Below are 57,671 nucleotides of genomic sequence, written 5' to 3'. Positions count from 1 at the left end.
GATAATGATGTAGTAAAAGCGAGTTATCGGTTAGACTAGTTTCCGCCGCTATTCGCATGCCAGTTTACTGACACGTTTTAGCAGCGCGGCAGCACGATCCGTTAAGACTAAGTTTGTTGTTTGTAAATAAATGTTAGATTAATTTTGTCATAACAGACAAAATATTGTTGAGAGGAGTAAAAACCAAGAAGATTCACTCCATCAATCATTGATTAACAGTGTTTCAGATTTGGTTATTACCCCTTCCCTTGAATCGATGTGGTGCAACACTGCCAGACAAAAGAGCAGACACTTTTGACACCACTTTTGATGAGTAAGCAATGAGTATGTCAACATCCACTGAACTCTTTGCCCATCACTGGGCATTCGCGGTATTTCTTTTAGGTGCTTTCGGTCTGTGTGCTTTGATGCTGTTAGGGGCGTTTTTCTTGGGCGGAAGAGCGAAAGCCCGGGCAAAACATGTCCCTTATGAATCCGGTATTGATTCTGTCGGTAGTGCTCGTCTCCGTATGTCGGCCAAGTTCTATCTGGTCGCTATGTTCTTTGTCATCTTCGATGTTGAAGCGCTGTTTTTATATGCATGGTCAGTTTCTATCAAAGAGAGTGGCTGGTTAGGCTTTATCGAAGCAAGCATTTTCATTTTGGTGTTACTCGCAGGCTTGTTTTATCTGGTGCGTATTGGGGCGCTGAATTGGACGCCATCTCGTTCAAGCCGCCAGGTAAGTAAACCAAGTGTTGTGATTAACATTAACAATAGTCATCCGCAGTAATAGCGAGGCATTTAAAGATGGATTATACGCTCACCCGCATAGATCCGAACGGTGAGAATGACCGTTATCCCCTGCAAAAACAGGAAATTGTCGCAGATCCACTGGAGCAGCATGTTCACCGTAGTGTTTACATGGGCAAACTGGAGCATGCTCTGCATGATATGGTGAACTGGGGACGTAAAAACTCCCTGTGGCCCTACAACTTTGGTCTTTCCTGCTGTTATGTGGAAATGGCCACATCATTTACCGCTGTTCATGATGTCGCCCGTTTTGGCGCTGAAGTTTTACGTGCATCACCCCGCCAGGCGGATTTTATGGTGGTCGCTGGCACTTGTTTTACCAAAATGGCGCCGGTTATTCAGCGCTTGTATGACCAGATGCTTGAGCCGAAGTGGGTTATCTCTATGGGAGCTTGCGCCAACTCTGGTGGTATGTACGATATTTACTCTGTAGTTCAAGGCGTCGATAAGTTTATCCCCGTTGATGTTTATATTCCTGGTTGTCCTCCTCGTCCTGAAGCTTATATGCAAGCTCTGTTGCTGTTACAGGAGTCGATCGGCAAAGAGCGTCGTCCGCTGTCTTGGGTGGTGGGAGATCAAGGGGTTTACCGTGCCAATATGCAGTCAGAAAGAGAACGTAAGCACGGGGAACGTATCGCAGTGAAAAATCTGCGTACGCCAGACGAAGTTTAGAATCTGTCTTTTAGACAGTAGGCGTGACTCAAAGTAGCCTAATGAATGTAACCAGAGCAATGTGTTGCGATACTAATCCTGATCAAAACGAACACTGATCAAAGCGTTGTGGTGAAAAATGATGATAGATCAGATAGCGCAAGAAAGCGCCCGGCCTGCGTGGCAAACTCACGACCATCTTGATGATCCGGTTGTGGGTGAGCTGCGTAACCACTTTGGCCCGGATGCCTTTACTGTTCAGCCAACCCGTACTGGTATGCCAGTTGTCTGGGTGAAGCGTGAACAATTACTGGAAGTAATGATTTTCCTGAAGAAGCTGCCCAAACCGTATGTCATGCTGTTCGATTTACATGGCATGGATGAGCGTCAGCGTACTCACCGCCAGGGTCTGCCAGAGGCAGATTTTTCTGTGTTTTATCACCTACTTTCTATTGAGCGTAACCGCGATGTTATGTTGAAGGTCGCCCTCAGTGAAAAAGACCTGAATCTCCCGACTGCAACTCCTCTGTTTCCAAATGCCAACTGGTATGAGCGTGAAACATGGGAAATGTTTGGCATTGTCTTTAACGGCCATCCAAACCTGCGTCGTATTATGTTGCCGCCGACTTGGGAAGGGCATCCGCTGCGTAAGGATTATCCCGCTCGTGCGACGGAATTTGATCCTTTCGAACTGACCAGACAGAAAGAAGATCTGGAAATGGAAGCGCTGACTTTCAAACCAGAAGAGTGGGGAATGAAACGAGGTACCGAGAATGAGGACTTCATGTTCCTTAACCTTGGTCCTAACCATCCCTCTTCTCATGGTGCATTCCGTATCATTTTGCAACTGGATGGTGAAGAGATTGTCGATTGTGTCCCGGATATTGGTTATCACCATCGTGGCGCGGAGAAGATGGGAGAGCGCCAATCTTGGCACAGTTATATTCCCTATACAGACCGTATTGAATACTTAGGCGGTTGTGTTAATGAAATGCCTTATGTGCTGGCGGTGGAGAAACTGGCGGGAATTGAAGTGCCTGACCGGGTAAAAACCATCCGCGTTATGTTGTCGGAATTGTTCCGTATTAACAGCCACCTACTCTACATCTCGACCTTCATTCAGGACGTTGGCGGGATGACGCCGGTGTTCTTCGCCTTTACTGACCGCCAGAAAGTGTATGATCTGGTGGAGGCGATTACCGGTTTCCGTATGCACCCGGCGTGGTTCCGCATTGGCGGTGTCGCTCATGACTTGCCGCGTGGTTGGGATAGATTATTGCGCGATTTCCTGAACTGGATGCCTAAACGCCTTGATTCCTACGTGAAAGCAGCGCTGAAAAACAGCATTTTGAAAGGCCGTTCTATTGGGGTTGCCGCTTATAATTCCAAACAAGCTCTTGAATGGGGCACCACTGGCGCTGGGTTGCGGGCAACGGGCATTGCGTTTGATGTGCGTAAATGGCGCCCATACTCCGGCTATGAAAATTTCGATTTCGACGTGCCGATTGGTAATAACGGCGACTGTTATGATCGCGTGATGTTGAAAGTGGAAGAAGTGCGTCAGAGCTTGCGAATCTTGAAGCAGTGTCTGGACAATATGCCTGAAGGTCCATTCAAAGCAGATCACCCACTGACGACGCCACCACCCAAAGAGCGTACTTTGCAGCATATTGAGACCATGATTAACCACTTTTTGCAAGTGTCATGGGGACCGGTAATGCCGGCAAATGAATCTTTCCAAATGATTGAGGCCACCAAAGGCATCAACAGCTATTACCTCACCAGCGACGGCAGTACTGTGAGTTACCGTACCCGCGTCCGTACACCGAGTTATCCGCATTTGCAGCAGATCCCATCGGTAATCCGCGGTGGCTTAGTGTCTGACCTGATCGTGTATCTGGGCAGTATCGATTTTGTTATGTCTGATGTGGATCGCTAACTATGCAAAGTGAAATTAACGCGAGTGCTCAACAAGCGCGCCTTGATGTGGTTAACGTAACAGAGTCTCAGGCAAAAACAGATTTTGTGCTGAGCACCGAAGAGCACGATGCTATCGAGCACGAAAAACACCACTACGAAGATCCGCGCGCCGCTTCGATAGAAGCATTGAAAATTGTACAGAAACATCGTGGTTGGGTACCGGATGGCGCCATTTACGCGATTGCTGATGTGCTTGGTATTCCCGCTAGTGATGTAGAGGGTGTGGCAACATTCTACAGCCAGATTTATCGTCAACCGGTGGGCCGCCATATTATTCGTTATTGTGACAGCGTGGTTTGTCATATTACCGGTTATCAGGATGTCCAGGCTGCGATTGAAAAACATCTGAATATCTGTCCGGGGCAGACGACGAAAGATGGGCGTTTTACGCTGTTGCCAACCTGTTGTCTGGGTAACTGCGACAAAGGCCCGACCATGATGATCGATGACGATACGCACAGTTCTGTCAGACCTGAAGAGATTGAAAAGTTACTGGAGCAGTATCCATGACAGCATATTCAGGAATAAAAGAAATTATTCTTACCGAGGAAAACCATCCTCTTACCTGGCGTTTACGGGATGATAAACAACCGGTATGGCTGGATGAGTACCGTAGCAAAAGTGGTTATCGTGGTGCTGAAAAAGCACTGAAAAGCATGTCCCCAGATGAAGTGGTTTCTTTGGTAAAAGACGCCGGGCTGAAAGGCCGTGGCGGTGCAGGTTTCTCTACTGGTTTGAAGTGGAGCCTGATGCCAAAAGATGAAAGCATGAATATCCGTTATCTGCTATGTAACGCAGATGAAATGGAGCCGGGTACTTACAAAGATCGCTTGCTGATGGAGCAACTTCCTCATCTGCTGGTGGAAGGGATGTTGATCAGTGCGTTTGCCTTGAAAGCTTATCGTGGCTATATCTTCCTGCGTGGTGAATATGTGGAAGCGGCTGTGCATCTGCGTAAAGCCATCGAAGAAGCTAAGGCTGCGGGTTTGTTGGGTAAAAACATTATGGGCAGCGGCTTTGATTTTGAGTTGTTTGTTCATACCGGCGCAGGGCGTTATATCTGTGGTGAAGAAACCGCGCTGATTAACTCACTGGAAGGCCGCCGAGCAAATCCTCGCTCAAAACCGCCATTTCCAGCCACTTCCGGCGCATGGGGCAAGCCTACTTGCGTCAACAACGTTGAAACCTTGTGCAACGTTCCTTCAATTCTTGAATACGGTAAAGAGTGGTATATCGGCCTGAGCGCGGGCAAGAGTAAAGATGCCGGTACCAAACTGATGGGCTTCTCTGGTCGGGTGAAAAATCCGGGCTTGTGGGAGTTGCCATTTGGTACGACTGCCCGTGAAATTCTTGAAGATTATGCCGGCGGTATGCGTGACGGCTTGAAATTCAAAGCATGGCAGCCCGGAGGTGCAGGAACTGACTTCCTGACCGCTGAACATCTGGATCTGCCAATGGATTTCGAAAATATCGCTAAAGCGGGCAGCCGTTTGGGCACTGCCTTGGCAATGGCGGTTGACCATGAAATTAATATGGTTTCTTTGACTCGCAATCTTGAAGAGTTCTTTGCCCGTGAATCTTGCGGCTGGTGTACTCCATGTCGTGATGGGTTGCCGTGGAGCGTGAAAATCCTGCGTGCAATAGAGCGTGGGGAAGGGCAACCCGGGGATATTGAAACGTTGGAACAACTCTGTCGCTTCCTAGGGCCAGGTAATACATTCTGTGCTCATGCTCCAGGGGCCGTGGAACCACTACAGAGTGCCATCAAATATTTCCGTGATGAATTCGAAGCTGGAATTATAACCAAAGACTATGGGAACACTCATCTCATTGCGGGTATCCAGTCAAACCTGTTGAAGCAGCGTTGGTAATGGGTTCTTCACGAAATTAGCAGAATTTTTGATTAACACTTGCTGAAAAGCAGGTCATTTGGAAGCATGCTGACTATGGCTACGATACATGTAGACGGCAAAAAATATGATGTAGACGGGGCTGATAACCTGTTACAAGCTTGCCTCTCTTTGGGGTTGGATATTCCTTATTTTTGCTGGCATCCAGCGCTTGGAAGCGTTGGCGCTTGCCGCCAGTGTGCGGTGAAGCAATATCAAAATGCGGATGATACGCGCGGTCGTTTGATAATGTCCTGTATGACTCCGGCAGCGGATGGCACTTTTATCTCGATTGATGATGAAGAGGCTAAAAAGTTCCGTGAGAGTGTGGTTGAGTGGTTGATGACTAACCATCCGCACGATTGCCCGGTGTGTGAAGAAGGGGGCAACTGCCACTTACAGGATATGACCGTGATGACCGGTCATACATTCCGTAAATACCGTTTCACTAAGCGTACTCACAACAATCAGGAATTGGGGCCGTTTATTTCTCATGAAATGAACCGCTGTATTGCCTGTTATCGTTGTGTGCGTTATTACAAAGATTACGCCGATGGCACTGATTTTGGTGTCTATGGCGCTCACGATAATATCTATTTTGGTCGCCCTGAAAGTGGCACGCTGGAAAGTGAGTTCTCCGGTAACCTGGTAGAAATTTGTCCAACAGGGGTATTTACTGATAAAACCCACTCTGAACGTTATAACCGTAAATGGGATATGCAGTTTGCGCCAAGTATCTGCCAACAGTGCAGCATTGGTTGCAATACCAGCCCGGGAGAGCGTTATGGTGAATTACGTCGTATCGAGAACCGTTATAACGGGACAGTAAACCACTACTTTATGTGTGACCGTGGTCGTTTCGGTTACGGTTATGTCAACAGTAAGGATCGTCCTCGTCAGCCACAGCAATTGCGTGGTGATCATTGGATCTCGCTTAATGCTGAACAGGCTATGCAGGGCGGGGCGGATATTTTACGTCAGGCGAAGAATGCCATCGGTATCGGTTCCCCACGCGCCAGTTTGGAAAGTAACTTTGCACTGCGTGAACTGGTGGGTGCGGAAAACTTCTATAGCGGGATTGCCGCGGCTGAACAACAACGCCTTGATATGATGTTGGAAATTCTTCAACAGGGCGGCGTTTATACACCATCGCTGCGTGAAATTGAAAGTTATGATGCGGTACTGATTTTAGGTGAAGATCTAACGCAAACCGGCGCCCGGATGGCATTATCTGTTCGTCAGGCGGTGAAAGGCAAAGCCCGCGAAATGGCGGCCGCTCAGAAAGTTGCTGATTGGCAAATTGCCGCTGTGATGAATATTGGTCAGCGTGCGAAATATCCCCTGTTTGTGACCAACGTGGATGATACTCGTCTGGATGATATCGCCGCGTGGAATTATCGTGCGCCGGTTGATGATCAGGCGCGTTTTGGTTTTGCAATCGCTCATGCGTTGGATAACACTGCGCCGGCAGTCGAGAATTTGCCTGACGAACTGAAAGTTAAAGTGGAAATGGTTGCGCAAGCGTTGATTGGCGCGAAGAAACCACTGATTATCAGCGGCAGTAACGTCGGTAGTGATGCGATTATTCAAGCAGCGGCCAATGTTGCCTGGGCGCTGAAAGACCGAGGTTCAGATGTCGGTTTGTCGTTTGTTGCAATCTATGCGAATAGTATTGGATTGGGAATGATGGAGGCTCAACCACTGGATGTTGCGCTGCAACGGATAAGCAGTGGTGAATCTGATACGGCTATCGTAATGGAAAATGATCTCTATCGGCATGCCGCAGCAGATAAGGTAGACGATGCACTGAGCAAGCTGAAAAACTTGGTTGTGGTTGATCATCAACGCACTGCCATCATGGATAAAGCCCATTTGATTCTTCCAGCTTCCAGCTTTGCAGAAAGTGACGGTACGCTGGTAAATCAGGAAGGCCGGGCGCAGCGTTATTTCCAAGTTTTCGAACCCTCTTTCTATGACAAATCGGTGGTGATGCTGGAGAGTTGGCGTTGGTTGCACTCCTTGCACACAACTTATACTGAACGCCATTTAGATTGGACGCAGCTTGACCATGTTATTGATGCCTGTGTTGAAACAATGCCGCAGCTTAAAGGCATTGTTGACGCCGCGCCTGATTCTACATTCCGCATCCGTGGTCAGAAACTGGCGCGTTCACCGCACCGTTACAGTGGTCGTACTGCAATGTTGGCGAATCTCAGCGTACATGAGCAACGTCAACCGCAGGATGTCGATTCGCCATTCGCTTTCTCAATGGAAGGTAACAATAGCCCTAATGCCTATCGTCAGCAGGTGCCATTTGCATGGGCGCCGGGCTGGAACTCACCACAGGCTTGGAACAAATTCCAGGCGGAGGTAGGTGGTCATCTGCGCTTTGGTGATCCCGGTGTGCGTCTGATTGAAACTACTGATGGCGGTCTGAACTACTTTGATCAGATCCCGACAGCCTTTACTGCGCAAAATAACCAATGGACAGTGGCTCCTTACCATCACTTGTTTGGTAGTGAAGAGTTAACTCAGCGTTCTGATGTGATTCAGGAACGTATGCCGGAGCCTTATGTGATGCTCAATAGCAAAGATGCGGATCAATTGGGTGTGAAAACGGGTTCTGTTCTGGAGTTTGATTGTTTTGGTCAGCAACTGCGTCTGGCGGTTCGTCTGAGTGAAAATCTTGCTCAAGGGCAGATTGGTTTGCCAATGGGAATGCCGGGTATTCCTCCGGTATTGGCGGGTGTTTCCGTGAATAATTTACGGGAGGTTGCATAATGAGTTGGTTAACCCCCGAAATTATTGATGTGCTGATCGCTGTTCTCAAGGCCGTGGTGATTTTGGTCGTGGTGGTTGTCTGTGGGGCATTGATGAGCTTTGGCGAACGTCGTTTGCTAGGGCTGTTTCAAAACCGTTATGGGCCAAATCGTGTAGGTTGGGGTGGGTCGTTACAGATTGTCGCTGACATGATCAAAATGTTCTTCAAAGAGGATTGGGTACCCCGGTTTGCCGACAGAATGATCTTTACCTTGGCGCCGGTGATTGGTTTCGTTTCTCTGTTGCTGGCATTTGCCATTGTGCCGATCACGCCGACTTGGATGGCCGCCGACCTGAACATAGGTATTTTGTTCTTTATGATGATGGCGGGTCTGGCTGTCTATGCGGTGCTGTTTGCTGGATGGTCAAGTAACAACAAATACTCATTACTGGGGGCGATGCGTGCTTCTGCGCAGACACTGAGTTACGAAGTGTTTATCGGCCTCTCCTTTATGGGCGTTGTGGCGCAGGCAGATTCTTTCAATATGGTGGATATCGTCAATGCACAGGAGCATATGTGGAATGTCATTCCTCAGTTCTTTGGCTTCTTGACTTTTGCTATCGCGGGTGTGGCGGTGTGTCACCGTCATCCATTTGACCAGCCGGAAGCAGAACAGGAGCTGGCTGACGGCTATCATATTGAATATTCCGGTATGAAATTCGGTCTGTTCTTCGTTGGTGAATATATCGGTATTGTCACGGTTTCTGCCCTGATTGTGACAATGTTCTTTGGTGGCTGGCATGGTCCGTTCTTGCCGCCGTTTGTCTGGTTTGCGTTGAAAACGGCATTCTTCATGGTGATGTTCATCCTGATACGCGCCTCTTTACCACGTCCGCGTTATGACCAGGTGATGTCGTTTGGCTGGAAAGTCTGTCTGCCGCTAACCTTACTTAACCTGCTGGCGACTGCGGCAGTGATTTTGTACAACGCTCAATAAGGGGGGAATGAACCATGACATTAAAAGAGTTAGTGGTTGGTTTTGCCACCCAGGTACGCAGTATTTGGATGATTGGCTTGCATGCCTTTCATAAGCGCGAAACCCAAATGTATCCAGAGGAACCGGTTTATCTGCCGCCCCGTTACCGTGGCCGTATTGTGCTAACGCGCGATCCGGACGGTGAAGAGCGTTGTGTTGCCTGTAACCTGTGTGCGGCGGTTTGCCCGGTGGGATGTATTTCACTGCAAAAAGCTGAACATAAAGATGGTCGTTGGTATCCAGAATTTTTCCGCGTTAACTTCTCACGTTGTATTTTCTGTGGCTTATGTGAAGAAGCTTGCCCGACGACTGCGATCCAATTAACGCCGGATTTCGAAATGGGGGAGTTTAAGCGCCAGGATCTGGTGTATGAAAAAGAGGACCTGACGATTTCAGGTCCGGGTAAATATCCTGATTATAACTTTTACCGTAAGACAGGTATGGCGATTGGCGGCAAATCGAAAGGTGAAGCTGACAATGAAGCGAAACCTATCGACGTTAAAAGCCTGTTGCCGTAAGGAGCGATATTCATGGAATTTACGTTTTATACTGCCGGGTTGATTGCCATATTGGCAACTATCAGGGTGATTACCCATACCAATCCGATACACGCGCTTTTGTATCTGATTGTGTCTCTGCTGGCGCTTTCAGCGGTGTTTTTTTCGCTTGGCGCTTATTTTGCCGGTGCGCTGGAGATCATCGTCTACGCCGGGGCCATCATGGTGCTGTTTGTTTTCGTGGTGATGATGCTTAACCTTGGCAAATCTGTTGTTGAACAAGAGCGTGTCTGGTTGAAACCGAGGACCTGGATTGGTCCGGGGATACTGTCAGCGGTGCTGCTTGTTGTGCTGGTGTATACCATTATCAATGTTTCTCATGGCGATATCGCTGACAATATTACCGGCGAAGTTATCAGTGCTAAAGAAGTGGGTATCAGTTTGTTTGGTCCGTATGTATTGGCCGTTGAACTGGCTTCTTTGCTATTACTTGCCGGTATGGTGGTGGCGTATCACATAGGCCGTGAGCATAAACAGGGTGAAGTGCTCAGCAACCGAAATGCGGAGGAACAACCATGATACCTCTTCAACATGGACTGATTTTGGCGGCTATTCTATTTGTGTTGGGCCTGACCGGGCTCATCATTCGCCGTAATCTGTTGTTTATGTTAATTGGGCTCGAAGTGATGATTAATGCTGCGGCTTTGGCTTTTGTTGTGGTAGGCAGCTATTGGGGCCAGCCAGATGGTCAAGTGATGTTTATTTTGGCTATCAGCTTGGCGGCGGCAGAGGCGAGTATTGGCCTGGCGCTGTTATTGCAGCTCTATCGTCGTCGCCAGAATCTGAATATTGATACAGTCAGTGAGATGCGCGGATGAACTTACTCTATTTAACAATTCTGCTGCCACTGCTGGGATTTTTGCTGTTGGCATTTTCCCGTGGCCGCTGGTCTGAAAATACATCAGCTACCATCGGGATTAGTTCTGTTGGTTTGGCTGCGTTGGTTACCTTATGGGTTGCTATCGATTTCAACAGTCAGAATGGTGCGGGTGATCTGGTTTACAGTCAGAACCTGTGGAACTGGATGGAAGTTGGGAATTTCAGTATCCCGTTTACTCTGGTGCTTGATGGTTTATCCCTTACCATGTTGAGTGTGGTGACTGGCGTTGGTTTCCTGATCCATATGTATGCCTCGTGGTATATGCGTGGTGAAGAGGGTTATTCCCGTTTCTTCGCTTATACCAACCTGTTTATCGCTAGCATGGTGATACTGGTTCTGGCAGATAACATGATGCTGATGTATCTCGGTTGGGAAGGGGTAGGTCTGTGCAGTTACCTGCTGATTGGCTTCTACTATACCAACCCGGCGAATGGCGCCGCGGCAATGAAAGCCTTTGTTGTTACCCGTGTGGGTGACGTCTTCTTGGCTATCGGCATGTTCATTCTGTATGACAATCTGGGAACGTTGAACTTCCGCGAGTTGGCGATTTTAGCTCCACAGCATCTGGAAGCCGGTTCTTCAGTGATTACTTGGGCAACCCTGATGATATTGGGGGGAGCGGTAGGTAAATCAGCCCAGTTGCCGTTACAAACCTGGTTGGCCGATGCGATGGCCGGTCCGACGCCGGTTTCTGCGCTGATTCATGCGGCAACGATGGTAACCGCCGGGGTGTACTTGGTCGCGCGTAGCCACGGTCTATTCCTGATGGCGCCGGAAATCCTGCAACTGGTTGGCACTATCGGCGCTATCACGTTGGTGTTGGCAGGTTTTGCTGCGTTAGTGCAAACCGATATTAAGCGTGTATTGGCTTACTCAACCATGAGCCAGATTGGCTACATGTTCCTGGCGTTGGGGGTTCAGGCATGGGATGCGGCAATCTTCCACCTGATGACTCACGCTTTCTTTAAGGCGCTGTTGTTTCTGGCATCGGGTTCCGTCATTCTGGCCTGTCATCATGAGCAGAATATTTTCAAAATGGGAGGATTGCGTAAATCCATTCCGTTGGTTTATGTCTGCTTCCTGGTGGGTGGCGCGGCGTTATCAGCGTTGCCAATCGTCACTGCCGGTTTCTACAGTAAAGATGAAATTCTGTGGGGAGCGATGTCACATGGTCATATCAACCTAATGCTGGCGGGTTTGGCGGGGGCATTTATGACTTCTTTGTATACCTTCCGCATGATTTTCATCGTATTCCACGGTGAGGCGAAAACAAAAGCCCATCCTGTTAAAGGTATTACCCATCACCTGCCGTTACTGGTATTGCTGGTGCTTTCCACCTTTGTGGGCGCACTGATTGCGCCGCCATTGGCTGGTGTGTTGCCGGGAAGCCATGCAACGGATCACACAGGCAAAATGACCCTGGAAGTGGTTTCTGGCGTGATCGCTGTGGCGGGTATTTTGCTGGCAATGGCACTGTATCTGGGTAAACGTCAGTTGGTGAATGGTGTGGCAAAAAGTGCTCCGGGGCGTTTCTTCTCCGTGTGGTGGTTTAATGCTTGGGGCTTTGATGTTCTCTATGACTGGGTATTTGTTAAGCCGTTCAAGAACATTACGCATGTATTACGAAACGATCCGCTAAATTCACTGATGAATATTCCTGCGGTGTTATCACGCTGGAGTAACAAAGGTCTTAGTCTGAGTGAAAATGGACAGGTCCGTTGGTACGTTGCCTCTATGGGGTTGGGTGCAGTGCTGGTTTTAGCTCTGCTGCTACTGGTTTAATTTAAGGGATACATTGCGCCATGCTATTACCTTGGCTAATTCTTATGCCCTTCATCGGTGGCCTGTTGAGTTGGCAGGCTGAACGCTTCGGTACCCGTGTACCGCGTTGGATCGCGTTAATTTCGATGGGGTTGACTCTGGTACTCTCTCTGCAACTGTGGTTGCAGGGGGGCTACACCTTGGCTAATCCACAAGGGATACCTCAATGGCAAGAGGAATTTCTTATGCCGTGGATCCCACGTTTTGGCATCAGTATTCACCTTGCTCTGGATGGCTTATCGCTGCTGATGGTGGTGTTGACCGCGCTACTGGGGCTGATGGCTATTCTCTGTTCATGGACGGAAAATCAGCCATATCAGGGCTTTTTCCACTTGAACTTGCTGTGGATCTTGGGTGGTGTGATGGGGGTGTTCCTCGCTATCGACATGTTCCTGTTCTTCTTCTTCTGGGAAATGATGTTGGTACCGATGTACTTCCTGATTGCACTGTGGGGACACAGAGGCTCAGGCGGTAAGACTCGTATCACTGCGGCGACCAAGTTTTTCATTTACACTCAGGCGAGTGGCTTGGTGATGTTAATTGCGATTATGGCATTGGTATTGGTTCACTATAACGGGACAGGCGAGTGGACATTCAGCTATCAAGAACTGCTGAATACACCAATGTCACATACCGTTCAATACTTACTGATGCTCGGTTTCTTCATTGCGTTTGCGGTAAAAATGCCGGTTGTGCCTTTACATGGGTGGTTGCCTGACGCGCACAGTCAGGCGCCAACCGCGGGTTCTGTTGACCTGGCGGGTATCTTGCTGAAAACCGCAGGTTATGGTCTGTTGCGTTTTGCTTTGCCGTTGTTCCCGGAAGCTTCTCATGAGTTCACACCGATTGCGATGTGGTTCGGTGTACTTGGGATCTTCTATGGCGCATGGATGGCGTTCAGCCAGACAGATATCAAACGCTTGATTGCTTATACCAGTATCTCTCATATGGGGTTTGTGTTAATCGCGATCTATTCTGGCAGCCAGCTTGCTTACCAGGGGGCAATTATTCAGATGATTGCTCATGGTCTGTCAGCCGCAGGTATGTTTATTCTCTGTGGGCAACTTTATGAACGCTTACATACCCGTGATATGAATCTCATGGGCGGTTTGTGGAAACGTGTGCAGTTCTTGCCTGCGTTATCGCTCTCTTTTGCTGTTGCGACACTGGGAATGCCGGGGACCGGTAACTTCGTCGGTGAATTTATGATCCTGTTTGGTAGTTTTAGTGAATTTCCGTTAATTATAACGATTTCTGTATTTGGTCTGGTTTTCGCTTCTGTTTATGCCCTGTACATGATGCAGCGTGCTTACTACGGTGAGGCAAAATCAGACGAACCACTAAGACGGATGGATATGCGAGAAGTATCCATTGTAATGGTGCTGTTGATATTACTGGTGGTGATGGGTTTTTACCCACAACCTATCCTTGATACTTCAGCGGCAGCGATGGATAACATCCAGACCTGGTATTCAGCTTCAATTTCAACTACAAGGCCGTAATTCGCCATGACAATAACTCCTCAACAACTGATCGCGCTGTTACCGCTGTTGATCGTCGGATTGACGGTAGTGGTTGTGATGCTGTCCATTGCGTGGCGACGCGATCACTTTATTAACACTACTCTGACCGTGGTAGGTTTGAATCTAGCTTTGCTGTCTCTCTATTTTGTCGGACAGCAAGAAGCGATGGATGTCACCCCACTGGTTCATGTGGATCGCTATGCTATGCTCTATATTGGCCTCGTGCTGGTTGCGAGCTTGGCAACGACGACTTTCGCCTATTCTTGGTTAGAAAACTATCCAGATAACAAAGAAGAGTTCTATTTGCTGGTGCTAATTGCGACAGTAGGCGGGATTCTTCTGGCTTGTGCAAACCACCTGGCATCATTGTTTATCGGTATTGAGTTATTAACTTTGCCGCTGTTTGGTTTGATTGGTTATGCATATCGCCAGAAACGCTCTCTGGAAGCGGCTATCAAGTATATGCTGCTGTCTGCGGCAGCCTCTTCTTTCATGCTATTTGGTATAGCGTTGTTATATGCGGAATCAGGCGATCTCTCTTTTGCCGCATTGGGGCATCGTTTGTCTGACAGCTATATCTATCAACCTTTGATACTGTCAGGCTTGGGTATGCTGGTTGTTGGCCTTGGCTTCAAATTATCACTGGTTCCTTTCCATCTCTGGACACCGGATGTTTATCAGGGAGCGCCGGCTCCGGTCTCTACCTTCCTGGCAACAGCCAGTAAGATAGCGATTTTTGCAGTAGTGGTGCGCTTGTTTGTTGAAGCGCCAATGGCGGATAGCGAAGCATTGCGCACGGTATTAACCGTTATTGCCATTGCTTCTATGCTGTTCGGTAACTTGATGGCGTTGACCCAGACAAATATCAAACGTCTGCTTGGTTACTCTTCTATTGCTCACCTGGGTTATTTGTTGGTGGCGCTGGTGGCGGTACAGAATCACCAGCTTTCAGAAGAGACGGTCGGTATCTATCTGGCAGGTTATTTGTTTAGCAGTATCGGCGCATTTGGCGTTGTTAGCCTCATGTCCAGCCCATATAAAGGGCCGGATGCAGATTCCCTCTACTCATATCGTGGCCTGTTTTGGCATAAACCTATTCTGTCTGCGGTGATGACGGTGATGATGTTGTCGCTGGCGGGGATACCAATGACATTTGGTTTTATTGGTAAATTCTATGTCATTGTGTTGGGTGTGAAAGCGGAACTGTGGTGGCTGACGGGGGCTGTGGTGGTAGGTAGTGCTATCGGTTTGTATTACTACCTGCGGGTGATGGTCAGTTTGTATCTGCCTGCGCCAAAGGCCCTTAACCGCGATACACCAAGGAACTGGGCATCGACTGCCGGCGGGATCGTTGTTCTGGTTTCCGCATTATTGGTATTAGCGCTAGGTATCTGGCCTCAACCGCTGATTGATGTGATACAGCAAGCGAAAATTATTCTCTAAATAGCCAGTCAGTTGTTACGGATTATTTGGAATATAAAAACCCGGTAAGATTATTCTTACCGGGTCAGTTTTGAAAAGACTTGGGCTATAAAAATAAAATATTTTATTTATTAAAATAGTCTCGTCATATGATTTTAGGTTTTCTCTTAAAGCTATGTCTATTTAAATGATGTTTAAATAAATCAGTAAATTCATTTAATAATATTTTATGTTCTTATTTGCCTTTTTTACGGGGTATAAATGAGATTTCAAAATGGTTATACATCTTATGTCACTTATAATCAGGTGGCAATTACACAGAATAATGTACAGACTCTTAACCTCTGGTTTTAATCGTTGTTCTTACTGTTCTTACTGCCTGATTTCTATTAAGTTTAATCATCATGGTATATTGTGTTTTACGTTTAATCAACGTTAATCATACTTGCTTTTTATCTTTGTTGATGCTGTTTCATTGGCAATTTTGAACAGTTTTTATAAGTTATCACTCTTTCTTTTATTTTTATAAATCAACCAATAAATAGCTTGATGGTATAAAGATTCCCCTTTATGTTTTTTCGGATAATATTCTTTTTTCGCTGATTTCTTTTCAATTTGCTATTAATAGTTAATGGGATTGGATTAAGTTTGATTAACGTGTTTTTAAAAATATGCACTTATAGTTAAATAAGATTCCAAAATAGCGCTACATCTTATACTACTCATAATTCTATGTATAACAATGGGTTGAAGAAACTCATGTGTAGCAGAATTATGAAACGTTATTTAAATCCGTCTTTTATATGAGATCTTTAATATTTTTGTTTTTGTGATTTTAAATGGTCATGTCAGGTTAGGTAAATGTAAAATAAGTGGGGGATAACATTGCCGATAAACGAATTAAATATGGATGTAAATAGGCTGTTAAAGGGGAATGCAGGTGAAAAGATAAAATGAATATGGTTAAAAAGGTGATATCGAGTAAAGCGATTTTCATTCCGAGAGTTTTCTTATTTTTCAATTAAAAATTCATTTAATGAGTGGTTTTTATTGAGCTATTTTGAGCCTGTAATTTAAATTTACCCATTTTCATTAAATCGATACTCTGATTTTCTCGTTTTTCCTTTTTCTTGTATTTTATTTTTAGGCTTAAAACCAAAGAGGGTAAGAAATATATTAATGGCATTAAAATTAAAGTCCATTTCTTTAATTATCGCATCCAATCTGACTTCTTCAAGAATATATTCAGGATAACATCTTTCACAGTAAACAACGTATTTAGCAATGCACCTTTGGCACATATCCAAAGGCGCATCCTTAACAGTTCGTGTTAGTTGTAGTTTACCCAGCAGTCATAGGATGAAATGTACGGCGGCTGATACAACCCGCCCGTGATATTTCCGACTTTCATTTGCAGGGTAATCCTACAGTCTGCTGGAACATTAGCTCCTGCGGCATTGATTGTGGCTGAGTCGCTGGCTACATCCGGAAATGCTTCCCATGCAGCAGAATTATCCGGGGTGGTGATGAAAAGACGCAGCGTGATTTGATTTTGCCAGCCAGCCCAATTGATTCGGTCATAAGTACACTGAATGGTGTTCACAATTCCTGAAGGCGTCGGTCCGTTCAAGGGAGCTAAGGTTGTACCAGAAATATACTTTCCGCCTTGAGTTGGTTTAGGGCCTAAACCAGAGCGATACCAACGTGGTCCGGTCTGTTGCGTGAGACTGTCCTCGGCTTCAATTTGCTGTTGTAGCAACTCCAGCAGAGATGGGTCTTCTTTGGTTAGGTCTACTTGGGTCAACGAAACAGTTTGTTCCTCTTTCAACAACATATTAGAGGACAGAATTAGCTTGCTCATTTACATTCTCCTAATTTATATCGAAAAAATGGTGACGAGCATTAAAACATCACTCGATCATGCAATACAATCGATCATGTGACACAATCGATAATGCAGGACTGATGCTTATTAGAAGGGTAGATTTGTGAAAATCTTTCAGTTTTCGCGTAATGATATTATGCTCCCAATCTAGCAGACGTGCGGCCTTGCTTATGTCTTTGGGGATGTTTTTAAATGGGTTGGTCAATAACCTGACCCGGTAAGGTTTATTCCTACCGGGTTGTTTTTATCTCCTATTTTTTATCTCCTATATAAGAGAAAGAGTCTTCTTAGTGCTTAGCTCAGTAGCATCGAGTTATATTGCAATGCTAAATCATCAAGGAAATCCAACTGTTTGTGTATGATCTTGGTTAGATCTTGTTGGTCGATTTTACCATCTATGGTGTTCTGTAATTGTTTGGCAAATATATTCCATGCTTGTTCTAATTTAGCTGCTTGAAGTAGTAATGTGGTTCTCTCCTTGTCGATTTGGTGCACATCCTCTATACCGGCAATCCGTTGTTCTACTCCTTTTAATTGGATTTTCAGGTCGTCGCAATCTTTGTTTATCTGATTGATTCGTTCATCCAATTTGGCTCTGGCATCAGCCAATTCTATATATTTCAATCCTTTGGAAATATTACCCAGAATCTTTTTAGCAATTTCAACTCCTTGCTTAATTGCCTGTTTGATCAGTTCTTTTTTAGGATTGGCTAAATCCAGTTTATCCAGATCGCTGATATTGGGAATATAGTCTTTGAACATGTCAGCCAAATTGTATTGACGGATAACGTCCTGGCTTTCGATGATTTTGTTGCGATCTACAACTAATTTGGCTTTATTTTTCTCTTGCTGAGCAATATCAGCCTGAATTTCTGCTTTTCGTTCTTGTTCCTCTTTCAGACTACTTTCCAGGCGTTCTAAGATCACGACATTGCTTACATCGGCAATCCTACTTGCCATTAGGTTCGCTTCTTTGCGTAAGCTGCGAATAACACCTTTGACATCTTTTTTTAGATTGCGGATATGTTCTGAGCGTGCTTCCAAAAGAGTATTTCGAGTTTCATCATCTAATTCGGGATCTTCCAGTTCTGTATCGATTTCAGTGAGGGTCAGGAAGTAGTCTTGAGGGGGTAGTTGTCTCAGGACAGTTTGCAATTGAGGCACAGAGGCACGAGCTGCTTCGTCGAGGTCACGGCTGTATAAGCTTATCCGTAGTGTTTTTTCCTGAATGATTTCAATGCCTGACTTTTGCTGGTGTGACAGCCGCCAGATATTTTTCACTGCTTGACTCAAGGTTTTTACGTTAATTTCTGGGTAAACAACAGTCTGCTGTGGAAAAGTGATGATCTCACTCATTCTAATACTCCTTTTTTCTATTTCTTATGTCATACGAGAGGAAACAATTAGTTGTAGCGATTTTTGTATTCTTTCAACGCCTCATCGAAAACTCTGACTAATTGTTTAGCGGAGCCTTCTACCTCTTTCCAAGGGCTTATCACTTGCTGGAATTTAGTGATGAAAGAGGTCAGTTTTAGTGCGTCGTTAATCTGAGAGAATTTATCCCTAGAGGCATTGATTTGAGTTAGCATGGATTGCCACATGTAATCCAAATGGTTCAATGCCACTTCTGCATCCAGCAAACGGGTATCAATGTCGCTAAAATCAAGAGATAAAGTGGTAATGGATTTTTGTAGGGCGCGCTTACCCTTAATGTTATCTTCCAGGCTGCGTACTTCTGCGATCAGCTCATTTTTTAGTTTACGTACTTCTTCTGCCTTAGAACCAAAAATACCGCCAGTAATTGCGAGACCTATAATCCCTCCGGCAATACCAGAAAAAGCAAGGCCAACGAATTTATTGTAATCTTGCTTGAGTTGGTCGATTTCCGCTTTCTTTTCGATAATTTTTTCGTCCAAATCTCCGATACTGACTGACATTTTATTGTCTTTCATCAGCTTTCTTTTACTTTCAACTTGTGGTTGCAACCCCATAGCAATACTGCCGTTTGACAGCCTGCCACCAATCAGTTTTAGTTTGAAATCGGATACTTCGTTTTTGACTTTTTCAGTTTTTTGCCGCTGTTTCTCAATATCGCTCTTCATGGTGTCGAGGATTTCTACCAGAGCATACGATACTTCTCTATCTTCGTAGGTATAGGTGATCTCGGAAAGTTGTCTTCTTGAGATATCTCCCAATCTTCTCTTGATGCGTTCAATAATTGGCATCTCATTGATGATACTGAGTATATTCTCTCCGGTTTCGGTAATTTGTTGACCAATAACTTCCAGGTCAATGCTCTGTTGTAGAACATCTTTTTCTACTTCACTCCAGCTAAGAGAATGGATGCGGATTTCTTCAAACAAGGTGTGAATATCCTCTGGTTCCAGTCCAGCGATATTGACTCTTTGGTAGCCGAGATAGCTCTTCACTTCCTCAAGATTAAAAGGTAGTGATAGGCCCTTCTTGACATACAGTTTGATATTAATCAGGTCTTCTTTGGTAAATATTCCTCCGGGGCGGGCAACACCTTCTTGTTTACCAGTCAGTAATTGCAAGGTAGCCGAGGGAATATCTGTTTCGTTCAGTGTTTTTTCCGCTGGAAGTTGAGCTAATAACATATATTTCTCCATTAATGGTTCTTGCTTTATTGAAAAATTATTAGATACATCAAGGCACAACCGAAAGTCATAATACTCATGTTGTTAAATTAATGTTGTATTTTTTATTGAATAATCCGAATTAAAAATACACATATTTTCGGGATTGATTGTTGAAAAAATAGTTTTATTTATGAGTTTTATTAAATAATTTTTTGTCGTTTTTATTAATCTTAAATGAAATTGTTTATGATTTTTGTATATCTAATGTATGGAATTAAATAATATGAATTTTTATTATTTTAGTCATGAAATGTGAAAACAATCTTTTGTTTTTCTTGTTTATATGATTTTAAATTTCATTTTTTAATTGATGTTAATGTAAAAAACATAAAAAATTTTAATGTTGTTTTATAAAAGTCATTTTAAAACAATTAGTTGTGTTGGTTTGTGATGTGGGGGTTATGTGATTTTCACATTATTAATTTAAAAAGTGGGTAATATAGTCTTTTTATAAAGAATGAGTTAAATATTTTTTGATTTGTCATTTATGGCATGTTTAAAAAAAATGGGGTCGTAACCTATTTTTCTGATGTTATTGAATAAAGTCTTTTGTTATTTTTAGATCTATATTTCAATTAAATTGTTAATTATTCACACAATAGGTTAGAATTAACAAATAAGGTGGATGTTTTTATAATTCTATTTGGCTATTGTGAAAATAATATATGTTTTTTTATAGCGAGATTTTTTTAGAAAAATAAATATTTATTTCTTGGTTTATAATAACGCTATTTATTTAGTAAATTTTCCGTAGTAAGTAAAAGAGTCGTTTTTTTATAAATTGCATCGAAAGAATTGATCATACTAATGAACTTAATATGCCTTATTTAAAGGACAAAACATCTGATGTAGCTTGTTTCAGTATGGGATAATGGCATATTGCTAACGGAATCGAACGAGCATAACTACATAAATAATCAGGACTTTAATTATTATTAATGCCCCGTATAATCTTACTTTTTATCACGTCTTTTGGGGCAGAAGTGATGAATCAAATTGCTAATGTTGTCGCTAATGTATGCAACATACTGAATAATAAACAAATTAGTGAAGTTGGTATCCAACAGATTTCATTTCCTCTGCCAGCCGGTTGCAGCGCTTACTGGCTGGAATGGCTGGCAGCGCAGTCTCATTATCCGCAGTTCTATTGGCATCACAGAGAGGGCCATGAAGAGGTCGCTGCTTGTGGGCAAATCTATCTTTTCAGTGATATTGTTTCAGCCGAAAATTTTTTGCACAGAAACCGTCAATTTCCACAGATACGGATCTGGGGGCTGAATGCCTGGGATCGGATTCAACCCGCTCGTATTACGCGATCCGAAGCAGGGGACGCGGGTTATCTGTTTTTACCCCGTATCGAATTACGTCGCTACCGTGACGAAAGCTGGTTGTATTTGAATATAGCTGGCCGACAGGATGTGAGAAATGCACAGGAATTCCTGCAACAGTTAGTTCCGCACCGGGAATTCTCCGCGTTACAGGCAGTGGTAGTGAATGCGGAGAATATACCGGAACGCGCCCGGTGGTGTGACTTGATTGAGCTGGCTTTGGAGACTATCACCCATCGTAAGATGGAGAAGGTTGTGATGGCGCGTAAGACGCAGTTAATACTGAGTGAGCCTTTAGCGGCTGCCCAATTTATGGCAGCGAGCCGCCAGATAAATCACCGTTGTTATCATTTTATGTTGGCGTTTAATCGGCATGAGGCATTTTTGGCGTCTTCGCCAGAACGGCTTTACTACCGTAAGCAGACTCAACTTTATACAGAGGCGCTAGCGGGGACGGTTGCCAATTCTGATAATACTCAGCACGCCGAAAAATTGGGGCAATGGTTGCTGGAAGATAAAAAAAATCAACATGAAAACTTGCTCGTTGTTGATGATATTTGCCAGCGTCTTCAAGGTGCTGTGGTTTCTGTCGATGTGGCTCCGCCAGATGTGATTCGTTTGCGAAAAGTCCAGCATTTACGGCGTCGGATTCAGGGAAAGTTAGAGAGTGATCGTGATAGTGATTGCTTGCATCGTTTACAACCAACGGCGGCTGTTGCTGGATTACCTCGTGAAGCGGCGCGTGATTTTATTGGTGATAGCGAACCATTCAGTCGTGATTGGTATGCGGGTTCCGCAGGATATCTTTCCTGTGAACAGAGTGAGTTTGCGGTTTCCCTGCGTTGCGCAGAAATTAACAACAATTTACTTTCTCTATATGCCGGTGCCGGGATTGTGATGGGTTCTGATCCACAACAGGAGTGGATAGAGATAGAGAATAAAGCTGCCGGGCTGCGCACTTTACTGAAAGGTGAATAGTTGAATGAAAATAATCTCCGATTAAGTGGCAATTCATTGAACTAGGATAAAGAAATAATTATTTGTGCCGTTAGGCTAATAGTCAGCTTTTATAGAAATTCTCTGAGTAAACTATGTCAAACAGCGCATTTAACCGCCGCTGGGCGGAACTTTTATTGGAAGCACTTACTCGTCATGGATTACGTCATGTTTGCATTGCACCCGGTTCACGTTCCACGCCTTTGACAATAGCTGCCGCGTCAAATAACAAACTGATTTGTCATACTCATTTTGACGAACGTGGATTAGGGCACTTGGCTCTGGGGTTATCCAAGGCAAGCAGAGAGCCGGTTGCCGTTATCGTGACTTCTGGAACCGCGGTGGCAAATCTCTATCCTTCATTAATTGAAGCCAGTTTAACGGGTGAACGCGTGGTTTTCCTTACGGCTGATCGGCCGCCAGAATTGATGGATTGTGGCGCGAATCAGGCTATCCGTCAGAATGGTATTTTTGCTTCTTATCCATGCCAAACAATCTCTTTGCCAAGGCCGACTGTAGATATACCGGCAAGTTGGCTGGTTTCTGTCATAGATCATGGTATGGCGAATTTGCGGCACGGGGCTTTGCATATTAATTGCCCATTTGCTGAGCCGTTATATGGTAATGAAGAGCCTGCTTATGGTGAGTGGCAGCAGCAGTTAGGCGAGTGGTGGAAGAGCAACGAACCTTGGTTAAGCCAGCCAGTGGCTAATGTTGTGGCGGAAGTACCGGATTGGCACTGTTGGCAACAGAAAAAAGGCATTGTATTGGCTGGTCGAATGAGTGCCGAAGAGGGAGTTAATGTTGCTAAATGGGCAAAGGCATTGGGTTGGCCGCTGATTGGCAATGTGCTTTCACAAACTGGGCAGCCATTGCCTTGTGCCGATTTATGGCTGGATAATCCTCATGTGCAGGAGATTTTAGCGCAAGCGCAACTGGTCGTGCAGTTTGGTTCCAGCTTGATAGGGAAACGCTTGTTACAGTGGCAGGCGAAATGCCAGCCGCAGGAGTTTTGGATTATTGATCCAATACCAGGCCGGCTTGATCCTGCCAATCATCGTGGCAAAAAATTAACCTGTCATATTGCTGACTGGTTACTGGCTCATCCCGCGCAGTCGCGTATACCGTGGGCGCAATTGCATACATCGTGGGCAGAAGAGCTTATTGTCTGGTCAGAAAAAGCCGTTAACTGCGTCAGAATAGAGTTGGCAGGGAAATTCGGTGAAGCAACTGTGGCCTATCGATTGCGTGAATTACTGCCTGAACGAGGGCAGTTGTTTGTCGGTAACAGCCTGATTATTCGTTTGATAGATGCGCTGGGGCAATTACCGGCTGGGTATCCGGTTTACAGTAACCGGGGCGCTAGCGGCATTGATGGATTAATTTCCACTGCGGCGGGTGTGCAACGGGCAACAGCAAAGCCCACTTTGGCTATTATCGGTGATTTATCGGCGCTTTATGATCTCAATAGCTTGGCACTGTTGCGTCATCCTTCCTCACCCATTGTGTTAATCGTGGTAAATAATAACGGCGGACAGATTTTCTCTTTACTACCAACCCCGGAAGAAGCAAGGCAACGTTTTTACTGTATGCCTCAGCAGGTTGATTTTGATCATGCTGCGGCGATGTTCGGCTTGAAATATGCCAGCCCACAAAGTTGGATAGAGTTGCAACAAAGTATTGAACAGGCATGGCAACAAAATGAAACCACGCTGATTGAGCTGAAAGTGCCGGAGAGAGAAGGGGCTGAATGTTTGCAACAACTGTTAAAACAGGTGTCAATATTGTGAGTCTGGCTTGTCGCAAGTTCAATAGTCACAATGATCGCCCTTGGTTGGTGTGGTTGCATGGATTATTAGGCTGTAGTGATGAATGGTTGCCGTTAGTGAATCTGTGCGCTCAGCATCCCTCATTGGTCATCGATCTGCCCGGTCACGGTGATTCTACTGACGTGCGGGTAAAAGATCTTATGGATATGAGTTGTCTTTTATCTGAAACATTGGCAGAACAGCAAATTAGCAAATATTGGCTGATGGGCTACTCATTAGGAGGCCGTATTGCTATGTATCATGCCTGTTATGGTGATATGCGGGGATTATGTGGGTTACTGATCGAAGGAGGAAATCCTGGATTGTTTTCCCAACAGGAGCGCAATAATCGTTTCGAACACGATAGAAATTGGGCCGGACGTTTTCGTTCTCAGCCGATTGAACAGGTTTTATCTGATTGGTATCAGCAGCCGGTTTTTTCTGATCTATTACCTGAACAGCGTCAGCAACTGATCAAAATACGCCGTCATAATAATGGCGATGGTGTGGCTAATATGCTGGAAAATACCTCACTTGGACATCAACCTTGGTTAGTACCTGTACTGCAACAATTGAGGTTGCCTTTTGTTTATCTGTGTGGCGAAAATGATAAGAAATTCCAGCAATTGGCAAAACATTGCGCCTTACCGCTGCAAACCATTCCACATGTTGGGCATAATGCTCACCGAGCGAACGCGGTGGCGTTTGCTGCGGTAGTAAACCATTTTTTATCACTCTTTAATGTATAAGGAATACGAATATGATTTACCCGAGCGAAGAAGAACTTTATGCCCCAATTCTATGGCAGGACTATTCCGAAGGGTTTGAAGATATTTTTTATCACAAATCCACCGATGGTATGGCTAAAATCACCATTAATCGCCCGCAAGTACGTAACGCATTCCGGCCATTGACGGTTAAAGAGATGATGTTGGCGTTGGATGATGCCCGTTATGATGACAATATCGGTGTGATAATCCTGACGGGTAGAGGTGAAAAAGCTTTTTGTGCTGGTGGTGATCAAAAAGTCCGTGGCGATCATGGTGGTTATAAAGATGACAACGGCATGCATCACCTGAATGTCTTGGATTTCCAGCGCCAGATTCGCACTTGTCCAAAACCCGTCGTTGCTATGGTTGCTGGATATGCGATTGGTGGTGGTCATGTACTGCATTTGGTGTGTGATCTGACTATTGCTGCTGATAACGCTATTTTCGGTCAGACCGGGCCTAAAGTGGGTTCTTTTGACGGCGGTTGGGGAGCATCTTACATGGCACGGATTGTTGGTCAGAAAAAGGCCCGCGAAATTTGGTTCTTGTGTCGTCAATATGATGCTAAACAAGCGTTGGAGATGGGGTTGATTAACACCGTTGTGCCTTATGCGGATCTGGAAAAAGAGACCGTTCGCTGGTGTCGTGAAATGCTGAAAAATAGCCCAATGGCCTTGCGTTGCTTAAAAGCGGCTCTAAATGCGGATTGTGATGGTCAGTCTGGATTACAGGAGCTGGCAGGTAATGCCACCATGCTTTTCTATATGACAGAAGAGGGGCAGGAAGGGCGTAATGCATTCGTTGAGAAACGCCATCCTGATTTCAGTAAATTTAAACGTAACCCATAATGCGTACTGCAACTTTATACCGGTTCAGATTGCCAATGGAGGCAGGCGTTATCCTGCGATATCAGCGGCTTAAAACTCGTGATGGTTTTTTGATTCACTTACAGGAAAATGGTCAACAGGGATGGGGTGAAATTGCACCACTACCGGAATTCAGCAAAGAAACTGTTGAACAGGCCGGTGAAGCCGCGGTGGCATGGCTGAAACGGTGGCGCCTTGGCGCTGAACCTGATGAAAGTGAATTACCTTCTGTCGCATTTGGGATTAGCTGCGCATTAGCTGAATTGCAGGGTAAATTACCGCAAGATGCTGACTATCGGAAAGCGCCTCTGTGTAATGGCGATCCTGATGAACTGATTGTTCGTATCAGTAACATGAGTGGGCAAAAAGTCGCCAAAGTGAAAATTGGGCTATATGAAGCTGTACGTGATGGCATGGTCGTTAACGTTTTGCTGGAAGCGATACCGGATTTGTCTTTGCGGCTGGATGCTAACCGTAGTTGGAGCCGTGCTAAAGCGGACAGTTTCGCTAAGTATGTCAATCCTGATTACCGCCACCGAATTGCCTTTTTGGAAGAGCCTTGTCAAACCCCGGAACAATCGCTCTCTTTTGCCCGTGATACAGGGATCGCCATTGCATGGGATGAAAGCGTTCGTGATGAAGGTTTTGAGGTAGAGGCACAAGCAGGGGTGACTGCTATTGTGATTAAACCCACTCTGATAGGAAGCCTTTCCCGTTGCTGTCAGTTGATTTCAGCCGCGCACAATGCTGGATTAGAGGCGGTGATCAGCTCCAGTATTGAAACCAGCTTCGGTTTGACTCAGCTTGCCCGTATTGCTCATTGGCTGACGCCAGCGACTATTCCCGGACTGGATACGCTGGAATTGATTCAGTCTCAGTTGGTGCGCCGTTGGCCGGGTAGCACGATGCCAGTAACAGGATTGGACGAGTTAGAAATCGCATGGCGCAGTTAAATTCATTTACCCAGTGGCCGTGGCGCTACTGGGCGTCGTTTAGCCCTGAAAATATTGCTGTTAAGTTGCGTGATCGGTCCCTAACTTGGCATCAATTAGTTATCTCTTTGGATACCATAGCGGCCAATTTTCGCCAACAGGGGGTAGTTGAAGGTAGTGGCGTAATGCTGCGAGGAAAGAACAGCGAAGAGATGTTGTTTTGTTATCTTGCGGCTTTACAGTGTGGTGCTCGGGTATTGCCACTGAATCCTCAATTGCCTGAAATACTCTTGGCTCAATTACTACCGCATTTGAATATCGATTTCGTGGCTGATTTTTGTGATGACAGTTTGCCTGTGATGGATGCCATCTCCCTCGGTTGGCAAAGTGAACTACTGAACTCTGATGATAATTCAGTGGCATGGGATGCTATGCGCCCGGCCAGTATGATACTGACCTCTGGCTCTTCCGGGTTGCCTAAAGCGGCTGTTCACTCGATTCATGCTCATCTTGCCAGTGCGCAAGATGTACTTTCAGTAATCAATTTTCAGCAGCAAGATAGCTGGTTGCTTTCATTGCCATTGTTTCATGTATCTGGTCAGGGGATCATTTGGCGCTGGTTAATCAAAGGGGCTTCTTTAGTGCTCAGAAATACCAGTCTGTTAGATCATACTTTGGCAGATTGTACTCACGCATCATTGGTTCCAACTCAGCTTTGGCGGTTACTGGAGTCTTCACAAAATCAGACACTGAATTTAAAAGAAGTACTTTTGGGTGGATCAATGATCCCCATTGAATTGACTCAAAGGGCGGAGCAGCAAGGTATTCGTTGTTGGTGTAGTTATGGTTTGACCGAGCTGGCTTCAACAGTGTGCATTAAACGGGCTGATGATCTTCCCGGTGTCGGCAATCCCTTACCGGGCAAAGAAATTCGGCTGATAAATGAAGAAATTCAGATTCGTTCTGGCAGTCTTGCCAATGGATATTGGCTGGATGGTAAATTACAACCGTTAGCTGATCATGATGGTTGGTTTCGTACCCGTGATCGAGGAGTGATACAAAATGGTGAGTTGCAAATACTTGGCCGGATGGATAATCAATTTTTCAGTGGTGGAGAAGGGATTCAGCCGGAAGATATTGAACGGGTGATTAACACCCACCCGCAGGTCGCGCAAAACTTTATTGTTCCCGTCCCCGATTATGAATTTGGTTATCGCCCTGTCGCGGTGATAGACAGTAATTCATCTGAGGTCATTGATACATTACCTGAATGGTTGATTGGTAAACTGGCTTCTTTTCAGCGCCCGGTAGCTTACTATCTGCTACCTAAGCAGTTTAAAAATAACGGCATTAAAATTTCCCGCCAGCAAATTAAAAAATGGGTGATGGATTTACCCAGTTTTTCTTGAACTATGTCGCCAAAGCTATCATAATGATAGATATCTTTTTGATAGGAGATTTCATGGAAGAAAATGGATTGCCTATAATCAGAGAATTTCCTCTGAATTCTGTATCAGCAAAGAGAATTATCAGTGAGTTAGCTGAGAATCACACGGGGCGTATTAAATATACTCATCATGTTAAACAAAGAATGGTTGAGCGAGGAGTGACGACTCGGCAAATCATTAACGTATTAAAGAGCCGACATAATCATATAACAGAGCAACCACATCAAACGGCGAGTGGTGATTGGAAATTCAATCTTCAAGGCATTGCGGCGGGAGAATTGATCGAAGTCGTTATTGTTTTAAAAAGATGTGAGTATGACCCGTCTTGTTTTGTGATTACGGTAATAGTTAAATAAGGATAATATTATGTATCATTATGTTGAAAGTGGATTATCAAATATTTGGTTAGCGAATGGATTTCAACAGGAAATAACTGATGGTGAAGTTTATATCAGTATCGACAATCTTGATGAATTGCATCGTTTAATTGCTAAGGTATTAGTTTCACTGAAACGCCCACTGTCAGCAGAAGAAGTTCGTTTTTTACGTATTGAAATGAATATGTCGCAAAAGCTCTTGTCTAACTTGTTGGGCGTTGATATCCAGACAATTGCTCGTTGGGAAAAGGGGCAATCTGGTATTCCAAGGGTTGCCGATGTTGCTTTACGTTCTCTCTACACAGAATCAATTGATGAGCAAAGTTATATTGGTGACATGCTGAGAAAGTTGTCAGAAACCAGTATCCAGCAGCAAGCAGAAAAATTGGTTTTTGCTGAAAAAAATAATATGTGGCAAAAGCTGGCATGATGAAAATATTCAATTGAACACTTCGTACTGCCCATTATTTATCGTGTAATAATGGGCAGAGATGGTTAAAAAACTGTGTTGTTAGACATTATCCTTTCATTTTTTTCAGCGCGTTTTCAACACCGGCGCCATATTCTGGGTGAACTTTTCTAAATAGCTCAACCTGACGACGTTGAGTATCTTCATGTGCTTGTGATAGCTCACTGGCGATACGATCAAACATACGTTGATGCTCTTTACTGTTTATTAACATAAACAGTTTACGAGGCTGGCTGAAATAATCTTCATCTTGACGATGGTTCCAGTGGTCGGCATCTCCTTCTAAAGCTAATGATGGATGTTTGAATTCAGGTTGTTCCTGGAACAATCCTGCATTGTTTGGTTCATAAGTCACCGTGTTTCCGCTATTGCCATCGACACGCATTGCCCCATCACGGTGGTAATTATGGAACGGACAACGAGGTGTATTGACCGGAATTTGATGGTGGTTAACGCCAAGACGGTAACGTTGAGCATCACCATAAGAGAACAGACGGCCTTGTAACATCTTATCAGGAGAGAAACTGATACCCGGCACGACATTAGCGGGGTTGAAAGCTGCCTGTTCAACGTCTGAGAAATAGTTATCAGGATTACGGTTTAGCTCGAAATAACCGACATCAATCATCGGGTAGTCGCCGTGAGGCCATACTTTGGTCAAATCAAATGGGTTGTACGGTAACAGATTAGCTTCTTTCTCTGGCATGATTTGAACTTTTAATTTCCAGCGTGGATAATCTCCTTGTTCAATTGCTGCAAACAAATCACGCTGAGAACTTTCACGATCTTTACCTACCAGCGCTTCTGCCTCTTCGTCCATCAGGTTTTTAATGCCTTGCTGACAACGGAAATGGAATTTCACCCAGAAACGTTCATTATCTGCGTTGATAAAGCTGAAAGCATGGCTACCAAAACCGTGCATATGACGGAAAGATTTAGGTACGCCACGGTCACTGAAATCAATGGTTAATTGGTGCAGTGATTCAGGTTGATGAGAGAAGAAATCCCATTTATAGGCAGGATTACGTAAATTAGTGTGGGGATCGCGTTTAACAACATGGTTAAGATCTGGGAACTTCAGTGGATCACGAAGATAGAATATTGGGGTATTGTTGCCGACTAAATCCCAATTACCTTCTTCAGTATAGAACTTAAGCGCAAAACCACGAATGTCACGTTCAGCATCTGCTGCGCCGCGCTCACCGGCGACGGTTGAGAAACGGGCAAACATCTCGGTTTTTTTGCCTATTTCAGAAAAAATCTTAGCTCGGGTGTACTTAGTAATATCGTGAGTAACCACAAAAATGCCATGAGCTCCAGAACCTTTAGCATGCATACGGCGTTCTGGGATCACTTCACGATCAAAATGGGCAAGCTTTTCTAAGAACCAAACATCTTGTAACAACATAGGACCACGTTGACCCGCGGTCATGACATTATTGTTGTCAACGACAGGGGCGCCAGCATTCGTTGTAAGTCCTCTCTTTTTCATCACACTTCTCCTGTTTTACATGAAAAAAAACAGCGGAATCGCTGATTAAGAAAAATGTTCTGGTCAATGGCGAAATGCAAATATTGTGTTTTTTTATAATTTATTTATTATTTTCTTATTTACTATTTAACTTGAAATTATTTATATAGTTAATTATTAAGTACGTGAAATGAAGAATTCACACATATTTAGTAAGTATAGATGATTCATTTCTTTTTGTTGTCTATCGGTTTAGTTGTATTTACGTAAGATGTGTAACATTAAGTAAATAAAGAGGAAATGTAATGAAGATTTATCTTGCTGCGGTAGCGACCGGTTTGTTGTTCATTGCTGAGTCAGCGAATGCAATTTCCGTGAATGTTCAGGCTGGTCGCCATTTCACCAATACTTCTGCGGCAATTGGTGATAACAGTGCTGGCTTATCTTTTAATGGCAATTGGGCACGCAGTGATCATAACGGTCAGTTGGGAAGTTTGGGAACCGCATTTAGTCTGCCTGTTGGTCCATTGACGGCCAGCATTGGCGGTAAGGCTCTCTATTTATCCCCTAAAGATGGAAAAAATGGTGAGGCATTAGCGGCAGGTGTGGGTTTGAGTTGGACTGTTATGCCCTCTTTAGCTCTGTACGGTGAAGTTTACGGCGCGCCATCCAGATTAACTTCGGGTATTAATTCTTATGCTGAGGCTGCTGGTGGCTTACGTTTTACCGTGTTCAAACCGTTGACAGTGGATGCAGGTTATCGGGTTATGAACATGAAAGGGAAAGAGGGAAACAGAGATAACAAATTGGCTGATGGATTTTATATCGGTGCCGGTTTGAATTTTTAATTTACTTTTTCCATGCTGTCCGCACCATTTCTGATGCGGACAGTTTCGATTTCCAATTAGCCCACTTCTGGCAATAAACCACTGACAATACCTATTTGGATGGTAATTACCGTAATTCCGCAAAGAAATATCAGAATCAAAGCGGGTTTTCCGCCTTTTACTCGATAGGCTCTTTGCTCAATTTGACGGCTGCGCCATGCCAGCATGGAAGGCAGTAACAAGGCGAGAATAGAGAGTGCTACTGCGGCGAAAGTTAACGCCATAACAAAGTTTGGATAGTACAAGGAGCAAAGTAGTGGTGGAACAAAAGTAATGATGCCGGTTTGCAGGCGGCCTGTCGCATTATTACGACGTTTGAACAGATCTGCCATGTAATCAAACAAACCTAAGGAGACCCCAAGAAATGAGGTTGCCAGCGCTAAATCAGCAAACAGACGGACCGCAAGCTCTACACGAGGCGTCGCGACAACTTCTCTCACTGCTTTTAACAGCCCATTCAGTCCTGATTGCTCTGCTAAGATCCCGACAAAAGTGTGGGAAGAAATGGCGCCCAGTGTAGCTAATTGCCATAAGATATAGGCAGTCAGCGGGATAGCACTGCCGATAACAAATATTTTGCGTAACTTTTGGGTATCGCCTCCCATATAATTCACGATGCTTGGCACACTGCCGTGAAAACCAAAAGAGGTGAATACCACGGGAATAGCCGATAATACCAAACCCTGTTCCAAAGGCATTGACATCAGATTAGTGCTTTTGATGTGGGGCATCATGACGGTCAGCATAATAACCAGGAAAATGATTTTTGCAGTAAATAGCAGGCGGTTAATCATATCGACGGATTGAGTGCCGATAGTGACAACACAACCTGCGACAAGGGTGAAAATCAGTACGCCAAATGAAACAGATATGGGTTTACCCAGCCATGAAGAGAGGCTGCCTGACAGCAACTCACCGGCGCCACTGATATAAGCGGTTGTCAGGGCATACATAAGGAAGAGCATACTGAAACCGGTGAGCCATTGACCTCCTCGACCAAGATAACGTTTTGCCAGCGTTCCCAGGCCCGTATCAGCCGGGCTGTATTGATAAACTTCCACCAGCAATAAAGCGGTATAGCTCATCAAAACCCAAAGAGCGACTAACATCACGAAAGTTGTTCCAAAACCGACACCGGCTGCTGCCAGCGGCATCGCCAGCATTCCTGCGCCAATTGTCGTGCCCGCTACGATAAAAATACTGCCAAGAGTACGATTCTTCACGCTTTCCCCTAGTTTATGAACTGATTGAAATCGTTATGGAAAGGCAGGCTAAAGGAATAATTTATTTATGTCAAATTAAGGTTACACTTAGTGTAAATAAATAATTACAATTGCGTTTTTGCATGATCCTAAATTATGTATTTCATTAAATATAAAAAGTTATTTATTCTATTGAGTATTTAAAAAACCAGACTTTATTCACACTTAAATAATATAATTTTTTATTTTCATCTAGATTGCCAATTAAAATAAGACGTTATTCATTATTTTAACAATTAACGCATGGTGAAATAAAAATTATCAATGGAAAGAATAACTGTTTGTTTTAGGACATTAGTTGTATCTGTTCTGTTCGCTATGTCGGGGCAAGCTTATGCTTCAGAGTTTATTGGCCCGGCGGATCAAGAGGTTATCACTCAACAACAGAAAGAGTTATTGCAGCAGGCTCAACAGCAGCGGGAGGCGTTACGTAACAACATCACTTTGTCTCCAGATTTAGAACCCGAAACTGATGGAGCTAAATCTGTTTGTCATACCGTTCACCATATTCAACTTGAAGGTGTTGAAAGCCTTTCCCAATCAGTACGGGAAAAGTTAATACAGCCTTATTTGTCCCGTTGCTTAACCTTGTCAGATATTAATGAACTGGTGCGTAAAGTATCGAATGCCTATATCGAGCGAGGTTATGTCACTTCTCGGGCTGGACTCAGAGCACAGGATTTATCCACCGGTACGCTCGTTATTACCGTGAGTGAAGGCAAAGTTGAATCAATCACACTTGATGGTGAAACATTACTCTCATTGAAAATGGTCTTTCCGAGGATGGTTGGTAACACACTGAATCTACGGGATATTGAACAAGGGATGGAACAACTGAACCGGCTTCCTTCCCAACAGATAACCATTGATATTCAGCCAGGAAAACAGCCCGGTCATTCTGCGGTTATTTTAAAACGAATATCGACTCGTTTGCCGGTTGGCGCTAGTTTGGGGATAGATAATAGTGGTCAAAAAAGTACTGGCGCCGGGCAAATCAACGCCAGTGTGAATGTAGATAACCTATTACATCTTGCAGACCAATGGTCATTATCTGTCAGTCGCAACAACGATTTTCGTAATAACCACCGTAGTCGAAGTCTCTCTTCCAATGTGACGATTCCTTATGGTGACTGGTTGTTCAATTATCAATATGCGTGGAACGATTCTTTTCAGAACGTTCCGATCGGCTCACAAATCTACCTCTATGAAGGTGACAACCAGACTCACCGGCTAGCAATAAACCGGACGTTGTATCGTGACGGTGAGCAGAAACTGACTCTGAATGCAGGAATAACACATCGTCAGACAACTAATTTGTTTGCAGGAAAGAAATTATCCATCAGCAGCCCGACATTAAGTGTTGCCAATCTTGGTATTAATTACAGTTCGGTACTGGCGGGTGGCTATATCACGTTCAACCCTGCATTGAGTTATGGCCTACCCGTGTTAGGTGCAACAAAAGATGACCCGTATTTCCCGGATGCTCCACGTAGCCAATTCCGCAAATTCAGCTTGAGTGCTAGCTATTTTATCCCGATCTCCGACTCTCTTTATTACCTTTCATCTGCTTACGGTCAAACCACTCCGTACAACCTTTATGCCAATGAGCGTCTCTCATTAGGTGGGCAATATTCTGTTCGGGGATTTAAAGAACAATATCTGACCGGCAATCGCGGTGGGTATTGGCGTAATGAACTGAATTGGCAAATTTCAGAGTTGCCTGTGCTGGGTGAACTGGCCTTAACGGGGGCGCTGGATACGGGTTGGTTACAGGGAAAAACCAGGCAAATCGATGGCGGTAATGTTACCGGTACAGCGCTTGGCATATCACTGACGCACAGTAAGTTCAATCAAACGATGACATTGGGAGCACCATTGATTTATCCAAACCACCTGAAACCGGATAGCTGGGTGATTTACTGGTCTGTGTCACTAATTTTATGACGATGTAATACAGGTAGTTATACCAATAACTTTGTACTTAAATTAAGAAAGGACGGAATGATGGAAAGACGTAACAGCCCTATGGCAAGGGGCGCTTGTTATCTTTTAATTTATCTTACTGCCGTATATCCCCTTCACCCTGCTATTGCGGCCGGGATCACGCCAGATAATAATCGAACTCAGGTACAAAACCAGGGTAATGTGCCGATCGTAAATATTGCTACGCCTAATGGCGCAGGAATATCCCACAACACTTATAAAGAATTTAATGTTGCGACTCAGGGAGCGGTATTAAATAACGCCACTCAGGTGGCTAAATCACAATTAGCCGGGCAACTTAACGCTAACCCTAACTTGAATGGTAAATCGGCTGAATTGATTATTAATGAAGTCACCGGTAGTGGTCGATCGGATCTTCAAGGAAAACTAGAGATAGTTGGTCATAAGGCCAATGTGATGATTGCCAACCCTAATGGCATTACCTGTGATGGCTGTGGTTTTATCAATACCGGTAGTGCAACATTGACTACCGGTAAACCTCAATTTGATAAACAAGGTGCGTTGGAAGCATTGGAGGTTAAAAAAGGCCAGATTACTATTGGTGGCAAAGGGTTGGATGGCAAATCGACAGATTATATCGATATTATCAGCCGGGCGACTGAATTAAATGGAAAAATTCAAGCTAATAATTTATCCCTGACACAGGGAGCTAACCGGATTGATTTTAACGATGGCACAGTGAAAAAAATCACTGGAGAAGGTGCTAAACCTCAATTAGCCGTTGATACCAAAGCATTAGGCGGCATGTATGCCAATAAAATCCGTTTGGTTGCCACGGAGGATGGTGTCGGTGTTAATCTTAAGGATTTAACCAGCAATCAGCGTGATATTACCTTAAATGTTAATGGTAAAATTGAGCTAGGAAATGCCAAAGCCAAAACGGATTTTAACCTCAGTGCCAGAGAAACTCATATTGCCCCTAATGTCAAGGTACAGGCAGAACGGGATATTACTCTGGCAAGTACCAAATTGGATAATAAAGGCAGTGTAATTGCGGGCCGGGATATGCGGGTATTTGGTGATACCTTGCGTAATACCGGTGATAAAGCACTTTTGCAAGCCAATAATAATATGTGGTTACAGAAGGATGCTCAAGGCAATAAAAGTGATCTGATTGAGAATAAATCTGCGACGATAAAGACTGTGAGTGGGGATTTAGTTGTCAGAACAAAAGAGCTTAATAATATTCGGAATGAATTTGCTACCACATGGAAAATAGAAACTCCAGATTCGGACAGGATTGAATATTTAGGGTTTGAGTTATTGTTTCGTGATCATTTAAATGGATTTAAACCTGTTATCCAGAGTGCTGAAGTTAAGAAATGGTTCGGTTCTGTTGATTTTAATAAAAATGATTGGATAAATACCGGTAGAAAAACATTGATTTTAAGTAAAGCGACGTCAGAAGCCGTTATTTCTTCCGGTAATGATATGTATGTGAATTCAGAAAAAATATTAAATGAAATAAGTTCAATTAAAGCAGTGAAAAATATTTTTCTTACAGGTGTTATTCTCAAAAATATCACAAAAAAACTCGGAATGAAAAATAGTTTCACTAAATTTTCAACTGATTTTAATCCATTGACCGATACGGAAAATAGTAGGGAGCTCATTGTTGGAATAGAGCATGTGAAAGATGAGATTCCTATGTATATAGAGCATGATATTGAATTTAAAAAGATAGGAGTATCTAATGATTGGAAGAGTGAAAATTATTATTTGGCTACTATTTCAGCTGGTGGGGATTTAGTCGCTGATTTTAGAGACAGTATTGATATTAATACTCCATCTATATATGACGCTAAAGAAACCTCAGAAATATATGGAATTCAGCGATCTGATACGTTGGTAGCAAAAAATATAGTATTGAATTCAAAACAGATAAGTATTTTAGATAATAGTATTAAAGCTGCTAATGGGATAAATATTCTTGCAAATGACAGCATTAGTATTAACGATGGCTCTCTTTTTGCTGGTGGTGATTTATCTGTAGTGGCCACTAATAATATTAACTCTATACAAGGAGAACTGAAAGGTAAAAATATTACTGCTATTAGTCGTAATGCTGATTTAAACTTTCAAAGTAGTGAGGGTGTTGGGTATTTTAATCTTGATGGTTCGCGTAAAGTAAGTAGTTTGGAAGCAACGGATGATTTATTTTTACATTCGGGTAAAAATATTCTTTTGCGCAATTTACTTTTGACTAAAGGTGATAATGTCTCTTTAACTGCAAATAATAATATTACTATTGACAATAATAATGCATTGTTGACACATAAGCGAATGGGAACTGTCCTGTCTGGTAGCAGAGAACAAGAACTTTTTAACAAAATATTATCTAATATAGGTAAGTTAGACACTAAAGGTTCCGTTATAATTAATGCTGGAGGAGTATTACGTGCTGAGGGTATTAATATCTCAGCAGGAAAAGATATCAATCTAACTTCTGCAAAAGATATTATACTGACTCCTCGTGAGTTTCCTCATTTATTAAGTGAATCAGCTCCATCATATAGACCATTTCATCCTAGTGAATTAGGTCGTTCATTTGATGGGTTACCCCAAATGGGTTTTGTACCTCTCCCAAAGAATGAATTATTTCCCTCATCGCGTTCAGGAGAATTAAGTAGCCGATTAACCGCAGGAAATAATATCAATATTATCAGTGGGGCAGATATCAATGGCAAGGCGGCTCAAATTAACGCGAAAGGTAACACATTATTATCAGCAGGTCGGAATATTAACTTGTTAGCTCTGGGCTATTCCGCTATTGATAATAAGAACGATAACAATAAAGATGATCGCCATATCGTTGCTGTAGTTAATGGTGGAAAACAGCTTACCTTAGCTGCTAATGGAACGCTGATTACCCAAGGCGCTACATTAAGCTCAGGAGGAAATACAACGATTTCTTCCGGCGGCAATATGCGTTTTGAATCAGTGCAGAATCATTCTTACCGGGAAAAAGGCAGGGAATTCACTGAATCAGTCACACAGCAAGGTACTGCATTGACTAGTGGAGGTATACTAACTGTTATTTCAAACGGTAGTATTCTTTTCCAAGCCACTAAACTGACTGCCAAAGGTGCAATGGACGTCGCGGCTAAAGGCGGTTATCTGTACGCTCAGGCAATGGAAGAATCTAGCCATTATGAGAAAACAGAAACCAAACGTAAGTGGTATGGCAAAAAGAAAACTATTAAACGTACCCGCCATGATGTTACTAATAAAGTCACTGAATTTACCGCGGGTGGTGATATTAACCTGTTAAGTCGGGATGATAGCACTTACGAAGCCAGTAAAATTGCGACTAATAAAAACGCCAAACTGACCAGCACTCACGGTAAAGTTAATTTTAAGGCGGTAAAAAATACCTCTTTTGAACAGACTATTACCTATTCCAAAGGCTTTTATATTAAGCAAAGGGATAAAGGTTATACCGAAACCCAATGGGTATTACCGCAGATTTTCACTGGTGGAAAACTGACAGTGGAAGCAGCCAACGGTGTTAGTGCTGATATTAAAGCTAAAAATGGTCAGTCATTGCAAAATGTATTAGCCGTATTGGGAAATACGCCAGAAACAGCTTGGTTGAAAGGGCTTCGAGAAAATAAAGATATTCAGTGGAATTTGGTCAAAGACGTTTATGACAGTTGGGATCACAAGAGCCAGCATTTGAATCCAGTAGTTTCTGCGGTAATTGCTATTGCAGCGGCGGCGGCAACCGCAGGCAGTTCTTTAGCGGCATCTGTCGCATCTTATGCGGGTAATAGCGTTGCGGGTGGAGCGTTAACCGCAGGAATGTCATCACTGGCGGCACAGGCGGCCGTTGCTATTGTGGATAATCAGGGGGACATATCCAAAGCGCTAAAAGTATTAGGTAGCAGTGATGCGGTTAAATCAACCATTACCTCAATGGCGATTGGTGGCGCATTGGCCGGATTTGATTCCTACATGGGATGGGATAAAGCGGCTGATGGTACTAAATTAGATCCCACAAAAGCGAAATTACCTCAAATCAGCAATGGTGATTGGAACAAAGTCGTCCAACGGGTCGCTGGTCAATCCATTATTAGTTCCAGCCTGAATACTGCCATTAACGGCGGCAGCTTTAAAGATAATTTGACTACGGCTCTGTTGGCTAATATTGGCAGCCAGATTAATGCGGAAGGCGCCAGATTGATTGGTGACAACGGCGAGGTATTGGGCATACCGGGTAAAATGTTAAGCCACGTAGTTGTAGCAGGGGTCAGCGCTGAAATTGGCAGAGGAAATGTTAAAGGCGCAATGGCGGGAGCTTTGGCTGCGGAACTGGCAGGCGTCATGATGGGAGATAATCTCATTAAAGCCGAAGAGTGGCAGAGAACATCTGAACGGCAGGCGCAAATTGCCCGTGTTTTTGGCGGCTTTGCCGGCGCAGTGTTTACCGGTAAAGCTGATGGCGCTTACAGCGGAGCAAGCAGTGCAGAAAACACTTTCCGCTATAACTACTTGGCCCATCATCAACGGGAATTAATGGAAAAAGAGCTTGCCGCCGAGTCCAGTTACCTTAAAAAAGCGCAGATTTTTGCTAAATGGGGTTTGATTAGTAACACTCAAGATGGCTATCTGGCTGCGGGATTTGTATCCGGTATTCCATCAGAACTCTATGATAGTGTGATGGCAATTGTCGGAGCGGTATCTAATCCTTCGGAAGTCATTGAATCGCTTAGAACACTGTTGATTCAGGAGGATATGCCTGGCTTTATCTGGCAGGCAACAAAGGATAGTTATCTCAAGCAGCTTGATATTGTCAAAGCTGAATATGAAAAAGCGGGTTCTGAGGGGGCCTATAATGCGGGTCTGGAAATAGGAAAACTGGTTACTGGAATTGCCAGTATGGTCGGTGGTGGCTTTGGTGCAGTCAAAGGGTCTACATCTGCCACATCTAAATTGTCGAAAGTCATCTCAAAAGATCCGCACCCAACAGTAGACATCCGTCATGTATATCGGGTAGAAAAAGATGGTAGTAAAACCCAAATGGCATGGAAAGAAGGTAACTATAAGCAGGGGTATCCTTTTGAGGATTTTGTTGCTACGCAGATGCCAGCAGGTACTCGGTTGCCAAAGAATTTCAAAACTTTTGATTTTTATGATCCTGCTACACGTACAGCTATTAGTGTTAAAACTATAGATACACGTACACCAGCAAGGATAAAAGATCCCAAGCAGATATATACGTTAATGAAAGGGAATATTGATTTAGCGGCAAATTTCCGCGGGTACATTAAAGATGGTAAAGAGGTAACATCTTCGATAATTTCACAACGAGAAATTCGTATTGCTGTACCGAAGACAACAACAGTAGATCAGTGGGAGCAGATTAACCGTGCAATAGTCTATGGTGCAGAAAACAGTATTAATGTCAAAATTACGGTGGTGAAATAATGAGCGCAGATTTTAAACAAGGGTTAAATGTAAGAGTTAAATTTAATGGTGATTTCTATTCAGTACAAACCTATTCAGGCAATGGATTATTGGGAGCAGATCCTTCAGGAAGTAACTATTTATTACAGCCAATTGTATCTGATCAAGAGTTGGGAAAGGCTGTGCTTGATGCTTTATCAAAAAGTAGAGTAATCCCACTGGATAAGTATGGGGACTATTTTGATCATGATGCAAATGCTGAACAGTATAAAAATTGGATCACCGAGATGATGGGATCTTATGATTACCGTTCAAAACGGCAGTTATTTAAGAAAATGTTAAGCTGTGGTATCTGTATGCTTGATGGTCAAATAACGATCCGGCCATCCCGCCATGAGAAATTGGAGGGTTGGTCTGAAGATGGCATTTCTAAAGCTGATTATGTCATTATTCCAGCAGACAGTTCCCCGGAGGAAGTGGGTGCCGCATTACGACTGGCTTTTTCTCGTTGTAGAAGTTACGTTTGACGATAAGGTAACAGTTTGTTTTTACATTGATTATTCATGATCTTTGATTTAGAGAGTTAATTCGAGGTGGACATGTAATCACTATTATGTGTCCGCTAATTATCTCGAAAAGATTCAAATAGTTATTAAATGAGCCTTACCGTTAAAATTACAGTGGTGAAATAATGAATATAGATTTTGATCAAGGACTGAATGCGAGTGCCAAATTTAATGGTGATTTTTATTCTGTCAAAACTTATTCTGGGTATCGCCTGCTTCGAGCTGATCCTCAAGGTCACGAACATGTTCTATCTCCCGATGTAACTGATAGCCAATTGGGTAGTGCCGTTTTAGACTCACTTTCTAAAAGTCGGTTGGTCGATCCTGATGATGAGTTTTTCGACAACGAAAGGGCAGCTGAACGGATATAAAGAGTGGATTGAGTATTTAATGGAAACTTATAATTACCGCTCAAAACGTCAGTTATTTAAGAAGATGAACAGTTGTGATATCTGTTTGTTAGGTAGCGTTATAACTATCTCGCTTTCTGGTCATGAAAAACTTGAACTTTGGACAGGAAAAGGCATTATTGAATCTGATTATGTCAATATTCCGGCAGACAGTTCCCCAGAGGAAATTGGCGCAGCATTACGGCTAGCTTTTTCACGCTGTAGGAGTTATGTTTGACGGTAAATAAGCGGTTGTTTTTACATTAATTGATCAATATCTTTGATATTAATAAGGTATAAGATGAATAAGAATGACATATATATAAAGATGCTAGCATTAGCATTACCTTATATAAGGAATATACAAACTCACAGCAGAAAAGTGAAAGGGAATGATATATCATGTTATTTTGAAGCTGAGTTAGTTCATAACTTGTGCCATTCTATTCTTGATGAAAATTTCCAAGAGCATGATATTTATTTTTTAAATCATCAGGCTAAATATTATTGCGAGAATTGTAATGATATTATTTCGCCAAATTATAATCAGCACTTGTTTTATATTAAGAAATTATTTGATATGATCCTTGAATATTTAAAAGAGGAATTAATTTGGCAAGGACCATGAGTAGGTGGGGTACCATTATGATTGATATAAAACTTTGTTTATAATTCGGTACTGATAAATATAAAATAATTGTGGTTCTCTACTTCAAATAAATAAAATAGAGATTTATATTCCAGAATAAGGAAGCGGTTTATTTTTCCGGTATTGAAATATTAATTGGGTAAATGATAGTAAAATTAGAAAATATTCAGGAAGTAATCATCAATATTGATAGTGACACACCTATTGATATCCAATTAGTTGATAATATAAATGAAACTCCTGTGTATTGGCGAGTTGGTGATGATAATAAGAGTTTATTAGAGTTTGCTATTTTACCTAGCGATGGCAGAATAGCCGCAATTACGTTGGTTGCAATAAACCCTGATTTTGTTCAATATGTGGGTAATGGCTTTATTGCATCGAATAAAAGTAAATTTGGTTTTCCTATAGTTGATATGAATCAATGGAAATTGAGTGAGGGTAATAATTTCAGCCATCGTTTTGTTGATGAATTTAATTGGTTATTAAAGTAAAGGTTTATCGCAAATCTATTATGTTGATCATAAAAGATAAATATATGTTATCAAGTTGGGTTAAATGTAATAATTCTTTATGGTTTGGACTGGACAATTCTGAAAATATTATTATTGTCCTAATAAAAGAATTATCGAAAGAAGATATTAATAATTTCTTTAATGCTATTTCATGAGTAATCTCTGTACTGAAATAAATTTCATTTTCAGGATGTTTAAAAATAGAAAGTATTTTGTCTGATAATTTTTCGGATTAGATAAAATATCAAAGAAAAATATGTGTATCTAAGAGAAAGATTATTTACTTGTCTTTTTCTCCAGACATAGCCTGAATTTTGAGGTCATATTTGGAAAACTCTTCTTCTGTCGGTACTGATATTTTTCCTGCCAATACACCAATTGGTCTGAGTTTCTTTGAGGATTCGCCAAATACGACGATTGGTTTTTTCTCAGGTGAAAAATGAGTGGTTTTAGGGTGTTTAGACACAGCTTTCATATATCCTCCCATAATTAAATACCTGGCTTAATTTCAATAAGTTTCTTGAGAAATGTTAATTTAGACAAGTTTAATAGATATAGAAACTTTATTTATCAGACATTTTCCTGATAGAGATTTAGGTAATAATAGCAGACTCATTCATTATTAGTTTCCGGCCTGAATACCACCCGTGAATTATGCAGCCTACGAATAATATCGAAGACGAAATTATAGCTAAATAGAAAAACGTTCAAACTGATTAAAAAGAAATTAATAGAGGCTTTTAGTTCATGTATTAACATCCGAGGTAGATTGATATAGTCAATGCTAGCTTGATGAAATGTGATTTAGTGGGCTTTTCGGCCAGAATATTTTTTTGTCACCAGAAATTTGGTGAATTGATCATCAAATCCACAACATTTATAATCAATACATATCAACATTGAAGGTGGTGAGGATATGAAGAGACAAGTGAAAACAATGGCTCTCCCAGCGATGACAGCGGCGTTATTGGCGTCTCTGGCTCCTGTTCCGGCTAAAAGTACCGTTCTACCGATGACGGTCGTTGAAATACAAAAATCGGCAGGTTTGATATCTACATTGACATTTAACCTGAAAGATGAACAGGTTTTTCTGCCTTTGTCAGAGGCAACTGCTTACTTGCAAAGTTTGAATGAGTACACGCGAAAGTCGTTATCTGAAGCTATCGCTCATCGTGTTGCTAAGGGGAGTGGTGAATTGTTTTCAAATTCAGTACGCATAAGAAAATTAGCCAATGACAACATTGAATATTGCATGAGGATAAAAGAGGCAATACGTATCGTTCTGTCATCTGATAATCTGAGTAAGAATTTTCCAGATCCGTCTCAGCGAGAAATATTTCGGGTGAATATTGTGAAGTTCGGTCGAGCAATAGCGAACTCTGAATATACTGCGTGTGATATTCTTTCGGCTATTGAACAAAGCCTGCCTCCGACAAAGACATATCATCCTGATAATTTACCTACTTCTAGAGAAGTTAAATTGATGATATTAGCAGAACATAAAAACCTTGGTCTGTCAGAGCCGGAATTTTTATAATGGGAGTCAGTGTTACTGTTCATAAAGATGTTGAATTTCATGAGGTTGCAATAGTTTATGCAAAGTTGTTAGAGCATTGGAAAAGGACGGCGTTATTACCTTCTGTATTTGGCCGGGATGGTCAATGGGAATATAATAGCAGAACCTTAGATTCAAATATCTATAAATTGCATATTAGGATGCCAGATGAAATACCGTGGGAAAAATATAAGCCACAGATTGATCGATGTTCGGATAATTATTTAGTGTATGTGCAGCATTGGATGGATAGTAAGAGTTTTCAGGTGATAAGTATTATGAGCCCAAAGGCTCACGAATTAGCAAAGACGTCATTTCTTACAGAGCTTGAGCGTAGGGCTGAGGAGTTCCATTCCATCTAAATTACTATATAACCTGCTGTTAATAAATTAAAAGCCCTTATAAATTCGGAGATTCTTTGTCCATGCTATCAGGGTGTGGATATTCGTATTCATTATTAAGCGTTAGTTTTTAAGATAAATACTAAAGCTCAATCTCAATATCACTGAGTGGATGACAGCAGCAGGGTAAAATCTCGCCTTCATTAACAAAAGCCAAAGGTTTGCGTCGATAGCCGACTTTGCCTTTTATCAATCTGACACGACAAGAGCCGCAATAACCTTCGCGGCACTGGTATTCAGCTTGAACTCTACCCTGTTCCAGTGCTTCGAGTAGACTGTTATGCAGTTCGGGAGAGCTGTAGATATGATAACCCTGCATACCATGCAGGGTTACTTTGTAGCTTGTCATCAGAGTTCAAAATCACTCAGGTCGTCAGGGTTAACTTCAGCATCAATCTGGCCAACCAGATATGAGCTAACTTCAACTTCCTGCGGCGCGACTTGAACGTTATCAGATACCAGCCAGGCGTTAATCCACGGAATCGGGTTAGAACGCGTTTCAAATGGCAGTTTCAGCCCGACAGCCTGCATGCGGATGTTAGTGATGTACTCAACATATTGACACAGAATATCTTTGTTCAAGCCAATCATGGAACCTTCGCTGAACAGGTAATCTGCCCACTCTTTTTCTTGTTCCGCCGCCTGAACAAACAGGTCATAGCACTGTTGTTCACACTCTTTGGCGATTTCTGCCATTTCTGGATCGTCCTGACCAGAGCGCAACAGATTCAGCATATGTTGTGTGCCGGTCAGATGTAGTGCTTCGTCACGGGCGATCAATTTGATGATTTTCGCGTTACCTTCCATCAATTCGCGTTCAGCAAAGGCAAATGAACAGGCAAAACTGACGTAAAAGCGGATCGCTTCCAGCGCGTTAACGCTCATCAGGCACAGGTACAGTTGCTTTTTCAGTTCACGCAAGCTGACAGTGATGGTTTTACCGGCAATCTGATGCGTTCCTTCACCAAATAGCTGGTAGTGATTAGTCATCTCAATCAGATCATCGTAATAAGCGGAAATGTCTTTCGCCCGTTTCAGAATTTCTTCATTGGTGACAATATCATCAAACACAACAGCCGGATCGTTGACGATATTCCGAATGATGTGAGTGTAAGAACGTGAATGAATCGTTTCAGAAAAAGACCAAGTTTCGACCCAAGTCTCCAACTCAGGGATGGAGATCAAAGGCAGAAAAGCCACGTTCGGGCTGCGGCCCTGAATAGAGTCCAGCAGCGTTTGGTATTTTAAGTTACTAATAAAAATATGCTTTTCATGGTCAGGCAGCGCATTGTAGTCAATGCGGTCGCGAGACACGTCTACTTCTTCCGGGCGCCAGAAGAAAGAGAGCTGTTTTTCGATCAATTTCTCGAAAATCGGATACTTTTGCTGGTCATAACGGGCTACGTTTACCGGCTGACCAAAAAACATCGGTTCTTGTAACTGGTCGTTTTTTACTTGTGAAAAAGTGGTATAGGCCATAACTTCCTCAAATTAAATCTTACACGCGCCGCCTTCACAATCGGAATCAGCAGATTCCACGACTTCTTCCAGGTCATCCTGAACGTCTTCCGCACCATCACGGGTATTGTGGTAATACAGCGTTTTCACGCCATATTTGTAAGCGAGCAGCAAATCTTTCAGCAGCTGATTCATCGGCACTTTTCCACTTGGGAAATGTGTCGGATCATAGTTGGTATTGGCAGAGATCGATTGATCGATAAATTTCTGCATGATACCAACCAACTGCAAGTAGCCGTCATTGCCGGGCATTTGCCATAAGAGTTCATAAGCCCCTTTCAGACGCTCATATTCCGGGACAACCTGGCGTAAAATGCCATCTTTTGATGCTTTAATGCTGATGTAGCCACGAGGCGGCTCAATGCCGTTGGTGGCGTTAGAGATCTGTGAAGAGGTCTCTGACGGCATCAAAGAAGATAATGTCGAGTTGCGCAGACCATGTTGTTTGATCTCGTTGCGCAATGTTTCCCAGTCATAGTGCAGCGGTTCATTGGTCAATGCATCCAGCGCTTTTTTATAGGTATCGATAGGTAGGATACCTTTAGAATAGGTGGTCTCTTTAAACCACGGGCAAGCGCCTTGCTCTTTCGCCAGTTCATTAGAGGCTTTCAGCAGGTAATACTGGATCGCTTCAAATGTTTTGTGAGTCAGATTGTTCGCGCTGCCATCGGAATAACGTACACCGTGTTTCGCCAGATAGTAAGCATAGTTGATAACACCAATGCCTAATGTACGGCGACCCATTGCCCCTTGTTTGGCGGCAAGGATAGGGTAGTCCTGATAATCGAGCAGGGCATCAAGGGCACGAACCGCCAGAATAGCCAGTTCTTCCAGCTCATCAAGATTTTCAATGGCTCCCAGGTTGAATGCAGATAAGGTACACAACGCGATTTCACCATTTTTATCATTGATATCATTCAATGGCTTGGTTGGCAGTGCAATTTCCAGACACAGATTTGATTGGCGCACTGGGGCGACCAAAGGATCAAATGGGCTGTGAGTGTTGCAGTGATCTACGTTCTGAATATAGATACGGCCGGTAGAAGCACGTTCCTGCATCATCAGGGAGAAGAGCTCAACCGCTTTCAGACGTTGCTGACGGATATTGCTGTCTTGCTCATATTTGGTGTACAAGCGTTCAAATTCATCCTGATCGGCAAAGAATGCATCATATAGCCCCGGAACGTCGGATGGGCTGAACAGGGTGATCTCTTCACCTTTGATCAGTCGTTCGTACATCAGTTTGTTAAGTTGTACGCCATAGTCCATGTGACGAACACGGTTCCCTTCAACGCCACGGTTGTTTTTCAATACCAGCAGGCTTTCAACTTCCAGATGCCACAATGGATAGAACAGTGTAGCGGCACCGCCACGAACACCGCCTTGAGAGCAGGATTTTACCGCGGTCTGGAAATGCTTATAAAAAGGAATACAGCCAGTATGAAAGGCTTCACCATTACGGATTGGGCTTCCCAAGGCGCGAATACGGCCTGCGTTGATACCAATACCGGCGCGTTGAGAAACATATTTCACAATGGCGCTAGAGGTCGCATTAATGGAATCCAAGCTATCGTCACATTCAATCAGCACGCAGGAGCTGAATTGACGGGTAGGGGTGCGTACACCTGCCATGATCGGAGTTGGCAGAGAAATTTTAAATGTCGAAGCCGCGTCGTAAAAACGGCGAATATAGTCCAGACGCGTCTCTTTCGGATAACCGGAGAACAGGCAAGCCGCCACCAGAATATAGAGGAATTGGGCGCTTTCATAAATTTCACCGGTAACGCGATTCTGAACCAGGTATTTACCTTCAAGCTGTTTGACCGCCGCATAGGAGAAGTTCATATCACGCCAATGGTCAATAAACGCGTCCATTTGCTCGAATTCTTCTTTCGAGTAGTCTGCAAGCAAATGCTTGCCATATTTGCCCATTTCCACCATACGGGATACATGATCATAGAGTGCTGGCGGCTCGAATTGACCATAAGCTTTTTTACGCAGATTGAAAATTGCCAAGCGGGCGGCCAGATACTGATAGTCAGGCGCATCGCCGGAGATAAGATCAGCGGCAGCTTTGATCATCGTCTCATGAATATCTGAGGTTTTGATACCATCGTAAAATTGGATTTGGGACCGCAGTTCTACTTGTGATACCGAGACATTTTTCAGCCCATCGGCTGCCCAGTTAACAACCCGGTGGATTTTCTCAAGGTCAATTCGTTCTTTGTGGCCATCACGCTTTGTTACTAGCAGACTATGGTTCATGGACAGGCATACCTTACATTTACTTTCAGATTCGTTCCCACCTGCTTTGTGTCTTTGCTCAGACCAAAACATAACCCTCTCAGTGGCGAAGAAACCCACGAGAGAGTAGTGGTAATGGAATGTTAAGGAACACAATATGTAGGGGGTACACTAAATAATGACAACAAGATAATGTTAAAAGCGGCTTTTATCAAGTGCACAAAAATACGGATTCTTGTGGATAACTTGAGGACTAAATTTATTAAAAAGCCGGAAGCCTGCATCATTACTAGCGGTTGCTCTGACAGAAACACCGGCAAAAATGAGTAAAAAAATTCCTGAAAATATGATTCATTTGCCGATTTATTAATCTGCCAGATGAATATGTCAGACATACCGGGTGTGTAACATATAATTGACGTCTACATTGTGACCAAGGCTAAATTTATCCGTCAGCAGGTTGTAATGCAGGCCGATAATATGCTGTTCTTGTAGAGGTGTGCTGTCAATCCAGCCTATCAACTCTGATGGCCGGATAAATTTCTTCACGTCATGAGTTCCTTTTGGCACCATTTTCAGAATATATTCCGCGCCGATTATCCCTATAAGCCAGGCTTTTTTGTTGCGGTTAACGGTAGAAAAAAAGGCGTGCCCGCCGGGTTTCACTAACTGAGCGCAAGCACGGACGACCGATTGTGGATCTGGGACATGTTCTAGCATTTCCATACAGGTGACGATATCATAAGCTTGTGGATATTTTTCGGCGTGGCTTTCCACAGTTTCCTGTACATAAGTCACGGGGATACCTGTTTCAAGGGCGTGCAGTCTGGCAACTTCAAGTGGTTCCGTACCCATATCCAGCCCGGTCACTTCTGCCCCTTCACGGGCCATACTTTCTGACAAAATACCGCCGCCACAGCCCACATCTAAGACTTTTTTACCGAAAATACCGTCAGAACGCTGCAAAATATAATTCAAGCGTAGCGGGTTAATTCGGTGCAGCGGCTGAAATTCACCATCCAAATCCCACCAGCGAGAAGCAATTGCTTCAAATTTCTCTATTTCCTGTTGATCAACATTGTTTGGGGTGGACGGGGTTTTGATGTTCATCAGCGGTTGTCGCTCCTTAAACTTTCTTAAAACAGGCGGATTCACTCTGTTCTGAGCAGGGTTTACTCAGTTCTGAGATAGTATACACGGCTTAATTTTTAAATACCCGTATCTGATTTTTATAAAACTGTTGGTTTGTGGTATAGTTCTAAACCTTTGAATTCGGAATGTATGAGGGATAGTGGGCTCCATGAGCGACATTGCCAGAGAAATCACCCCGGTCAATATCGAAGAAGAGCTGAAAAGCTCATATCTGGATTATGCGATGTCTGTAATTGTCGGGCGTGCACTACCAGATGTTCGAGACGGACTAAAGCCGGTACACCGCCGCGTGCTTTATGCCATGAGTGTACTGGGAAATGATTGGAATAAACCCTACAAGAAGTCTGCCCGTGTTGTCGGGGACGTCATCGGTAAATACCATCCACATGGGGATAGCGCAGTCTACGACACGATCGTTCGTATGGCTCAGCCGTTTTCCCTGCGCTATATGTTGGTTGATGGTCAGGGTAACTTTGGTTCAGTCGATGGAGACTCAGCCGCCGCTATGCGTTACACCGAAGTACGTATGGCGAAAGTTGCCCATGAGTTGCTAGCGGATCTGGAGAAAGAGACTGTCGATTTTGTGCCAAACTATGATGGTACAGAGCAGATCCCGGAAGTGATGCCAACCCGAGTACCAAACCTGCTGATCAATGGCTCTTCTGGTATCGCAGTGGGTATGGCGACTAACATTCCTCCTCATAACTTATCCGAAATTATTGATGGTTGTCTGGCTTATATTGAAGATGAAAATATCAGCATTGAAGGGCTGATGCAGTATATTCCTGGCCCGGATTTCCCTACTGCTGCGATTATTAATGGTCGTCGCGGTATTCAGGAGGCTTATCGGACTGGCCGCGGTAAAATTTATATCCGTGCCCGTGCGGAAATTGAAGTTGATGAGAAGAATGGCCGTGAAACGATTTTAGTGCACGAAATTCCTTATCAAGTCAACAAAGCCCGCCTGATTGAAAAAATTGCCGAATTGGTGAAAGAGAAACGCATTGAAGGGATCAGTGCGCTGCGTGACGAATCCGATAAAGACGGCATGCGGATCGTGATTGAAGTGAAGCGGGATGCGGTGGGGGAAGTGGTTCTGAATAACCTCTATTCCCTGACTCAGCTTCAAGTCTCTTTGGCATCAACATGGTGGCCCTGCATCAGGGGCAGCCGAAGCTGCTGAATCTAAAAGATATTATTTCGGCTTTCGTATGCCACCGCCGTGAAGTGGTCACTCGTCGTACCATCTTTGAATTACGCAAAGCCCGTGAGCGCGCCCATATTCTTGAGGCATTAGCTGTCGCACTGGCGAATATCGATCCGATTATCGAACTTATCCGTCTTGCTCCGACACCCGCCGAGGCAAAAGCCGCATTGGTTGCTAAACCGTGGGAATTAGGCAGTGTTGCTACTATGCTGGAACGAGCCGGTGATGACGCCGCTCGCCCTGAATGGTTGGAACCACAATACGGTGTGCATGACGGTAAATATTATCTGACTGAACAACAGGCTCAAGCCATTCTGGATCTGCGTTTGCAGAAACTGACCGGCTTGGAGCATGAAAAACTGCTGGATGAATATCGTGAATTGCTGACATTAATCGGCGAGTTGCTATTTATTCTGGAAAATCCTGAGCGCTTAATGGAAGTGATCCGTGAAGAGTTGTTGGCGATTAAGTCGCAATACAGCGATGCCCGCCGTACTGAAATCACGGAAAATACGGCTGATATTAATATTGAAGATTTGATTAATCAGGAAGATGTGGTTGTCACGCTGTCACATCAAGGGTATGTCAAATATCAGCCGTTATCTGACTATGAAGCGCAGCGCCGTGGTGGTAAAGGTAAATCCGCAGCGCGTATTAAAGAAGAAGATTTTATTGACAAGTTGTTGGTTGCCAATACTCACGATACGATCCTCTGCTTCTCCAGCCGTGGCCGCCTGTACTGGATGAAGGTTTATCAATTACCGGAGGCTAGCCGTGGTGCGCGTGGTCGTCCGATTGTTAACCTGTTGCCGTTAGAGCAAAATGAGAGAATTACGGCGATTCTGCCGGTACGTGAATATGAAGAAGGGTTGTATGTCTTCATGGCTACGGCCAGTGGGACCGTGAAGAAAACCGCGTTGCAAGATTTCAGCCGTCCGCGTAGTGCCGGTATTCTCGCCGTTAATCTCAATGACGGTGATGAGCTGATAGGCGTTGACCTGACTGACGGTAGTAACGAAGTTATGTTGTTCTCCGCGGAAGGGAAGGTTGTTCGTTTTGAAGAGGAAGCGGTTCGTTCAATGGGGCGTACAGCGACCGGTGTACGTGGTATCAAACTAAATGGTGAAGATAAAGTTGTTTCTCTGATTATCCCGCGTGGAGAAGGAGAAATTCTGACTGTCACTGAAAACGGTTATGGTAAACGTACTGCTGAAAACGAGTATCCAATTAAATCCCGTGCAACGCAGGGGGTTATCTCGATTAAAGTCAGCGAACGTAATGGCAATGTGATCGGGGCAATTCAGGTTGAACCGACCGATCAGATAATGATGATTACTGATGCCGGCACGTTAGTGCGTACAAGGGTATCGGAAGTCAGCGTTGTTGGCCGCAATACTCAAGGTGTAACGCTTATTCGTACCGCGGAAGATGAGAAAGTTGTCGGCTTACAGCGGGTCGCTGAGCCGGAAGATGATGAAGAGGGATTGGCGGCAGAAGGGGAAGAATCGAAAAGTGATAACACCGATTTACCTGATGCTAACATCGGCGAGTCAGTTGATCCGGTTTAAGTGAAGATATTTTTTTACTTAATATAAGAAACAGGTACTTCGGTGCCTGTTTTTTTAAAGGGATTTTTATTAATATCGAAATATGCAATCAATGGGCCTTTTTAATCTTTAAGCTCTGGTATATCTTGTCATTAATGACATTGAATAATGCCGGTTTTTATTAGGTAACCTTTTGAGATATCTTTCTTCTTTTCGTACATCGCTAAAAATATCCCGTTATCTTTTCCGGGTGCTTGGCCTAATGCTGTGGGCGTTAGGCGCTTTATTAACAGCTTTTTACCTGGTTAATATCTTTAATGAAATCAAGTCGGATATTCGGCAAGAATACAATGCTAATTATGATTCCACGCTCTCTTATGTGCGTCATACAGCAAGTGTTCTGCGGGATATCCAATATATGACAGAGAAGCATTTACTGAATTCTAATGGAAAAAATGCTATTTTTGATTTTCCACATAATAGCCCGACGTTTTCTTATCATCCTCTGAACCAAGGCGCTGATTGTCGTACTTTTCGCGACAACACTCATAGCTATTTAAATTCGTTGAATAACCTCATCTTCTATTGGAAAGATAATCTTGCGGCCCCTCAGGGGTTGAATCAGGTTTTTCTGGTGGGTACGCAAAGTATGTGTATGGTGAATTTTTCTATCCGTAATACCTCGACTGAACCTGATACACTGAAAAAAATAGTTTATGAAAACTCACGCAGACTTATCAGCTTGAAAGATCAAGGTAAAGAACGAAATGTTTATTGGGTTATTCCTGGCGCAAGATCTGATAGCGGTCATCTCTATGTATTGGCGCCGGTATATGTCAATGGTCAGATGGTTGCAATGATAGGCATTGAACAATTCATCAGATTGGACTCTTTTATTCAAAGACAAGACCGCCCAATTTCAATAACGTTATTGAATCGCAGTAATCAACCTGTGTTGCACTATCCAGCAAATGATGACTATAAACTTCATTATGCCGATTATCAGTTGGAAGCGCCTTATTTTGGCTATGATGATAATTTCACCGATTTACTGTTAAAGCGCCGGTTAATGCCATCTTCATTCAGTATCATTTACGCGCTGCCGCTGAAAACTATTTTTGAAGGTTTTAAGCTACAGATTATTAGCAGTATTGTGCTTAATGTGTTATCTGCCTTTGTTATCATTGTTCTGGTGTATCTGTTTGAACGGAAAATGTTTGCTCCGGCTGAGGAGAATGCAATTCGGCTAGAGGAGCATGAACAATTTAATCATAAAATTGTCGCTTCAGCGCCGGTTGGGATCAGTATATTGCGGGTCAGTGATGGGAGTAATATTCTAAGTAATGAGTTAGCTCATAATTATTTAAGAATGTTAACGCATGAAGATCGGGAACGTATTATTCATATTATTTGTGACAGAACCAGCAGTTATGTTGATGTCGTAACCAGTAATCATCATCATCTACAAATCAGTTTTGTTCATTCCCGCTACAGGAATGAAGAGGTGGCGATTTGTGTTTTAGTTGATATTAGCGTCCGTGTACGGATGGAAAAATCATTACAGGAGATGGCGCTGGCATCGGAACAGGCTAACTATTCTAAATCTATGTTTTTAGCTACCGTCAGTCACGAGTTGAGAACGCCGCTTTACGGTATTATTGGCAACCTGGAATTATTACAGGCGCATTCGTTGCCTATTGAATCTATTCGTTTGTTATCAACGATGAATAATTCTTCAGCGTTGTTGCTAAAAATTATCAGTGATATTCTCGACTTCTCAAAAATTGAATCTAAACAGCTTAAAATTGAGTCTAGAGAATTTTCCTGTCAGGAAGTTGTCTCTCATGTTATTTCTAACTACCTGCCGTTAGTGGTGAAAAAACCGTTGACCTTGTATTGCTATATTGAACCGGATGTACCGGATTATATCTGCAATGATCCGGTTCGATTACAACAAGTTATATCTAATTTGTTAAATAATGCGATTAAATTCACTGATACCGGATGTGTGGTTATCCATGTGACGGTTGATAGAGATTATTTATACGTCAGAATAAAGGATACGGGCGTCGGCATTTCTGATAAAGCGCTGGTTCAGTTGTTTGATCCATTTTTCCAGATCATGCCAAATACGGAGAGCTCATCTCAGGGAACGGGGCTTGGTCTGGCGATTTGTGAAAAACTTATCAATCTGATGGATGGTGATATCGAAGTCATTTCACAACCACAGATAGGGAGTATGTTTTCTATTCGTTTACCTTTATATGGTGCGAAATATAGGCCAAACACTCAGCTAATCAATGAGCATCAGCGAAAAATCATCTTGGCTATACGTAATCTTTATCTGGAGGAATTTTTACAGCGTTTTCTGGTTCATCATGGCTTACACACTATTTTGTATAGCGGGCAAAGCACTGATGGTAGTGAAATTATTATCAGCGATTTCCCTGATGCTGTGACTTCCCCGGTATATGGTTATATTGAGTTATCAACCGACTATATTGGCTCACCGGAACAAATCAGAGAAAACTATTGGTTACACAACACTTACCATTTACATGATTTTCCGGTAATGATTGAGCGGCTGATTTCATCGAATCATAATGTGGTATTAAATACCGCACCACCTGTTTTTCAGGTAAATACCCGGTTTAATACTATTATGGTTCTGGTAGTGGATGATCATCCTATCAACCGCCGTTTATTGGCCGATCAATTGAAATCCATTGGTTTTCAAACAGTGATGGCAAATGATGGATTAGATGCGTTGGAATATTTGAAAGAAGGGGGGATTGATATCATTCTGACGGATGTCAATATGCCCAATATGGATGGTTATGCGTTAACAATGTACTTACGAAATGAAGGGTGTAAGCTGCCGATTATTGGTATTACGGCAAATGCACTGGCAGAAGAAAAACAGCGCTGTATTGATGCAGGAATGAATGATTGTTTGTCTAAACCTGTTTCCCTGGTGACTCTCAGGCAGGTACTGGCGGAGATGATTTGAACCGATGATTCTTAAAACGATGAATTAAGACAATGCCCGGCATAAACAAGTAGTTGCCGGGCATCGGGACGACTTTCATATTAAAATTAAAATAACGAACGGTATCTACTGAACATTATCGTTTGTATCGATAGTGACAGAAGCAAGGTAATTGAGTAATGCAATATCGTTATTTACCCCCAGTTTTACCATAGCTGATTTTTTCTGACTGCTGATAGTCTTGACACTGCGTTTCAGTTTTTTGGCAATATCTGTTACCAAAAAGCCTTGGGCAAATAGACGTATAACTTCACTCTCTTTTTGTGATAACGGTTTATCTCCATAGGGGGCTTTCGTCACTTTTTTCAACAGTTCAGAAACGCTTTCTGGCATAAATCTTTCCCCTTCTTTCAGGGCCGTCAATACATCAGGTAAATCTGTTGGTGCTCCTTGTTTTAAGACAATGCCTTCAATATCAAGTTCGAGTACAGCACTTAAGATTGCTGGATTATTGTTCATGGTTAAAACAATGATTGATAGTCTGGGATAATGGCGTTTGATGTATTTAATCAAATTGATTCCATCGCCGTATATGTCGCCAGGCATAGACAGATCAGTGATCAATACGTTTGCTTTAATACAGGACAGATTGTTGATCAATGTGGTCGAGTCTTCCGACTCAGCGACGACATTGATCCATTCAAGCCGCTCAAGTGATTTGCGGATGCCAAACAGGACAATTGGATGATCATCAGCAATAATGACGTTAAGGTTATTCATCTATTAGTTACCCTGCTGCAATAGCCTATTGGTTAAGGACTCAATACGGCTAATGCTATTCTTAATCTCTATTTCGTTACTGTCTGTTATGTGTTGTTCCAGTGTTTCGCAAGAAAGTTTGAGGAGTTCTAGGTCTAACATAGCAAAGACGCCTTTCAGGCGATGTGCTGTTTGCGAAAGCGATATCAGATTATATTGTTCTATGTCAGTATACAGCTTATTAATATCTATCGGTACTGTCTCGACAAATAATTGTCGGTAATCGCTATCAATGAGCTGTTTTTGATAACTATTTATGACATTGCCAAAATCGTAATCACTGCTTTCATCGTTAAATGCTGACATTTCAGCATTTGCATTAAACTCGTTAAAACTGAAACTTCTCTCAATTAATAACGAAATGGCATTGATAACCGCTTCACCCAGATTGTAGTTACACCTAATATAGTCAGGTTTTATCTGCTCAAAGCCAGCCAGATTATCAACCAGTAATATAGTCGATTTTGCCGAATCGTAGTGTTTATCTGTCAACATGATATCGTATTCTCGATTCATATTTTCTTGCTTTTTATCGAAGTAAACCGCGCCATAATGATGCAGATGATTTTGCACAATCTTACGGACTTCCGTATTGCTGATATCCAGCAAGGCAGTAATGTCTTCCAGTAGCGGTGGGCATTGGCCTTGGCCGATGATTAAAGGCAGGCTGATAGCATAGTGCGTACCTAAGTTGGGTTTGCTGTTTATAGTAAAATGACCATTTAATTTTCTACATAATTGGTTACATAGATAAAAGGTTAATCCTGAATTGGATTGATATTTATCACCTGTCGCTTTGCTTAAAAATGGATAATTCAAATTGGTTAAATCTGTTGAATTAAGTCCAGCCCCTGTATCTATAATTTCGATTTGAATTTGTTCTTTGTATTCCTGAGAATAATTAACGACGAGAGATATTTTGCCATAAGATGTGAGCGTGATTGCATAATTGACTAACATCAGGACGATCTTACTGATGGCGGTGCTATCGCCAATAAATAGTGATTCAGGATTAATATTACAATGATAATAATAACTCAATCCTTTATTATTCATCTTAGAAAACACTTTCTTAATAATATCTTCTAAAATGACTGATAATGAAAACGATTCATTTTTTGCTTGCCATTCACCTGATTCTAATTCATTGAGTAATGAAATATTCTCGATCCAGTCTGATATATGTTCAGATTTAGATAATAAATTATCAACGATACGAATACTATTTTCTTCTGTGAGAATTTGTTTCAGTTGGTAAGCGATATGATCTAATTCCTTTATTGGTTGTTTTAATTCAGAACGAATGTTAGTCAGCATAAAACGCCGAGCTTGTACACTCTTATCGTGTTCCAGATGAGCAAGTTGTAGACGCCTGCTAATTAATGCTTCCTGATCTTTATCTTGCAGTAAAAACAGATAAGTTTCCGGCAACAGGCGAATGCTGGACATTTTAATTTCATAGACTGAATCGTCAATTGACGTTTGGATGACACCATGATGTTGCTTTGCCATCATTTTAATTTTATTTAAATCGACATTCGGCAACAGATGATCGGCAATGTTATTGCACATAATTATTTGATTTACTGAGAAATCATAAATCAATAGGCCAATCGGGATATTAGAGATAATATCGTGACTTAACGCGTCCTTGACTTGTAATTCGTGGTTCATAAGAGCGTTTGGCGCGATATATTTTCTACGAATGTAGATAAGCCCACCTAGAGAGAGGATAATAAATACTGAATCAGCCAGTAACAACCAGATGTTTCTGTATAACAAATCGATGAGCAAATCTTTGAGTGATATCCGATACAACAGTTTGTATTGTGTACCTTTGAGTGATTGAGAAAATTCGAGCCAGAAACCATTTTGTGAGATATTAACTTTATTGATTTCATGAGGGGGTTGTTCGTCATCCGACAATAAACTGAAATTTGCCGCTGCCATATCAATAGGAAGAAGATGGCAAATAGGTAAATCGAAAGCGATAACTGTCGCCAATTGACCCGGTGAATTGAATGTTGCTCGGTAAGTATAAAAATAGATATTTGAGCCATTTAACTTACGGATGGATGAAATATTTTCCCGTTCATCTAACGCGGTGGATTGCATCAGCATTTCTGAACGTTTTGATTCGGCAGTCAGTGTTAGATAACTTTCTTTAAATCTCAATTCCGGTTTAAGAATAGAGTGAGTTGTTATCAGAAACAGACTATTATCTTTACCATTCAGATAGTA

43 protein-coding genes and 2 pseudogenes (1 of these 45 running past the window's edge) are annotated in these 57,671 nt (G+C 43.0%); 32 read left to right on the top strand and 13 right to left on the bottom strand.

The window, feature by feature from the left end; translation table 11 throughout:
* Nucleotides 1-320: 320 nt before the first annotated feature.
* The 13 genes from B0X70_RS15645 to nuoN all read left to right on the top strand — a co-directional run bounded on the left by B0X70_RS15645 (nucleotide 321) and on the right by nuoN (nucleotide 15,331).
* Nucleotides 321-770: an NADH-quinone oxidoreductase subunit A gene (locus B0X70_RS15645; protein WP_011147306.1), complete on the top strand. Its 450-nt coding sequence runs from the start codon at nucleotides 321-323 to the stop codon at nucleotides 768-770.
* A gap of 17 nt (nucleotides 771-787) precedes the next feature.
* A complete protein-coding gene (locus B0X70_RS15640) occupies nucleotides 788-1,462 on the top strand; it encodes a NuoB/complex I 20 kDa subunit family protein (RefSeq protein ID WP_011147305.1) in 675 nt (224 codons plus the stop codon).
* Between the two features lie 118 nt (nucleotides 1,463-1,580).
* A complete protein-coding gene (gene nuoC / locus B0X70_RS15635) occupies nucleotides 1,581-3,380 on the top strand; it encodes an NADH-quinone oxidoreductase subunit C/D (RefSeq protein ID WP_105395371.1) in 1,800 nt (599 codons plus the stop codon).
* Nucleotides 3,381-3,382: 2 nt separating this feature from the next.
* A complete protein-coding gene (gene nuoE, locus B0X70_RS15630) occupies nucleotides 3,383-3,931 on the top strand; it encodes an NADH-quinone oxidoreductase subunit NuoE (RefSeq protein ID WP_105395372.1) in 549 nt (182 codons plus the stop codon).
* Nucleotides 3,928-5,292, top strand: a complete 1,365-nt coding sequence (gene nuoF / locus B0X70_RS15625) for an NADH-quinone oxidoreductase subunit NuoF (protein WP_036811921.1) — start codon at nucleotides 3,928-3,930, stop codon at nucleotides 5,290-5,292. Before nuoE ends, nuoF begins: the two co-directional genes overlap by 4 nt.
* A gap of 75 nt (nucleotides 5,293-5,367) precedes the next feature.
* On the top strand, nucleotides 5,368-8,091 hold the full coding sequence (nuoG, locus tag B0X70_RS15620; protein ID WP_217469761.1) for an NADH-quinone oxidoreductase subunit NuoG: 2,724 nt from the start codon (nucleotides 5,368-5,370) through the stop codon (nucleotides 8,089-8,091).
* Nucleotides 8,091-9,068: an NADH-quinone oxidoreductase subunit NuoH gene (gene nuoH, locus B0X70_RS15615; protein ID WP_036781364.1), complete on the top strand. Its 978-nt coding sequence runs from the start codon at nucleotides 8,091-8,093 to the stop codon at nucleotides 9,066-9,068. Before nuoG ends, nuoH begins: the two co-directional genes overlap by 1 nt.
* A 14-nt stretch (nucleotides 9,069-9,082) precedes the next feature.
* On the top strand, nucleotides 9,083-9,625 hold the full coding sequence (gene nuoI / locus B0X70_RS15610; protein WP_036811918.1) for an NADH-quinone oxidoreductase subunit NuoI: 543 nt from the start codon (nucleotides 9,083-9,085) through the stop codon (nucleotides 9,623-9,625).
* 12 nt (nucleotides 9,626-9,637) lie between these two features.
* Nucleotides 9,638-10,183 (top strand): NADH-quinone oxidoreductase subunit J, encoded by a 546-nt coding sequence (gene nuoJ / locus B0X70_RS15605; protein ID WP_036781359.1) that lies wholly within the window; start codon nucleotides 9,638-9,640, stop codon nucleotides 10,181-10,183.
* Nucleotides 10,180-10,482 (top strand): NADH-quinone oxidoreductase subunit NuoK, encoded by a 303-nt coding sequence (gene nuoK / locus B0X70_RS15600; protein WP_011147297.1) that lies wholly within the window; start codon nucleotides 10,180-10,182, stop codon nucleotides 10,480-10,482. Before nuoJ ends, nuoK begins: the two co-directional genes overlap by 4 nt.
* Complete coding sequence (nuoL, locus tag B0X70_RS15595; protein ID WP_217469760.1) at nucleotides 10,479-12,326, top strand: NADH-quinone oxidoreductase subunit L; 1,848 nt, start codon at nucleotides 10,479-10,481, stop codon at nucleotides 12,324-12,326. Before nuoK ends, nuoL begins: the two co-directional genes overlap by 4 nt.
* A 20-nt stretch (nucleotides 12,327-12,346) precedes the next feature.
* A complete protein-coding gene (gene nuoM, locus B0X70_RS15590) occupies nucleotides 12,347-13,867 on the top strand; it encodes an NADH-quinone oxidoreductase subunit M (protein WP_046395988.1) in 1,521 nt (506 codons plus the stop codon).
* 6 nt (nucleotides 13,868-13,873) lie between these two features.
* Nucleotides 13,874-15,331, top strand: coding sequence for an NADH-quinone oxidoreductase subunit NuoN (nuoN, locus tag B0X70_RS15585; protein ID WP_036811909.1), 1,458 nt, complete (start codon nucleotides 13,874-13,876; stop codon nucleotides 15,329-15,331).
* Between the two features lie 1,058 nt (nucleotides 15,332-16,389).
* Here nuoN and B0X70_RS15580 read toward each other — a convergent pair.
* From B0X70_RS15580 to B0X70_RS15565, 4 genes are all read right to left on the bottom strand, one after another.
* Nucleotides 16,390-16,617 (bottom strand): hypothetical protein, encoded by a 228-nt coding sequence (locus tag B0X70_RS15580; protein ID WP_217469759.1) that lies wholly within the window; start codon nucleotides 16,615-16,617, stop codon nucleotides 16,390-16,392.
* 23 nt (nucleotides 16,618-16,640) lie between these two features.
* Entirely contained in the window at nucleotides 16,641-17,171 is a 531-nt protein-coding gene (locus B0X70_RS15575; protein WP_065389806.1) for a hypothetical protein, read from the bottom strand.
* 318 nt (nucleotides 17,172-17,489) lie between these two features.
* Nucleotides 17,490-18,551 (bottom strand): alpha-xenorhabdolysin family binary toxin subunit B, encoded by a 1,062-nt coding sequence (locus B0X70_RS15570; protein WP_217469758.1) that lies wholly within the window; start codon nucleotides 18,549-18,551, stop codon nucleotides 17,490-17,492.
* 47 nt (nucleotides 18,552-18,598) lie between these two features.
* Nucleotides 18,599-19,825 carry an alpha-xenorhabdolysin family binary toxin subunit A gene (locus B0X70_RS15565; protein WP_217469757.1) on the bottom strand — a complete coding sequence of 409 codons (1,227 nt, stop codon included), beginning with the start codon at nucleotides 19,823-19,825 and terminating at the stop codon, nucleotides 18,599-18,601.
* Between the two features lie 1,016 nt (nucleotides 19,826-20,841).
* On the opposite strand from B0X70_RS15565, the gene menF reads away from it, so the two are divergent.
* The 8 genes from menF (at nucleotide 20,842) to B0X70_RS15525 (ending at nucleotide 28,810) form a co-directional block, all read left to right on the top strand.
* Nucleotides 20,842-22,161, top strand: a complete 1,320-nt coding sequence (gene menF / locus B0X70_RS15560; RefSeq protein ID WP_217469756.1) for an isochorismate synthase MenF — start codon at nucleotides 20,842-20,844, stop codon at nucleotides 22,159-22,161.
* 113 nt (nucleotides 22,162-22,274) lie between these two features.
* Entirely contained in the window at nucleotides 22,275-23,969 is a 1,695-nt protein-coding gene (menD, locus tag B0X70_RS15555; protein ID WP_036811897.1) for a 2-succinyl-5-enolpyruvyl-6-hydroxy-3-cyclohexene-1-carboxylic-acid synthase, read from the top strand.
* On the top strand, nucleotides 23,963-24,736 hold the full coding sequence (gene menH / locus B0X70_RS15550) for a 2-succinyl-6-hydroxy-2,4-cyclohexadiene-1-carboxylate synthase (protein ID WP_418889071.1): 774 nt from the start codon (nucleotides 23,963-23,965) through the stop codon (nucleotides 24,734-24,736). The genes menD and menH overlap by 7 nt, the downstream gene beginning before the upstream one ends.
* Before the next feature lie 11 nt (nucleotides 24,737-24,747).
* The gene (gene menB / locus B0X70_RS15545) at nucleotides 24,748-25,605 is read left to right on the top strand and encodes a 1,4-dihydroxy-2-naphthoyl-CoA synthase (protein ID WP_036811894.1); all 858 of its coding nucleotides are present in this window, start codon (nucleotides 24,748-24,750) and stop codon (nucleotides 25,603-25,605) included.
* Nucleotides 25,605-26,576: an o-succinylbenzoate synthase gene (gene menC, locus B0X70_RS15540; protein ID WP_036811891.1), complete on the top strand. Its 972-nt coding sequence runs from the start codon at nucleotides 25,605-25,607 to the stop codon at nucleotides 26,574-26,576. Before menB ends, menC begins: the two co-directional genes overlap by 1 nt.
* Nucleotides 26,564-27,964, top strand: a complete 1,401-nt coding sequence (gene menE, locus B0X70_RS15535; protein ID WP_036811888.1) for an o-succinylbenzoate--CoA ligase — start codon at nucleotides 26,564-26,566, stop codon at nucleotides 27,962-27,964. Before menC ends, menE begins: the two co-directional genes overlap by 13 nt.
* 53 nt (nucleotides 27,965-28,017) lie before the next feature.
* Nucleotides 28,018-28,359 (top strand): DUF4258 domain-containing protein, encoded by a 342-nt coding sequence (locus tag B0X70_RS15530; RefSeq protein ID WP_036812032.1) that lies wholly within the window; start codon nucleotides 28,018-28,020, stop codon nucleotides 28,357-28,359.
* Between the two features lie 10 nt (nucleotides 28,360-28,369).
* Nucleotides 28,370-28,810: a helix-turn-helix domain-containing protein gene (locus B0X70_RS15525; RefSeq protein WP_036811885.1), complete on the top strand. Its 441-nt coding sequence runs from the start codon at nucleotides 28,370-28,372 to the stop codon at nucleotides 28,808-28,810.
* Nucleotides 28,811-28,898: 88 nt separating this feature from the next.
* Here B0X70_RS15525 and B0X70_RS15520 read toward each other — a convergent pair whose 3' ends face one another.
* Complete coding sequence (locus tag B0X70_RS15520; RefSeq protein WP_036783078.1) at nucleotides 28,899-30,341, bottom strand: catalase; 1,443 nt, start codon at nucleotides 30,339-30,341, stop codon at nucleotides 28,899-28,901.
* A 284-nt stretch (nucleotides 30,342-30,625) separates the two neighbouring features.
* On the opposite strand from B0X70_RS15520, the gene B0X70_RS15515 reads away from it, so the two are divergent.
* Nucleotides 30,626-31,168: a YfaZ family outer membrane protein gene (locus B0X70_RS15515; protein WP_036811877.1), complete on the top strand. Its 543-nt coding sequence runs from the start codon at nucleotides 30,626-30,628 to the stop codon at nucleotides 31,166-31,168.
* A gap of 56 nt (nucleotides 31,169-31,224) precedes the next feature.
* Here B0X70_RS15515 and tyrP read toward each other — a convergent pair whose 3' ends face one another.
* Nucleotides 31,225-32,370: a tyrosine transporter TyrP gene (gene tyrP / locus B0X70_RS15510; RefSeq protein WP_235201189.1), complete on the bottom strand. Its 1,146-nt coding sequence runs from the start codon at nucleotides 32,368-32,370 to the stop codon at nucleotides 31,225-31,227.
* Between the two features lie 417 nt (nucleotides 32,371-32,787).
* Here tyrP and B0X70_RS15505 point away from each other — a divergent pair, with 417 nt between their 5' ends.
* The 6 genes and pseudogenes from B0X70_RS15505 (at nucleotide 32,788) to B0X70_RS15480 (ending at nucleotide 41,977) form a co-directional block, all read left to right on the top strand.
* Complete coding sequence (locus B0X70_RS15505) at nucleotides 32,788-34,413, top strand: ShlB/FhaC/HecB family hemolysin secretion/activation protein (RefSeq protein WP_418889070.1); 1,626 nt, start codon at nucleotides 32,788-32,790, stop codon at nucleotides 34,411-34,413.
* Between the two features lie 60 nt (nucleotides 34,414-34,473).
* Nucleotides 34,474-39,900 (top strand): DUF637 domain-containing protein, encoded by a 5,427-nt coding sequence (locus B0X70_RS15500; protein WP_217471754.1) that lies wholly within the window; start codon nucleotides 34,474-34,476, stop codon nucleotides 39,898-39,900.
* On the top strand, nucleotides 39,900-40,406 hold the full coding sequence (locus B0X70_RS15495) for a contact-dependent growth inhibition system immunity protein (protein WP_217469754.1): 507 nt from the start codon (nucleotides 39,900-39,902) through the stop codon (nucleotides 40,404-40,406). The genes B0X70_RS15500 and B0X70_RS15495 overlap by 1 nt, the downstream gene beginning before the upstream one ends.
* 164 nt (nucleotides 40,407-40,570) lie before the next feature.
* Nucleotides 40,571-41,072 (top strand): annotated as a pseudogene (locus B0X70_RS26000) (contact-dependent growth inhibition system immunity protein).
* A gap of 63 nt (nucleotides 41,073-41,135) precedes the next feature.
* Nucleotides 41,136-41,462: a zinc ABC transporter substrate-binding protein gene (locus tag B0X70_RS15485; RefSeq protein WP_246593313.1), complete on the top strand. Its 327-nt coding sequence runs from the start codon at nucleotides 41,136-41,138 to the stop codon at nucleotides 41,460-41,462.
* A 164-nt stretch (nucleotides 41,463-41,626) separates the two neighbouring features.
* The gene (locus tag B0X70_RS15480; protein WP_217469753.1) at nucleotides 41,627-41,977 is read left to right on the top strand and encodes a hypothetical protein; all 351 of its coding nucleotides are present in this window, start codon (nucleotides 41,627-41,629) and stop codon (nucleotides 41,975-41,977) included.
* Between the two features lie 301 nt (nucleotides 41,978-42,278).
* On the opposite strand, the gene B0X70_RS15475 is transcribed toward B0X70_RS15480, so the two are convergent.
* Complete coding sequence (locus tag B0X70_RS15475) at nucleotides 42,279-42,473, bottom strand: hypothetical protein (protein WP_217469752.1); 195 nt, start codon at nucleotides 42,471-42,473, stop codon at nucleotides 42,279-42,281.
* Nucleotides 42,474-42,914: 441 nt separating this feature from the next.
* Here B0X70_RS15475 and B0X70_RS15470 point away from each other — a divergent pair, with 441 nt between their 5' ends.
* Both B0X70_RS15470 and B0X70_RS15465 read left to right on the top strand, forming a co-directional pair.
* On the top strand, nucleotides 42,915-43,535 hold the full coding sequence (locus B0X70_RS15470; protein WP_110087292.1) for an iron-sulfur cluster assembly scaffold protein SufA: 621 nt from the start codon (nucleotides 42,915-42,917) through the stop codon (nucleotides 43,533-43,535).
* A complete protein-coding gene (locus tag B0X70_RS15465; protein ID WP_217469751.1) occupies nucleotides 43,535-43,915 on the top strand; it encodes a type II toxin-antitoxin system YafO family toxin in 381 nt (126 codons plus the stop codon). Before B0X70_RS15470 ends, B0X70_RS15465 begins: the two co-directional genes overlap by 1 nt.
* Before the next feature lie 121 nt (nucleotides 43,916-44,036).
* On the opposite strand, the gene yfaE is transcribed toward B0X70_RS15465, so the two are convergent.
* From yfaE to ubiG, 4 genes are all read right to left on the bottom strand, one after another.
* Nucleotides 44,037-44,303 carry a class I ribonucleotide reductase maintenance protein YfaE gene (yfaE, locus tag B0X70_RS15460; RefSeq protein ID WP_105398073.1) on the bottom strand — a complete coding sequence of 89 codons (267 nt, stop codon included), beginning with the start codon at nucleotides 44,301-44,303 and terminating at the stop codon, nucleotides 44,037-44,039.
* Nucleotides 44,303-45,433 (bottom strand): class Ia ribonucleoside-diphosphate reductase subunit beta, encoded by a 1,131-nt coding sequence (nrdB, locus tag B0X70_RS15455; RefSeq protein ID WP_036781046.1) that lies wholly within the window; start codon nucleotides 45,431-45,433, stop codon nucleotides 44,303-44,305. Before nrdB ends, yfaE begins: the two co-directional genes overlap by 1 nt.
* A 12-nt stretch (nucleotides 45,434-45,445) precedes the next feature.
* Entirely contained in the window at nucleotides 45,446-47,737 is a 2,292-nt protein-coding gene (gene nrdA / locus B0X70_RS15450; protein WP_065389827.1) for a class 1a ribonucleoside-diphosphate reductase subunit alpha, read from the bottom strand.
* A 366-nt stretch (nucleotides 47,738-48,103) separates the two neighbouring features.
* A complete protein-coding gene (gene ubiG / locus B0X70_RS15445) occupies nucleotides 48,104-48,826 on the bottom strand; it encodes a bifunctional 2-polyprenyl-6-hydroxyphenol methylase/3-demethylubiquinol 3-O-methyltransferase UbiG (protein ID WP_046396006.1) in 723 nt (240 codons plus the stop codon).
* Between the two features lie 190 nt (nucleotides 48,827-49,016).
* Between ubiG and gyrA the strand changes: the two are divergent.
* Nucleotides 49,017-51,643: pseudogene (gyrA, locus tag B0X70_RS15440) on the top strand (DNA topoisomerase (ATP-hydrolyzing) subunit A).
* 172 nt (nucleotides 51,644-51,815) lie between these two features.
* On the top strand, nucleotides 51,816-54,632 hold the full coding sequence (gene rcsC, locus B0X70_RS15435; protein ID WP_217469750.1) for a two-component system sensor histidine kinase RcsC: 2,817 nt from the start codon (nucleotides 51,816-51,818) through the stop codon (nucleotides 54,630-54,632).
* Between the two features lie 105 nt (nucleotides 54,633-54,737).
* On the opposite strand, the gene rcsB is transcribed toward rcsC, so the two are convergent.
* The gene (gene rcsB, locus B0X70_RS15430; protein ID WP_036814974.1) at nucleotides 54,738-55,391 is read right to left on the bottom strand and encodes a response regulator transcription factor RcsB; all 654 of its coding nucleotides are present in this window, start codon (nucleotides 55,389-55,391) and stop codon (nucleotides 54,738-54,740) included.
* Between the two features lie 3 nt (nucleotides 55,392-55,394).
* Nucleotides 55,395-57,671 carry the 3' portion of a phosphotransferase RcsD gene (rcsD, locus tag B0X70_RS15425; protein ID WP_246593312.1) on the bottom strand. Its footprint extends 480 nt past the window's final position, so only the last 2,277 of its 2,757 coding nucleotides appear in the window; its start codon lies beyond the right edge, outside the window; its stop codon occupies nucleotides 55,395-55,397.

The sequence above is a fragment of the Photorhabdus akhurstii genome (assembly GCF_019090985.1).
GTDB classification, from domain to species: domain Bacteria; phylum Pseudomonadota; class Gammaproteobacteria; order Enterobacterales; family Enterobacteriaceae; genus Photorhabdus; species Photorhabdus akhurstii.
Note: the sequence above shows the minus strand (reverse complement) of the source record. Positions and strands in the feature narration are given on the sequence as shown.

What these genes read in the sequence shown, in the direction of transcription:
- B0X70_RS15645 (WP_011147306.1), top strand. Translation starts at nt 321, where the DNA reads ATGAGTATGTCAACATCCACTGAACTCTTTGCCCATCACTGGGCATTC.
- B0X70_RS15640 (WP_011147305.1), top strand. Translation starts at nt 788, where the DNA reads ATGGATTATACGCTCACCCGCATAGATCCGAACGGTGAGAATGACCGT.
- nuoC (WP_105395371.1), top strand. Translation starts at nt 1,581, where the DNA reads ATGATGATAGATCAGATAGCGCAAGAAAGCGCCCGGCCTGCGTGGCAA.
- nuoE (WP_105395372.1), top strand. Translation starts at nt 3,383, where the DNA reads ATGCAAAGTGAAATTAACGCGAGTGCTCAACAAGCGCGCCTTGATGTG.
- nuoF (WP_036811921.1), top strand. Translation starts at nt 3,928, where the DNA reads ATGACAGCATATTCAGGAATAAAAGAAATTATTCTTACCGAGGAAAAC.
- nuoG (WP_217469761.1), top strand. Translation starts at nt 5,368, where the DNA reads ATGGCTACGATACATGTAGACGGCAAAAAATATGATGTAGACGGGGCT.
- nuoH (WP_036781364.1), top strand. Translation starts at nt 8,091, where the DNA reads ATGAGTTGGTTAACCCCCGAAATTATTGATGTGCTGATCGCTGTTCTC.
- nuoI (WP_036811918.1), top strand. Translation starts at nt 9,083, where the DNA reads ATGACATTAAAAGAGTTAGTGGTTGGTTTTGCCACCCAGGTACGCAGT.
- nuoJ (WP_036781359.1), top strand. Translation starts at nt 9,638, where the DNA reads ATGGAATTTACGTTTTATACTGCCGGGTTGATTGCCATATTGGCAACT.
- nuoK (WP_011147297.1), top strand. Translation starts at nt 10,180, where the DNA reads ATGATACCTCTTCAACATGGACTGATTTTGGCGGCTATTCTATTTGTG.
- nuoL (WP_217469760.1), top strand. Translation starts at nt 10,479, where the DNA reads ATGAACTTACTCTATTTAACAATTCTGCTGCCACTGCTGGGATTTTTG.
- nuoM (WP_046395988.1), top strand. Translation starts at nt 12,347, where the DNA reads ATGCTATTACCTTGGCTAATTCTTATGCCCTTCATCGGTGGCCTGTTG.
- nuoN (WP_036811909.1), top strand. Translation starts at nt 13,874, where the DNA reads ATGACAATAACTCCTCAACAACTGATCGCGCTGTTACCGCTGTTGATC.
- B0X70_RS15575 (WP_065389806.1), bottom strand. Translation starts at nt 17,171, where the DNA reads ATGAGCAAGCTAATTCTGTCCTCTAATATGTTGTTGAAAGAGGAACAA.
- B0X70_RS15570 (WP_217469758.1), bottom strand. Translation starts at nt 18,551, where the DNA reads ATGAGTGAGATCATCACTTTTCCACAGCAGACTGTTGTTTACCCAGAA.
- B0X70_RS15565 (WP_217469757.1), bottom strand. Translation starts at nt 19,825, where the DNA reads ATGGAGAAATATATGTTATTAGCTCAACTTCCAGCGGAAAAAACACTG.
- menF (WP_217469756.1), top strand. Translation starts at nt 20,842, where the DNA reads ATGAATCAAATTGCTAATGTTGTCGCTAATGTATGCAACATACTGAAT.
- menD (WP_036811897.1), top strand. Translation starts at nt 22,275, where the DNA reads ATGTCAAACAGCGCATTTAACCGCCGCTGGGCGGAACTTTTATTGGAA.
- menB (WP_036811894.1), top strand. Translation starts at nt 24,748, where the DNA reads ATGATTTACCCGAGCGAAGAAGAACTTTATGCCCCAATTCTATGGCAG.
- menC (WP_036811891.1), top strand. Translation starts at nt 25,605, where the DNA reads ATGCGTACTGCAACTTTATACCGGTTCAGATTGCCAATGGAGGCAGGC.
- menE (WP_036811888.1), top strand. Translation starts at nt 26,564, where the DNA reads ATGGCGCAGTTAAATTCATTTACCCAGTGGCCGTGGCGCTACTGGGCG.
- B0X70_RS15530 (WP_036812032.1), top strand. Translation starts at nt 28,018, where the DNA reads ATGGAAGAAAATGGATTGCCTATAATCAGAGAATTTCCTCTGAATTCT.
- B0X70_RS15525 (WP_036811885.1), top strand. Translation starts at nt 28,370, where the DNA reads ATGTATCATTATGTTGAAAGTGGATTATCAAATATTTGGTTAGCGAAT.
- B0X70_RS15520 (WP_036783078.1), bottom strand. Translation starts at nt 30,341, where the DNA reads ATGAAAAAGAGAGGACTTACAACGAATGCTGGCGCCCCTGTCGTTGAC.
- B0X70_RS15515 (WP_036811877.1), top strand. Translation starts at nt 30,626, where the DNA reads ATGAAGATTTATCTTGCTGCGGTAGCGACCGGTTTGTTGTTCATTGCT.
- tyrP (WP_235201189.1), bottom strand. Translation starts at nt 32,370, where the DNA reads ATGCTGGCGATGCCGCTGGCAGCAGCCGGTGTCGGTTTTGGAACAACT.
- B0X70_RS15505 (WP_418889070.1), top strand. Translation starts at nt 32,788, where the DNA reads ATGTCGGGGCAAGCTTATGCTTCAGAGTTTATTGGCCCGGCGGATCAA.
- B0X70_RS15500 (WP_217471754.1), top strand. Translation starts at nt 34,474, where the DNA reads ATGGAAAGACGTAACAGCCCTATGGCAAGGGGCGCTTGTTATCTTTTA.
- B0X70_RS15495 (WP_217469754.1), top strand. Translation starts at nt 39,900, where the DNA reads ATGAGCGCAGATTTTAAACAAGGGTTAAATGTAAGAGTTAAATTTAAT.
- B0X70_RS15485 (WP_246593313.1), top strand. Translation starts at nt 41,136, where the DNA reads ATGAATAAGAATGACATATATATAAAGATGCTAGCATTAGCATTACCT.
- B0X70_RS15480 (WP_217469753.1), top strand. Translation starts at nt 41,627, where the DNA reads ATGATAGTAAAATTAGAAAATATTCAGGAAGTAATCATCAATATTGAT.
- B0X70_RS15475 (WP_217469752.1), bottom strand. Translation starts at nt 42,473, where the DNA reads ATGAAAGCTGTGTCTAAACACCCTAAAACCACTCATTTTTCACCTGAG.
- B0X70_RS15470 (WP_110087292.1), top strand. Translation starts at nt 42,915, where the DNA reads ATGAAGAGACAAGTGAAAACAATGGCTCTCCCAGCGATGACAGCGGCG.
- B0X70_RS15465 (WP_217469751.1), top strand. Translation starts at nt 43,535, where the DNA reads ATGGGAGTCAGTGTTACTGTTCATAAAGATGTTGAATTTCATGAGGTT.
- yfaE (WP_105398073.1), bottom strand. Translation starts at nt 44,303, where the DNA reads ATGACAAGCTACAAAGTAACCCTGCATGGTATGCAGGGTTATCATATC.
- nrdB (WP_036781046.1), bottom strand. Translation starts at nt 45,433, where the DNA reads ATGGCCTATACCACTTTTTCACAAGTAAAAAACGACCAGTTACAAGAA.
- nrdA (WP_065389827.1), bottom strand. Translation starts at nt 47,737, where the DNA reads ATGAACCATAGTCTGCTAGTAACAAAGCGTGATGGCCACAAAGAACGA.
- ubiG (WP_046396006.1), bottom strand. Translation starts at nt 48,826, where the DNA reads ATGAACATCAAAACCCCGTCCACCCCAAACAATGTTGATCAACAGGAA.
- rcsB (WP_036814974.1), bottom strand. Translation starts at nt 55,391, where the DNA reads ATGAATAACCTTAACGTCATTATTGCTGATGATCATCCAATTGTCCTG.